The following is a 40,826-nucleotide window of genomic DNA, read 5'->3' as shown; positions in this document are numbered from 1 at the left end:
AGCCGATTTGAATAAGGATGATTTAATGTATCTTATTCAAATGGCACATGAGTTCGAGCAACATCCAGACAGAGAATTATTAAAGGGAAAGGTTATTGCCACTCTTTTTTATGAACCATCGACTCGAACAAGACTTAGTTTTGAAACAGCAGCAAACCGACTCGGTGCAAGGGTGATTGGCTTTAGCGATGCAAAAGCTTCGAGTGTTTCAAAAGGAGAAACACTTAAAGACACCATCCTCATGGTGAGCAACTATGCAGACACCATTGTCATGAGGCACTACATTGAAGGAGCTGCACAATATGCGTCTGAAGTTGCCCCCGTTCCAATTGTCAATGCGGGAGATGGTGCACACATGCATCCCTCACAATGTTTGCTTGATCTCTACACCATCTATCAAACACAAGGCACTTTAGACAATTTGAATATCTATCTGGTGGGCGATCTTAAATATGGTCGTACAGTTCACTCGCTGATTATGGCCATGCGCCATTTCAATCCAACCTTCCATTTCATTGCACCAAAGGAACTTGCCATGCCGCAAGAATATAAACTCTATTGCAAGGAGAATGGAATCAAGTATGAAGAACATACTGAATTTACGGATGAAATCATTGCCGAAGCAGACATATTATATATGACTCGCGTTCAGAAAGAAAGATTTTCAGACTTAATGGAATACGAACATGTCAAGAATGTCTATATTCTAAAAGCAGAAATGCTGAAGCATGCCAAAGCGAATATGCGCATATTGCATCCACTTCCGAGAGTTAACGAAATTGCTTATGATGTGGATGATGACTCACATGCATATTATATACAACAAGCGCGCAATGGACTTTATGCACGCGAAGCTATCTTCTGTCACTGCTTAGGAATCTCGTTGGAAGATATTAAAAACGACAACACGATAATCAAATCTAAATTCTAAGATTATGGGAAAAAAGGAAATGCAAGTCTCTGCAATTGAAAATGGAACGGTTATTGACCACATCCCTGCAGAAAAAACCTATGAGGTTGTTGATTTGTTAGGCCTAAAAAACTCTTTAGCTCCTGTTACGATTGGTTATAATCTCCCATCAAAGAAGATAGGAAAGAAAGGAATTATCAAGATAACAAATCGCTTTTTTTCTCAAGAGGAAATCAGTCGATTGAGTGTTGTTGCCCCAAAAATCGTGCTTAATATCATCAAAGATTATGAGGTAGCCGAGAAAAAAACTGTTGAATTGCCAGAAGAGCTTCGAGGAATCGTAAAATGTAACAACCCCAAATGTATCACAAATAACGAACCGATGCAAACGGTTTTCAATGTAATTGACAAGGCACAAGGAATCCTCAAATGCAGATATTGCGATAAAGAACAAGATATCAATAACATCAAACTTTGTTAATGTATCTCGGAATGATACGGCTGCAGTCATAGTTAGCTTAAATAAACAGAATATATTATTGTCCATTAAAATATAATCCACAATGAAGAAAGACCAGCAACTCTTTGATTTAATTGCAAAAGAGCATCAACGCCAGCAGAAAGGAATAGAGCTTATTGCATCAGAAAACTTCGTAAGTGATGAAGTCATGGCTGCCATGGGGTCATGTTTAACAAACAAATATGCAGAAGGCTTGCCTGGAAAGCGTTATTATGGCGGCTGCCAGGTGGTTGACTTAATAGAAGATCTTGCCTGTGAAAGAGTGAAGAAACTTTTTGGAGCAGAGTTTGCGAATGTTCAACCCCATTCAGGAGCACAGGCAAATGCAGCAGTTCTATTAGCTGTTTTGAAACCAGGCGATACTTTCTTGGGACTGAATCTTGATCATGGTGGGCATCTTTCACATGGTAGCCATGTCAACACATCTGGTTTGTTATATCATCCCATTGGATATAATCTTAATAAAGAGACAGGACGGGTTGATTATGACGAGATGGAAGAACTCGCTCTCAAACATAAACCCAAATTAATCATCGGCGGTGGTTCGGCTTACAGTCGTGAATGGGATTATGCTCGTATGCGAAAAATCGCTGATGAAATAGGAGCCTTACTCATGATAGACATGGCGCATCCAGCGGGATTGATTGCAGCTGGCTTGCTCGACAATCCTTTGAAATATGCACATATCGTCACCAGCACTACGCATAAAACCCTTAGAGGACCACGAGGTGGAATCATCTTAATGGGAAAAGACTTTGATAATCCTTGGAAGCTTACAACCAAGAAGGGTGAGATCAAAAAGATGAGCACCCTACTCAATTCTGCCGTCTTCCCTGGCACGCAAGGAGGTCCGTTAGAACACGTGATAGCAGCAAAGGCTGTTGGCTTTGAAGAAAACCTTCAGGCTTCATGGAAAGAATATGCTTTACAAGTGAAAAAGAATGCTGCAACCTTGGCCAATGACTTAATACAACGTAATTTCAGCATTGTAAGCGGGGGAACTGATAACCATTCGATGCTGGTCGATCTCCGTTCTAAATACCCTGATTTGACAGGAAAGGTTGCAGAGAATGCTTTAGTTGCGGCCGATATTACAGTCAATAAGAATATGGTTCCATTTGATTCGCGCAGTGCTTTCCAGACATCAGGCATCCGACTTGGTACGGCAGCAATGACAACTCGCGGTGCAAAAGAAGACATGATGCATCTAATTGCAGAGTTGATTGAAGAGGTATTAAATTACCCTGAGGATGAACAAGTGATTAAACGAGTAAGAGAAAAGGTGAATGAAACAATGAAAGATTACCCACTTTTTGCGTACTAAACCTTGTTTGAACAGATAAAAGAAACCCAAAAGTATTTCTACTTTTGGGTTTCTTTTATCTTATTATAGTTTCAAATCAATCTATAATACCGGCATCCTTCCATGTACCAACAAGCACATCAACATCTTTTCGTGCCGTGTTCTCATCCACTTCATATTCATCGGTCAATAACTTTACTAAATCATCACACGTGAATTCTTTCCCTTGAATGTTCTCCCATAGATAAGCAGAAGTTTCATTCATGCTGATAATGTTACTGAAATCGATATTCGATTCGCCTTCTGCAACGATAATATATTCACCGCAAATGTTTCGAAGTTTAAATCCTTGTTTTGCTTTCATAATTAGTCAATACTCAATAAAATTAATAATCTATCATTACATTGGCCCCAAAAACCGAACCCAAACTCTTCTATAAAATCCAAGAAGATAGCGTCTGAGTGGGGACAATGCAAGCCAAATATGAGAATAAGTTCTCCACTTCCATCCCTCTATTCGTTCAAGTTTGTGACGACCTTTTCTATAGAAACCTATTACAGATGCTTTGATATCTGAAAGTGTACAATACTCATATCCTAAATTACCATCACCACGCAATGTGACATCATCATTCTTAATTGCAACAATCCGATGCAAGACATAAGCACCAGGATGTATCTCTGCCAAGACAGGGTCACCTATCTTAACCTTACCAGGCTTTGTCAACAACGCCATATCCCGTTCATCTTCTAAGAATGGACGCATACTAAAACCACGTAATGGCAATGTAACCGAATGTCCCTCCTCAAGCATTTTTATAACTTCAGGAATCAAAACACTATTTGCAAAAAGCTTTCTTACTTTATGGATATTGTTTGATGACATAACAATGCAGCATCTTGATTAGGTTTACAATGGAGTGTAAATACAGGAGTCGATGCTATAATCTCACCGACAATATTACAGATTGAATCAGAAATATCATTATCCCATCTCATGGAAGAGCACGAAGGAAGGACTGAAGCAAAGGCAGCTACGACAGGAAGACGTTCAATGCTATTCTCTGAAGCACGAGCTATGCGGGTGATAGCACCCAAACGAGCTTTCACCTTGCGATAGCATGGGGTCTTTCCACTCCATGGACTTCCATAAATATAAGATACTCCATCAATCATTCTTATGATAGGGTTATCATCATTCATTAGATCACACCCCTCAATATAACGCAACCAAAGGCTCACCTGTGTGCTTTTACCAGTTCCACTCTTTGCAATGAATGCGTAACCATAATCTTTTTCGCGCACAAGTGAAGCATGTATCAATACGGTTTGACAATTACTACCAGCAAACGCCATTATCAACATCAATGCATTGTTTAATCCAAAGCTCTGCATATTTACATTTCCATTCAAAGCACAACTGCAATTGCAAAATGCCTTATCAGTAATGACTAACGCACATGATTTTTTATTGATGTCTTTGATTACATACTGATAACCTCCATCAGGTAATTTATCAACTATAGTATCCCCATTTCCTGTATCGAATGTGCGGATATGGTGACGCTTTTCCTTATCAACAGCTCTTAAATCAGGATTCACGCACAAGCTAAAAAGAAGTCTATTATCTTCTACGGCATCACAAATAAAGGGCCGGAATGCAGGAAGAAGATTGAAAAGTGAGATATTCTCATCGTGATATTCAATCTTTATAAAATGCTCCGCAATTTCGAAATAATAACTCATAGCCTGAAGTACCTGATGTCAAAGATTAATTTAAAGGTTGGTGGAAGATAGTAAAACTAAAATTATTTCCGTTTACTTTTCTTCACTGGTGCCACAACCTGATTCTCATCTGGAATGACAGGTTGATACTTAAACTCATCCGTTGTAAGATATTTTACGTTATAAATTGGTTTCTTTGAGACCTTCTTACCAGGAATAATAGCATATCTGTCTCTCAATTTCTGGAATTTCTTTTCAACGGCATCACGTGTTGCAGCCCATAATGTAACGCATGTGGCATGTTCAAATCCTATTGATGCAAGATAATCCTTTAACTGATAAGAGTAACTATCGCGTCCATACAAGAACCCACTTCTATCAATAACAGCAGAATCTACCTCTTGAATATCGGTGAAATAAACTGTAGAATCATTGAATGAAGCGGCAAAACCATAAAGATATACCTTGTTATTTCCCGCAAAAGCAGTGGTGCACACAAAGAAAGTACACACTGCAACAAATAATGTTTTCAATCTCATTTACCTTTTAATTTTATTATTAATAACGCAAGAGTAAATAGTTTATTGTCCAAGATAGGCTTTTAAACTTTTATTCTTCGAGTTATTTCGTAACCTACGTATAGCCTTCTCTTTAATCTGTCGCACACGTTCTCGCGTTAAACCAAACTTATCTCCAATCTCCTCAAGCGTCATTTCTGCTTGATTAATTCCAAAGAATGCCTCTATAATATTACGTTCTCGTTCATTCAAAGATTTTAGAGCACTTGATATTTCATCACGTAAAGACTCCTGAACAAGTACATTATCCGCCATTTGTGCATTGGAATTTGGCAGTACATCTAAAAGACTGTTCTCCTCTCCCTCTGCAAAAGGTGCATCCACCGACACGTGTCTACCATTCGATTTGATAGCATCTGCTACCTTTTCTTCTGGTATATCAACCTTCGCAGCAATCTCTTCGATGGTTGGAAAATGCTCATTCTCCTGCTCAAGCTTATTGAGAACACGCTTTATTTTGTTAACAGAACCAACTTGATTTAATGGTAATCTAACAATACGACTCTGTTCGGCTATCGCCTGAAGAATGCTTTGTCGAATCCACCATACAGCATAAGAAATAAACTTAAACCCTCGAGTTTCGTCAAACTTCTCAGCTGCTTTTATCAATCCTAAATTGCCTTCATTGATTAAATCGGGCAAACTCAGTCCCTGATTCTGATATTGTTTGGCAACAGAAACTACAAAACGAAGATTTGCGCGCGTTAGTTTCTCTAATGCACGACGGTCACCACGCTTTATCTTCTGCGCCAACTCAACTTCTTCTTCAACAGAAATAAGGTCTTCATGACCTATCTCTTGCAGATATTTATCAAGCGAAGCACATTCACGATTGGTGATTGATTTTGTGATTTTCAGTTGCCTCATTAAGTGTTAAAAATCTTTCTCTTCGCAAAAATACAGTTTTTTTATATTCCATGCAAATTTTTTTTCGCTTTTATCTCTTAAAAAATGCTTTATATTTCAACTAAATAGGAACAAAAAAGATAATCAAAACATTTTCCATTATGATTTATACAGAAAATTTAAAAGACCTACATTGAAACACAAAACGACCTATTAACATGATTAAAACAAATGAAATGGAGTTGATAAATGAGCTTTCTAAGAAAAAATAACAACCAACTTTATAGAAGAAATACATGTAAATAAATCTTATGAATAATAACGTTCGTTTAATGAAACCAATAAATTTGAGAAATAAAGAAAATGAAGTTTATTAGACCATTCTAATTCAAGAAAAACAAGAAACAAGGGAATCGTCAAAACAAAATGTGCCAAATCAGTGAGTTATTTGAATCATTTTACACTGCAAAATGAATCAAACAACGACAGAATATGCATCATTTTACTCGATAAAAAACCATAGTATCAACTACTGCCCCACTTATCTAATATCATGAAGACCAAATAAGACTGCAAAAGGTCAATAGCCTTAGCAAACTAAAATACACCATTCTTTATATTGTTTTAACTTTGCTTTTTCTTTCTTTTTCCTTACCTTTGCAGCCAAAAAATAGGTTATTAGTTGTTATGCAGAATCAATTTTCACGCACACAATTACTGATTGGTAAGCCAGCCATGGACACTTTGTCTGGTGCGCGCGTTGCCGTTTTCGGTATAGGTGGAGTCGGTAGTTACGTAACCGAAGTGTTGGCACGTAGCGGTGTTGGTGAACTCGACATCTTTGATGATGATCGTGTCTGTCTAACCAATGTCAATAGACAACTTTATGCACTACTATCCACTGTAGGAAAACATAAAGTTGATGTTGCAGAAGAACGCATACACGATATTAATCGTCACTGTATCGTACATAAATATCAGATGTTTTACCTCCCCGAGAATGCCGATGCAATCGATTTAAAACAGTTTGATTATGTTGTAGATTGCATTGATACGGTTAGTGCAAAACTTGAACTTATTAAGCGATGTCACCGACTACATATCCCAATAATCTCTTGTATGGGAGCTGCAAACAAGTTAGATGCAACATCATTTAAGGTTGCTGACATCAATAAAACAAAGATGGATCCACTTGCAAAGGTAATAAGAAAGAAACTACGCAAGTTGAATATTCCACGCTTGAAAGTAGTTTATAGCGAAGAAGAGCCCATCAAACAGATTGATGACCCAAATATCAGTTGTAGATTTCATTGCATTTGTCCAGATAAAGACATGCGAAAATGTACAGACAGACGTGACATTCCAGCAAGCAATGCCTGGGTGCCTGCTGCAGCTGGACTGATTATTGGAGGTGAAGTGGTTAAAGATCTTGTCAAAAAAGCTAATACTCTACGCATCTATCCCGAAGAATTTGAAACCAATCCTTATGCCCAAACTGCAGCAGAAAAAGCTAAACATCATGAAGATAAATACAGAAAAATGATGGCAGAGAAAAGAAATGGTACATGGGTAGATGATAAAGTTGTGATGAAACTTCCCGAAGGATTTTAAGTTATCAGACTAAAATGAAAGTTTATCTATTCAATCCTGGTCACGATATAGCATTAGCAGCACATCAGAAATATGTCACACTGCCTCATGCTGCACGCCAATTACAAACCGACTTGGCTTTTCTTCCAGCTTTATGGGCTACAGAAGAAAGCTATATCCTTGTGGAAGATAAGAATCATGTGAAAGTACCTACCTATCTTAAGCAATATACTTCACATGTGAACTTTATTGGTTTCAATGACTTAGCGAATCATATTAAAGAAGATGTTGAATTTATTCCTTGGGGATGGGATTTAGCTTTACGCCAACAATTAATTGATAAAACACAAGGATTAATTGAAGATTTTCTTCCGTCAGAAAAGCAGTTAGAAGGTATTCGAAATATAAGTGGAAGAGGTTGGAGTGCACTACACCTCCTACCCCGCTTGACATCATCGGTTGACAAAACAATAGGTGAAGTTGAAATCTTTGATAACTACACTTCATTAACACAATATTTGCAACCGGAAGAAAATGGTTTAGCCTATCAATACGTATTAAAGGCCCCATGGAGCAGTAGTGGTCGTGGACTGAGATTTGTTGACATGAATCACGAAGGCATTTCAACCCATCTCAAAGGATGGATTAAGAATGTGATAGACAAACAGAAATATATCACAGCAGAGCCATATTATAGTAAGGTATGTGACTTTGGAATGGAGTTTTATGCACACAAAGATGGGACTATTGACTATCTTGGCTTATCAGTATTCAACACAACAAATGGTGCGTATACAGGTAATGTGTTGGCAGATGAGATTCAAAAAGAGAAAATATTATCAAGATATGTCTTGACAACATGCTTGAAAAATATCCGTGATATCATTAAAAACATCATGTCTTCTGCCCTCAAAGATGTCTATACTGGCCCCTTTGGAGTTGACATGATGATTCTTAACAATGGATATATACATCCATGTGTAGAACTGAACCTGCGCCAAACTATGGGACATGTGGCCTTAGCGCTAACGCAAAAGGTTGAAGTTCCACGTGTCATGCGCATGAGTTTTCAGGCAGGACACTATTCAATGCACATCAACTCACTACCCTCTTTATCGAAAGAACAATAGTGTTCGAAAACGCTATTCATGGTGATAAGGTTCACCTTTGATGATAGTACATGCACGATAAAGTTGTTCTGTGAAGATGAGACGAACCATTTGATGGCTAAATGTCATGCGTGACAATGAGAGTTTTTCATTTGCCCGTTGATACATTGCTGCTGAAAATCCATACGGACCACCTATTACGAAAACAAGACGGCGGGCAGTATGCTGTTCTTTTTGTAACCATTCAGCAAATTCAATAGAGCGAAACTCTTTACCATGCTCATCAAGCAGTACAACCGTGTCTGCAGGTTTAAGGCATGACAAGATTAACTCTCCCTCGCGTTCCTTTTGTTGTTCATTACTGAGTTTCTTCGTATTCTTCAACTCAGGGATAACCGTGATATCAAAAGGCATGTAATGTTCGATGCGTTCTCGATAATCGTTGATGCCTGCAATAAAATGTTTATTAATGGTTTTCCCCACTAAAATAAGAAGTGTTTTCATTTAACCTTATTCTTTTCTCTGCGAGGAAACCAACCTTTTTCAACTCTTTTCTTTTGCTCAAAAAGTTCACCAATCGACCAAAGGAATGAAGCGCCGAGCACACCGAATATAGATGACCAAATGATATGTGAGATACACATTGAACAAAGCACACAGACGATGCCCGAAATAAGGAATAGAATCCATGGTTTTGTACCAAAATAATATTCTGTTTTAATGACAATAGGATGAAATAAGCCTATTATCATGAATGTAGAAATTGCAATTATTATACCAGTGAAATACATAATGTTATAGCTTTTAGGTCGCTAAGTTACAAAAAAATTATATATTAATCGATGTTTTTTAATTGAAAATGTGTAACTTTGCGTGAGAACAATTTATAAAATAATTCATACTTTAAGACTATGGCAAATAACACAGAACTAATTTCACAGTGTGAAGCAAAAGCCAAACAATGGTTATCACCGGCCTTTGACGAAGAGACCAGAAAAGAAGTTGAAGCAAAATTAAAGGCAGAAGACAAAACAGAATTGGTTGAAAGCTTTTATAAAGATCTTGAATTTGGTACAGGTGGTCTCCGCGGTATAATGGGAGCAGGTTCTAACCGCATGAATATCTACACGGTTGGAATGGCAACTCAGGGCTTCGCTAACTATCTAAAGAAGAACTTCGAAGGTAAGAAAGACATAGCAGTTGTTGTTTGTCATGACTGCAGAAACAACAGTCGGAAGTTTGCAGAGACGGTTGCTAATATCTTTTCTGCTAATGGAATAAAGGCTTATTTGTTTGATGATATGCGCCCAACTCCTGAATGTTCTTATGCCATTCGACACTTACATTGTCAAGCCGGCGTAAATATCACCGCCAGCCACAACCCAAAAGAGTATAATGGTTATAAGGCTTATTGGGAAGATGGAGCACAAGTACTTGCGCCTCATGACACAGGTATCATTGACGAGGTTAACAAAGTAAAGGTTGAAGACGTAAAATTCAAGGGCAATCCTTCATTGATTCAGAGCATTGGAAAAGATATTGATGAACCTTATTTGAAAGAAATCCACACACTAAGTATAGATCCTGAAGTCATCAAACGTCATCATGACTTGAAAATTGTCTATACACCTTTGCATGGAACTGGCATGATGGCAATCCCACAAAGCCTCAAACTATGGGGATTTGACAATGTACATTGCGTCAAAGAACAAATGCAAAGAAGTGGTGATTTCCCAACCGTTGTTAGTCCAAACCCAGAAAACGGCGAAGCATTAGCTTTGGCGATACGTGATGCAAAGGCTTTGGATGCAGATATTGTAATGGCATCTGACCCAGACGCAGATCGTGTAGGAATGGCTTGTAAGAATGACAAGGGCGAATGGGTTTTGATTAATGGTAACCAAACTTGTTTGATTTTCCTTTATTACATCATTACGAATCGTCAGGCGAAAGGTTTGCTAAAACCAACTGATTTCATTGTTAAGACCATCGTTACAACCGAAGTTATTAAAAAGGTTGCCGACAAAGCAGGAATAGAAATGCGTGACTGCTATACAGGATTCAAGTGGATTGCACGTGAAATTCGACTCTCTGAAGGAAAGCAGAAATATATTGGTGGCGGCGAAGAAAGCTATGGTTTCCTTGCAGAAGATTTTGTTCGAGATAAAGATTCCGTTTCAGCTATTAGCCTTTTGGCAGAGATTTGCGCTTGGGCAAAAGATAAAGGAAAGACCCTCTACGATGTCCTCATGGATATATATCTGGAATATGGATTCTCAAAAGAGTTCACTGTAAACGTTGTTCGACCAGGAAAGACAGGAGCTGAAGAGATTAAACAGATGATGACAAACTTCAGAAATAATCCTCCTAAAGACCTTGGTGGTAGTAAAGTTGTATTGTGGAAAGACTATCAAACACTTGAAACAACTCATGAAGATGGTTCGAAGACAAAGCTCGACATGCCTGCAACAAGTAATGTTCTGCAATGGTTCTGCAACGATGGAACTAAAGTTAGTGTAAGACCTTCAGGCACAGAACCGAAAATTAAGTTCTATCTTGAAGTGAAAGGTGACATCAAGAAGGCTTCTGAATATGCTGCTCTTGAACTACAAGGAATGGAGAAAATCAACGCAATAAAAAAGAGTTTAGGACTTGACAAAGATTAAAATGAGTAAGTTAATAATTAATTCATACGAAGAGTTTGCATCACATTTAGGCCAACATTTAGGCGTTTCAGAATGGCTTAAAGTTGATCAGAAACGTATTAATGACTTTGCTGATGCAACATTAGACCATCAATGGATTCATATTGATGAAGAACGTGCAAAGAAAGAAAGCCCATATAAGAGTACTATTGCACATGGTTATTTGACATTGTCATTGCTTCCCTACATGTGGAATCAAATCATTGAGGTAAACAATCTCAAGATGATGGTCAACTATGGCATGGATAAAATGCGCTTTGGTAAACCTGTTCTCACAGGGAATAGTGTCAGATTATCAACAACGCTCAATCAAATTGAGAACCTAAGAGGTATCTGCAAAGTACAAATCGGATTCAAAATTGAAATAGAAAACGAGAAAAAGCCTGCCCTTGAAGGCGAAGCTACCTTCCTTTACTATTTCAAATAAGTAATTAAAAGAAATGGAGAAAGCCAACACTTTCTCCATTTTTCTTTATCTATCATTATATAATATCTACTCAACAAAAACATTTAGGAAACTCATTCCTATATAAATGCTTTATAAAAGCTATCTAAACGAGAGATGTTTTGATGCAAATGACCGCGTAATTACAATAGTTTTAGACGCTTAAACTCCTCAAAGAGTGGTAAGGCAATTGCCTTTGCATCAGGATGAGGGGCTCCCGTCGTACCTAAAGCGCGCAAATCAAAGAAATGTTTCCAATCGCTTACTAACGCAGTATGTACTAATTCTGTATTCGTATCTAATGGCAATACAACACGAGCTTCTTGAGGTTTCTTTCCCTTTGAAATCAAATTCATATATGAAAATTCACAGGCAAGGTTAGCAAAAAGCCACAAATCAAACGCACTCCACTGCTCTTGGGGCTTTGAATCAATAATGTCTGCACAATATTTCGTTAGAGATTCAGCATTAGCAGCGTCTTCCTTTTCACTAAAATCACTCTCTTTCATTACCCAGTCAGGAAGATTCACAGCAATCTCTCCACCAAACTTTTCTTTGCTATAATTGCAATAGCGTGTTGATTGCTCAGCCATAGAGTTGGCACGATGCCTGTTAAACTCACGCGTAACACCAACTTGAGTGGTGAAATGAACAGTAATACGAAGCTCATGTAGGGGAAGAGGGTCGCACACAAACTGCAAATCATCCAACCATTTGTTTTCAGCGAGCACCCTCAGATTAGTAGTTATATATGCCACTCCATCTTTCAGATTCATATGCGAAAATCGATTGTTAGCATAGCGATTAATGAGCGACTCCGAATTTGATTTCAAATATACCGTACCATGTTCAAGCATCGCCGTATGATCGGATGCTATCATCTTTTCAACAAATGGTTTTGCAGAATCTTCAGAGGCATTCTTCTCACTCTTGTAACAAACTCTTCCGGCTCGTTCTATTTGCTTATAAATGCCATTAAGTCCCTTTTCTTGAGCCCATATTTCATAGGATGGATGGATTATCTTCATATCTTTAATATTATATTTATCATTACTCCAATCGGATTATTATTTTACTTTATCATAGAACTCTTTCAAAGCCACTCTTGAAACTCCGAGCTTTTCAAGACTTCGTAAATCTTCTAAAGCTTCTTCTTTCTTCTTTAATTGTATTCTAACGAATGCCCGTGAAAGAAGATAATCTTGTTCATTAGGGCATCGCTTTATAGCTTCTGAGTAGTCAAACTCAGCCAAACTATACATCTTTCGTTCTCGCTCCATGTTGGCTCTTGCAGCATAAGCCACGGCACTATCTGGATATTGATTGATTAAACGATTTATACCATCAAATGCCTCCGTATAATGTTTATCCTTTTCATTCAGTAACGCCAGCCCCAATTGCGCTTCAAAATTACCAGGCACTATATATAATAGGTGCTCATAATCTTGTCTTGCAAAGTTATATCGCGACAATTTCTCATTCACATACGCACGAAAGTAAAGTGCTGTTGGATTGTTTTCATCCTTCGCCAATACTCTATCGTATTCCTCCTTAGCATACTCCCATTCATGCAGACGAACGTTCCATGAAGCTTTTTGCAGTCGCAATGCAACACTTTCCGGATGGAAAGCCAAAGAATCGGATGCTGCTTTTAGGCTATCACGCATTGCATTTGAATTCTGCGCCACAGCGATTCCCGTTGAAATCATCCACATCAAAGCCAAGGTGAGACATCTATTCATAAATATCATCAATTTGGAAATCATCATCTTCTTTATCTTGTTTCCCACAAGGATTAAAGCCTTCAGGCAACCCAAACGTAGCTTTACTGCTATAACCCAATGAAGAATCACGATAAATCTTCTTCATATAATACGCCCAAATCGGCAATGCCATCGTTGCACCCTGCCCCATTGACATGTTATCGAAATGGATATCGCGATCTTCTCCGCCTACCCAAATACCAGTAACTAATTGAGGAGTAAAACCTATGAACCAAGCATCACTATTATTATTCGTTGTACCTGTCTTACCACAGATTTGTCCTTCCATGTGATATTTATAGCGGAGTCGACTTGCTGTTCCACCATCAACAACGCCTTGTAACAAGACAAGCATCTTGTTTGCACTCTCGGCACTAATCACTTCATTCATACGCGGCTGGAATGTTGCAATCACATTTCCCTCGTTATCCTCAATCTTGCTAACAAACATTGGTGCTGTTCGTATTCCATGATTGGCAAATGCAGAATAGGCACTTACCATTTCAGCCACACTCACGTCGCACGGACCGAGACAAAGTGACATTGAAGGATGAATGTCAGGATTGTTGATGCCAAATTCATGAAGTGTTGATACAAACTGCTGAGGGTTCAACTTGCTCATCAAATAGGCTGAAATCCAGTTATTACTATTTGCCAAGCCCCACTGAAGCGTCACCATCTGCCCATAGCGTGCATGCGAACCATTACGCGGAGTCCATGGTCTGCCTGCTACCATATAGGTTTTTTGTACATTAGGCGCCATGTCACATGGAGAAAAACCATTTTCCATGGCAAGTGCATACAAGAATGGTTTAATCGTAGAACCAACCTGTCGGCGACCTCCCGTAACCATATCATACATGAAATGTGTGTAATCCAAACCTCCCACATAGGCTTTCACTGCGCCCGTTTTGGGGTCCATGCTCATAAAGCCGGCGCGCAAGAAACTCTTATAGTATTTGATTGAGTCCATTGGAGTCATCACCGTGTCAATGTCACCATGATAGGTGAAAATGGTCATCTCAACCGGACGATGAAAGGCAGCGCGAATCTCTTGCTCACTTGCACCTTGAGCTTTCATATTACGATAGCGCTCACTCTGATACATATTTCGATTCAAAATCGAACGCAACTGAGCCAAAGTCAACGAAGATGTAAACGGAGCATTCTTCTTACTTCGATTAGCCTTATTAAAGGCTGGCTGCAAGAATTTTGTCACATGACCATATACCGATTCTTCTGCAAATTGTTGCATGTGGCTGTCGATTGTCGTTGTAATCTTCAAACCATCGGTGTAAATATTATAAGGCGTACCATCTTTCTTGAAATTCTTGTTACACCAACCATACAAGGGGTCACTAACCCAGGCTATCGAGTCCAAAGTATATTGCACCTTATTCCAAGATGGATAGTTCGACCTATCAGGCTTTTCGGCCATCATATACTGACGAAGGAACTCTCTGAAATATGTTGCCTCTCCATCCTTATGATCAATTCGACGAAAGTTTAAAGCAATTGGCTTAGCACAATACTCATCATATTGTGACCTCGACAAATAACCAGCTTTCAACATCTGACCTAAAACGACATTCCGACGATTACGCGCGCGCTCTGGGAATCTCACAGGATTAAAAAGTGACGGATTCTTACAAAGACCTATAAGCATAGCCGACTCGTCAACATCCAAATCCTTAGCTTCCTTATTAAAATAAGTATTTGCTGCCGTCTTAATACCTACCGCATTATGCAAGAAATCAAAATAATTCAAATACAAAGCGATAATCTCTTCCTTTGTATAATTACGTTCAAGTTTCACAGCTATCACCCACTCTATGGGCTTCTGTAACATTCGTTCCAACGTATTGTGCACCTGCGCAGAATACAATTGTTTCGCAAGCTGCTGAGTGATGGTCGAACCGCCACCTGCTGAAGCCTGGCCCAGCATTCCTCTCTTGACAATGGCACGCCCCAAAGCAATAAAATCAATTCCGCTATGCTCATAAAAACGTTCATCTTCTGTTGCCACCAAAGCATCAACCAAATGTTTTGAGATGCGGCTATAAGGAATGATAATTCTGTTTTCTTTATTGAGATTGTATGTACCAATCACCCTTCCATCCGAAGAATAAACCTGTGATGCAAACCTATTAATAGGATTTTGCAAATCTTCTACAGGAGGCATATAACCAATCCAACCATTCCAAATGGCTGTAAAGGCAAGCGCTGCTCCGCACACCAATATAATCAATGTCCCCCATAGAAAGTGAACAAAAGCTTTTCTCATCGTGATATCTTTTTAACTAAGAAACTTTGAAACTTAAAAATCAGTAGCTATCCACCGATTAACCATCACAAAGGTAATGTTATATCGGGAGAAAAAAGAATTTAAAACAAAGTTTTTCATGCCGCTAAGGAGTACCACAAGTCCACAAAGGGCATTTTATGATTAGATACAACGTATCAAGCACCAAAAAGCAAATTTTCATCGCAGATACAACGTATCAAGCACCAAAAAGCAAATTTTCATCGTAGATACAACGTATCAAGCACCAAAAAGCAAATTTTCATCGTAGATACAACGTATCTAACACCAAAAAGTAATTTTTCATCGCAGATACAACGTATCTAACACCAAAAAGTAATTTTTCATCGTAGATACAACGTATCAAGCACCAAAAAGCAATTTTTCATGCTTCCGCGTGGCGCAAAAACGCCAAAAAACAATTTTTCATACTTCCGCGTGGCGCAGAAACGCCAAAAAGCAAATTTTCATGCTTCCGCGTGGCGCGGAAACGATTTAAAAGAGATGATAAAAGAAAGCCCAGCAAATATTAATCTGCGAGGCTAATATCATTCACATTCTTATGCTATCAATACAGGCGTAATGGAGGTACTTTTAGTAACCTTCAGCTGCTCTATACAAGTTTATATAGGCTATTTAAAGCCCAATAAATCATTTTATATGAAATTAGCAACATAGCTACAGTAAATAATGAATTGTGTGGTAGACAAGGTAAAGGAAGAGTAAAAAAGAGGATGTATCAATTTTGACACACCCTCTTACTATTATGTTTTTTCTCTACTATCTCTTTCCGTTAGCAGTCCATATTTTCCCATCTTTAGTGTATAGAATATTCAATGATGAAGCATTGATTCTAATTATTTTTACACCTTCTTTCAAGTCGATATTTACTAAAGTGTGGTCACCTTCCTTCTTAAAGGTTACGCCTTTAAGGTCAGGGATTCCATCTGAAAATCTAAAATAGTAACTACCTGCTGCTTTAATGACAGTTATAGAACCGTTATCGGCACTTTTCTTTATTTTATCACCTGAATAAGAGATTCTTCCTTTGTATGTTCCTACAAAGATATCATTGTCTGCAGGGTCATCTGTCTTGCTACAAGAGATTGAGGTAAGAGCTACAATGAATAAACAAATCAAAGTAGCTAAACTGAAGATTTTTTTCATAAATAATTTTATTTTAAGGGTTACTAATCAGCTAAGTTATTTCTTAACTTTTTCTTTCAATGACGCTAATTTCTTTTCTAATAGCTTAACAAGGTCTTCTGGTTTACTGTCTGAATCTGATAAAAGATTGTCAACCTTTTCTTCTAAAGTGCCTTTTAACTCCATTGATTTATCACGCATTTTTCTTGTAAGACTATCAAACTGATCTTTTAAGTCATCAATTTTATCGCCTATAGAATTCTTTTTACATAAGGTTTTATCTTTGTCAAGTACAAAAAGTACACCTATACCTGCAACTGTTCCAGCTGCTACTCCTAATAAAATGCTTCCAATTTTTGACATAGTTTTTCGGTTTTAATTATGTTATAAAATACAAGGTTTATGTAGTAAAAGTATGCTTATTTTGGTAACCTTTGTCACATAAGCTAACTAAACTCTGATGCGAAGATACGAAAAAATATTGATAATAGCAAATCTTATACGAGGATTGCAGTTGAATAATACAAAAAATAACATTCAAACTGTTTAGCTTATGATAATGTTTTGTATATTAACAAAAAATTATTATCAGGTTATCAGAGCCTTTAAAAAGCAATTTTTCATCGTAGATACAACGTATCTAATACCAAAAAGTAATTTTTCATCGTAGATACAACGTATCTAACACCAAAAAGCAATTCTTCATCATAAATACAACGTATCTAATACCAAAAAGCATTTTTTCATCGTAGATACAACGTATCTAACACCAAAAAGCATTTTTTCATCACAGATACAACGTATCTAACGCCAAAAAGCAATTTTTCATCGCAGATACAACGTATCTAACACCAAAAAGCATTTTTTCATCGTAAATACAACGTATCTAACACCAAAAGGTAATTTTTCATGCTTCTGCGCGGCGCGGAAACACCAAAAAGCAAATTTTCATGCTTCCACGTGGCGCGGAAACACCAAAAAGCAAATTTACATGCTTCCGCGTGGCGCGGAAACAATTTAAAAGAGATGATAAAAAAAGCCCCGCAAATATTAGTCTGCGAGGCTTATATCATTCACATTCTTATACTATCAATACAGGGTAATGGAAGCCTATGTGAAGTATAAAAAGAATTTTTGATAATAAAACAATGAAATATCAGAGTAAATAACTACATTTGCAGTTGTGCACTTTTGTTTGACAACGTACAAGTTGCGGCTAAGGCGTTAACTCAAGCATCTAAGCAAGGGGTTAAGTCTGCTTCGGAGTTAGGTATTAAAGATGGAATGAAAACGACATCAACCAAAGCTTTAGAGTTAGGACAAGAATTCCTTGGGAAAGGCTACCGAGAAGTTGGTCCTGGTAGATATGTTTCAGCCGATGGAAAACGAGTGTTCCGCATGGGTGACAATGATATTTTAGGTAAACATGGAGGTGGACCTCATGTGAATTTTGAAACACTGAAGCCAAATCCCAACAAACCTGGAAAGATGATGGTTGATCAAAATTATCATGTTTTCATAACCGAATAATAGAATGAAAAAAGTCACATTAAATGTTCCGAATTATTCCCCTGATACCGGAGTGGTACTCAATTGGGAAGGTAATTTCACAATTAAGGTCTCCGATATAAATGGGAGCGTCTCAATTGAGGCTAATACCGAGGGATTAGTTTCTTTAGCAAATCACTTGCTAAATTTATCCCAATCATCGGTTCCTATAGGAACTCATCTTCATCTTGATGAGTACAACTCTCTTGAAGAAGGATCTTTAGATTTAATAATCGAAAAGATTTGATTCCAATAAGTCTGTTTATGGGTCTGACAATACGATCCATAAACAGATTTATTGTTAAATCAAAATCTGTTTACCTTTCCTATACTTATACTATATGTAGAATCTAACGCCTTGTTGTTGTGAACGTTAGTGTCAATATATATATACAGGCTTTCGTCGCGGAATATTTATCTGGTCGCAACGCCTCTCAGAACCGTATCGGTAGATTGATGCTTCGTGAGGACGGCAGTGGCGCTATCGAGTATTACTACGGTAAAATGGGTAAAGTTTTGAAGACGGTACGCACGCTGATTGTACCTAATCAGGCTGTGGCAACCTACGTAACACAGTGGAAGTATGACAGCCATAACCGCCTATTGGAAATGATTTACCCCGATGAGGAGAAGGTAACCTACGGCTACAACCTCGGCGGGCAGGTAGACCACGTCCGTGGTTACAAGCCCTATGGCTACGATTATGTGAACAAGATTGGTTACGACAAGTTCGAGCAGCGCACCTACCTGAAGTATTGCAACGGAGCGGAAACACCAAAAAAGCAATTTTTCATATTTCCGCGTGGCGCGGAAACGATTTAAAAGAGATGATAAAAGAAAGCCCCGCAAATATTAATCTGCGAGGCTTATATCATTCACATTCTTATGCCATCAAAACATAAAATGTGGTGCTGTTTCTAATTTACTCTTCTGTTTTTCGGTCATCAATATTATCTCCTTGCGTAGGAGCCATTGTAGCTTCAAAGTCTGTGATTCCGGCTTTAACCAACAGGTTATACCATTGGAGCAATTTCTTGATGTCACTGTCATGCACGCGATCTTCATCGAACTCAGGCAGGATTTCAGTAAAATATGCGCGAAGTTCTTTGCCGCTCATTTTCTTATAATTGACAGAAACCTCTTTGCCGGCCTCCTTTTTAGATACACTATCCAAAACTTTCCACAAAGGAATATCTTCTCCTGTGGTATAGATAGCGATGTCTCCAAGACTTGTCACACGATCAGAGGCAAAGGCTGGAACACGTTTGTGCGTATCGTCAAGTGCTTCTACAATGAGATTCATTTTCCCACGAGAAACCAATTTGTAAAGGCCAGGTTTGCCTGCAATTGAAAGGATTGTTTCCATTTTCTTAATTGATTTGATTATTATTTTGTTTTAATTATACCTTATATTGAAATACTTCAAGCATCTTCTCTATTTGCAAATTCAAATCTTCGCGTTCGTCATTGAGCAACACAAAATCAGACTGCCGTTCTATATCCGATTGCGGCATTTGGCAGTTTATCCATTGCAATGCCTGCATCTGACTGATGTTGTCGCGCGCCATTATGCGTTTTTCCCTGATTTGTATGGGTGCTGAAACACAAACAATATGGTCAAAATGCACACGATGATTAAAACCGCTCTCAAAGAGGATTGCGCTTTCCAACCAATCAAAGCCACTTGAGAGAAAGTCTTCTGCTACAAATGGATGGATGATATTGTTGACGGCTTGCTTGTTTTCATTGCTTTTTAATAGAAAAGAAGCTAAAACACTTTTTACCATCATGCCATTTTGATAGACATCATCTCCGATAAGATTTGTCAATTTGCATTTTAGGTCATCATTCTCACGCATAAGACGCTTGGCTGCCTTGTCGCAATCATAAATCTTAATGCCACGAGCAGTCAACAAATGACAAATGAAAGTTTTTCCCGAACCTATACCACCCGTAATAGCAATCTTTTGAGACATAACGTTCATGTATAAACCTTTTATTGCTGTTCAATCAGGTAATCCACCTGAGTCATTTGCAATCGGGGATGAATGATATCCTTTGGATATTGGCGAAGCCTTATGGAACACTTATCGGAAGGCTGACCTACGATATCATTATAATCGACCGCCACAATAAACTGGTCAGAATGAATTGATCTGAATCTGCTTCCGCCTACGGCAAATGAAACTCTTACCTTTGAGGGGAAAGTGCGCAACACCTTACCTGCCGGCATGTTGATAGCCACAATAGGAACCTCAACACTCTCTTCAGTCAAGATATCAGGGTATATTGTCATTCTCACCTTTTGCGGAACAATCTTCGCTCCCTTTATACCACGCAATGAAACCTCTCGCGTTATCGTGTCTTCAATCTGACACATGGACAAAAGTTCTGTCGAAATCTTACGAATGCTGTCGAGCGTGTGTCTGTCCGCGTAAACGGTTACCATAGACGGATAGAACTTTATCTGAGAGATATAATAACTTTTCCCTGCCTCTACAACCCCCGAAATACGAACAGGATACTGCCGAGACTGGCCATAATTGAAATAAAAAGTTTGTAAATCGGACTTAATAGCAGATATTTTTGAAGAACTGAAGAGTCGAAGATAAATCAGACGCTGCAAATCAGACAACGTAATCTTGCCTGTTCCTGTACTCCTATTAGCAAAAGTTTCGAAATCAATGAGAACGGGTTGCACCTTATTTCCATAGGTATAAGCAAGTAAAGTAAACCCTTTATCACGGACAGTAACATCAATAGTGTCACTCACATTTTGCGTAATAACGACATTTTTGGGCACATTGACTAATTTCACAGGGATATGAATGTCTTCATCATACGTCTCATTGAGAGCCATAAGAAGCCAGAATGTTCCACTCAATCCGAGGAAAAACAAAAAAATCAGAAACTCTCTATTCAGCGAACTAAACAAAAAGTTTCTGACATTCTTAGCTAATGTGAGAAGTTTATGCATTAGGCATTTGAGATGATGCGTCTTCAAAGACGTAACCCTTATTAACTGTTATAACTACGCCACGCGCAATTTCAACATCAACAGTGTTTGCTTGAATATCTACACGCTTTATTGTTCCATAGATACCACCACCCGTTACGACTTTAGAACCTTCTTGAAGAGAGTTCTGGAAATTACGAATCTTCTTCTGTTTCTTTTGTTGTGGACGAACCATGAACAACCAAAAAATGATAAGAATGGCACCCATCATTACAAAAACTCCCATTCCTCCACCTTGAGCTGCTTGCGCAGATAATAACATTATATTCATTTTAGTTAGATATTAATTAATTAGTTTTTCCCTTTATTTACATGCTCTCTTAATGTTTTCAGCATCATTCCATTGTCTACCAGAAAACGAGCAATCGAGTCTAACATTCCATTTATATAGCCAGCACTCTTCGATGTGCTATATAATTTAGCTAAATCCACATATTCATTTATAGTGACACTCACGGGGATATTAGGGAATGTGAGCATTTCTGCAATTGCGATTTGCATGATAACGATATCCATATAAGCTAAACGTCCAAAGTCCCAATTGCGACTTGCCTCACTCATATAGTGCTGATATTGGTCTGCATTGATGATTGTAGCCCTAAAAAGCTTACGTGCAAACTCTTTATCTTCGTCATCTTTATATTCAGGAAGAAGCTCCTGTTCACTACCATTAGCTTGTTCGAAACGCTTAATGGTCTTCAACACAAACGTATCAACAATTTCGCGGTCGTCATTCCAATAAAGACTTTTCTCTTCAAGCAATGCATCGAGATCTTCATTATTCTGGATAAGCTGTTTATAAATCTTGCGCCATACTTCGCGATCAGCTTCATAACTATCCTCTTCTGAAGACATGTAGTCTGTATAAATCGAACTACTTTCTATTAGGTTACACATCTTGCGCAAGAACTCAATATCACCAGCCCAAGATAACTTTTGTGCTTCAACAAAATCTTGGAGCATCTTGTTCTCTTCCAATTGAACTGCAAATTTGTTATAAGCAAATTTCTGAGATGGTGCGTCTGTTCCCTCGCGTTGTGCTCTTTGTGTTGCTATTTCAACCCGATGACGTTCTTCACGTGTTATGGCAACTATCAACAAAAGCAACGTATTATATAAGTCATACGCTTTTGAAAGACTGAAAAACAATTCCTTTTCAGCAGTATCAATATTTTTGTTACCGTTTTGATAGTATGCATAGGTTAACTGAACTACCTTGATCCTTATAAGTTCCCTATTAATCATTCTCTAATAATTTATGGATTCCTATATCGTTGATTATATTAGCCACAAAAGTAGATGATTTCAACTGAATATGCAAATCAAAGCTCTTATTTTCAATATTTTTTAGAAGAAATTTGCATAGAACCCAAAAATAGACTACCTTTGCAACGCTTTTCCGAGAGCAATCTCGTGTGATGGCGAATTAATTCATAACAATTTAATTTAGAGTAACACAAATTATGAAAGAGATTAATGTTGCAGGTCAGAAGCGAACAGACCTTGGTAAAAAAGCTTCTAAAGAACTTCGTAAACAAGGTTTTATTCCTTGTAACCTTTATGGAGAGAAGAAAAACGCTGATGGTAAGCCTGAAGCACATGCATTCACAATTGCATTCAGCGAGCTTCGTAAAATCATCTATACTCCCCACATCTACGTTATCAATTTGAATATTGAAGGTGAGCATCACACAGCAATTTTGAAAGAGATTCAATTTCACCCAGTAACAGATGCACCTCTTCACGTTGATTTCTATGAGGTAAACGACCAAAAACCAATCAATATTGGTATCCCTGTCAAGCTGACTGGTCTTGCACAAGGTGTTCGTGATGGTGGACGTATGAACCTTTCTATTCGTAAGATTAACGTAACTGCACCTTATCAGCAAATTCCTGAGCATCTTGACATCGATGTTACAGCATTGAAGATTGGTAAGAGTATTAAGGTTGGAGAACTTTCTTTCGAAGGTCTTGAGATTACAACCAGCAAAGATGTTGTTGTATGTTCTGTTAAGATGACAAGACAAGCACAACAAGCTGCAGCCGCAAGTGCTGAAGATTCATCTGCTGCTGAATAATTACAATGGATAAGTTTCTAATTTGTGGTTTAGGGAATCCTGGTGATGAATATCAAGAAACCCGCCACAATACAGGATTCATGGTATTGGACGCTTTTGCAAAAGCGTCCAATATTCATTTTGAAGACAAGCGATATGGATTCATTGCAGAAACCACTCTCAAAGGTCGTAAATTGATTTTATTGAAGCCAACAACATTTATGAATCTAAGCGGTAACGCTGTAAGGTATTGGCTTAACAAAGAAAACATTGACCAAAGTCGGCTTCTTGTCATTAGCGATGATATCGCTTTACCTCTTGGGGCATTCCGCCTTAAGGCAAATGGTAATAATGGAGGGCACAATGGATTGGGGCATATTCAACAACTAATTGGCACAAACTACGCCCGTTTACGAATGGGAATCGGAAATGATTACCCCAAAGGAGGCCAGGTTGATTGGGTTTTGGGGAAATACGATGACAATGACAAGACCATACTACAACCCAGCATCAATATTGCATGCGATATCATTAAAAGCTTTGCTTTAGCTGGAATAGATATCACAATGAACCAATTTAATAAACTCGGGAAGAAATAAATATGCAGGAAACCGCAAGAATAGATAAATGGCTTTGGGCCGCTCGCATATTCAAGACACGTTCTATTGCTGCAGATGCATGTAAGAATGGGCGTGTAACAAAGGGCGGAGTAAACGTCAAACCCAGCCACCTCATTAAGGTAGGCGAAGTAGTTAACGTTAAGAAGCCACCTATCACCTATTCTTATAAGGTGTTAAAATGTATCGAACAACGTGTTGGAGCGAAATTGATTCCCGAAGTTTATGAAAATGTTACTTCTCCAAAGCAATATGAATTGCTTGAAATGAGTCGTATCAGTGGTTTTGTTGATCGTGCACGAGGAACAGGAAGACCCACCAAAAAGGATCGTCGCGCTATTGATTCTTTTGTTGATCCGCTTATGTTTGGTTTCGATGATGAAGATGATTTTGACGATTAAACAAAACTTATCGTATCCAACAAAACAAACACGGGTGACAAAGCTCTGCACAATTCCTATTTCTGTTTGTGATATTTGACAATGTGCTAAAATATGAAAAAAAAACCATTTTTTGCTATCTACAGTTTGCAAATAAGGAAATAAGTATTATCTTTGCATTGTATTTATATATAATATAACTCATAGATAATGGAAGCTTTCTTTCGTACACACGCTTATCTTGTTGAACATACAAACGCACCTGTACGTCGCACCCTAATGGATGAGATTAATTGGGACGATCGTATGATTGGCATTAAAGGCACGCGTGGTGTTGGAAAGACTACTTTCTTATTGCAATACGCGAAAGAAAAGTTTGGTGCACACGACAAGAGATGTCTCTATGTCAATATGAATAACTTTTATTTTCAGGGTAAAGGTATTGCAGATTTTGCTGGAGACTTTGTCAACAATGGTGGAAAAGTTCTTTTGATTGACCAAGTGTTCAAACAACCTAATTGGAGTACAGAACTTCGTAAATGCTATGACTCTTATCCAAATCTAAAGATTGTCTTCACGGGTAGTAGCGTTATGAGACTCAAAGAAGAGAATCCTGAACTCCATAGTATAGTTGAAAGCTATAATCTTCGTGGATTTTCATTTCGAGAATATCTTAATTTAATGACAGGAAATAACTTCCATGCTTACACCTTAGATGAGATTTTACATAATCACGAGCACATTATTAAAGATATCCTCCCATTAATTAGTCCGATGAAATACTTCTCTGATTACATTCATCACGGCTTTTATCCTTTCTTCTTAGAACACGCAAACTTCTCCGAAAACTTATTGAAGACAATGAACATGATGACAGAAGTCGACATTCTGCTCATCAAACAAATAGACTTAAAGTATCTGACCAAGATTAAAAAGCTCTTTTATTTATTGGCAGTTGAAGGCCCAAAAGCACCAAACATCAGTAATTTGGCGCATGAAATACAAACAAGTCGTGCAACAGTAATGAACTATATCAAGTATCTTGCAGATGCTCGACTCATTAATATCATTTATCCCGTCGGACATGAATTTCCTAAAAAGCCGAGTAAAGTAATGATGCACAACTCCAATTTGATGTATGCCATCTACCCGATTCAAGTAAACGAGCAAGAGGTTATGGAGACATTCTTCGTCAATTCTTTGTGGAAAGATCATCAAGTCAATCAAGCTTCAAAGGATCATTACTTTACTATTGATGGAAATCGTAAGTTTAAGATTACGGATGCATTAAGCGAACACAAGCAACGATGTAACCCTGACACCATCTATGCACGCTATAATACGGAAGTAGGAAAAGATAATCTCATCCCTCTTTGGCTGTTAGGTTTCCTGTATTAAAGGGAATAGCAACAAAGTTGAAACACAAACAAGACATTAAGTCTTTCAAAACGAGAAAAGAAATATAACATATATACAAAAACATTCATTAATATTTATCAGACATAAAATGGCTAAAGAAAAAAAAGTTTATCACTTGTGATGGTAACACAGCTGCCGCTCATGTAAGCTATATGTTTACAGAGGTTGCAGCAATCTACCCTATCACTCCGTCATCTCCAATGGCAGAGCATGTAGATGAATGGGCTGCTAAAGGTCGTAAGAACCTGTTTGGTCAGACTGTTTCTATCCAAGAAATGGAATCTGAGGCTGGTGCTGCAGGTGCTGTTCATGGTTCTTTGCAGGCAGGTGCCCTCACATCAACTTACACTGCATCACAGGGTTTGTTACTGATGATTCCAAACATGTACAAGATTGCAGGTGAATTGCTCCCTTGTGTGTTTAATGTTTCAGCACGTACACTGGCTTCTCATGCGCTTTGTATCTTTGGTGATCACCAAGATGTAATGGCATGTCGCCAGACAGGTTTTGCGATGTTCTGCTCTGGTTCAGTACAAGAGGTAATGGACCTTTCAGCAGTTCCACACCTGGCTACACTTGAATCATCAGTTCCTTTCATCAACTTCTTCGATGGTTTCCGTACATCTCACGAGTACCATAAGATTGAAGAGATGGATATGGAAGACATTCGTCCTCTTGTAAATCAAGAGTTCGTTAAGAACTTCCGCGATCGTGCCCTCACACCTGAGCGCCCAGTAACACGCGGTACAGCTGAAAACCCAGAGACATTCTTTACACATCGTGAAGCATGCAACCAATACTATGATCGCATTCCAGAGATTGTTGAGAAGTATTTGGGTGAGATTTCTAAGATTACCGGACGTGAGTATCACCTCTTTAATTACTATGGTGCTAAGGACGCGGAGAACATTATTATCCTCATGGGCTCTGCAACTGAACCCGCTCGTGAAGCTATAGACTTCCTCGTTAAGCAAGGAAAGAAGGTTGGTATGGTTGCAGTTCACCTCTATCGCCCATTCTCTGTTGAGGCTATCCGCAAGGCTATTCCTGATACAGTTAAGCGTATTGCAGTACTTGATCGTACTAAAGAACCAGGTGCTGAAGGCGAACCACTATATCTTGACGTAAAGAGTGCTCTTTATGAAGACCCACGCAAGCCATTGATTGTTGGTGGTCGTTATGGTCTTGGTTCTTCAGACACAACACCTTCTAAGATTATTTCTGTTTTCAACAACCTTGAGTTGCCAATGCCAAAGAATCACTTCACAGTGGGAATCGTTGATGATGTAACTTTCACATCACTTCCTGAAGTTGAAGAAGTACCTATGGGTGGCGATGGTTTGTATGAAGCTAAGTTCTATGGTTTAGGTGCAGATGGCACGGTTGGTGCTAATAAGAACTCTGTTCAGATTATCGGTAACAACACAAACAAGTATTGTCAGGCTTACTTTAGCTATGACTCAAAGAAGTCTGGTGGTTTCACTTGCTCACACCTCCGCTTTGGTGACGAGCCAATCCACTCTGCTTACCAGGTTAATACGCCTAACTTCGTGGCATGCCATGTACAGGCTTACCTCCACATGTATGATGTAACACGTGGTCTTCGCGATAATGGTACCTTCCTTTTGAATACCATCTTCGAAGGTGATGAGCTTGTAAACTTCATCCCAAATAAGGTTAAGAAGCACTTCGCTAAGCATAACATCAAGGTTTATTATATCAATGCTACGAAGATTGCTCAAGAGATTGGACTCGGTAACCGCACAAACACCATCCTCCAGTCTGCTTTCTTCCGCATCACAAAGGTTATCCCAACCGAACTTGCTGTAGAGCAGATGAAGGCTTTCATCGTGAAGTCTTACGGCCTCAAAGGACAAGATATTGTTGATAAGAACTATGCAGCTGTTGACCGCGGTGGCGAATATAAAGAACTCACTGTTGACCCTGCATGGGCTAATCTCCCTGCCGATGAAGACAAAGATGGTGATGTTCCAGCATTCATCAAAGAGATTGTTCGTCCTATCAACGCACAATCTGGTGACTTGCTCAAAGTTTCTGACTTTGTTAAACATGGCACTATCGATGGTACTTGGCATAATGGTACCGCAGCTTATGAGAAGCGTGGTGTAGCAGCCTTTGTTCCTGTATGGAAAGCCGAAAACTGTATACAATGTAACAAGTGTGCATATTGCTGTCCTCACGCAACTATTCGTCCGTTCGTTCTTGACGAAAAGGAAAAGGCGGGCTTTGAGGATACAACGTTAGATATCCTTGCACCAAAGCAACTTAAAGGCATGCAATTCCGCATTCAGGTTGATGTTCTTGACTGTCTTGGTTGTGGAAACTGTGCAGATGTCTGCCCAGGAAAGAAGGGTGAGAAAGCTCTTGTCATGACTCCATTCAATGTTGATGCTCCTGAAACAGTTAAAGAGACAAAGAACTGGGAATACATGATGAAGCAAGTAGCTTCTAAACAGGATCTCGTTGACCTCAAGTCAAACCCAAAGAACAGCCAGTTTGCAAAACCTTTGTTTGAGTTCTCTGGTGCATGTTCAGGCTGTGGTGAGACTCCTTACGTTAGATTGATTTCTCAACTCTTCGGAGATCGTGAAATGATTGCTAACGCTACAGGTTGCTCTTCTATCTACTCTGCTTCTATTCCATCAACACCTTACACCACAAATGATAAGGGTCAGGGCCCAGCTTTTGACAATTCATTGTTCGAAGACTTCTGTGAGTTCGGTCTTGGAATGGCAATGGGTAACAAGAAGATGAGGGAACGTATCTCTGTTCTATTGAAACAACAAATTGCCGACGATAAGGTTCCAGCACAATTCAAGGAAGCTGCTCAGAACTGGCTTGACAATAAAGACGATGCAGACGCTTCTAAGACGGCAACAGCTGCCTTGAAACCGCTCATCGAAGAAGGTGCAAAAGCAGGTTGTGACGTATGCAAGGAGTTGCAAACACTCGACCATTATCTCGTAAAGCGTAGCCAGTGGATTATCGGTGGTGATGGTGCTTCTTATGATATTGGCTATGGTGGTCTCGACCATGTACTCTCTACTGGTGAAGATGTAAATATCCTCGTACTTGATACTGAGGTATATTCTAACACTGGTGGTCAGAGTTCAAAAGCTACTCCACTTGGTGCCATTGCACAATTTGCTGCTCAAGGTAAGCGCATCCGCAAGAAAGACCTCGGTCTTATGCAAACCACTTACGGCTATGTATATGTAGCTCAGATTGCAATGGGTGCTGATAATGCACAGACATTAAAGGCTATCCGTGAAGCTGAAGCTTATCCAGGACCATCTCTTATCATTGCTTATGCTCCATGTATCAACCATGGTATCAAGGGAACTAAGAACATGAAACGCAGTATGGGACGTAGCCAGAACGAGGAAAAACTTGCTGTTGACTGCGGTTACTGGCACTTGTGGCGCTACGATCCACGTTTGGCAGACGAAGGAAAGAACCCATTCCAGTTGGATTCTAAGGCTCCTAACTTCGCTGACTTCCGTGAGTTCCTCATGGGTGAAGTACGCTACTCTTCTGTAGCTAAGGCTTATCCTGCTGAGGCAGAAGAGCTCTTCACAGAGGCAGAGAAGATGGCTAAGCTCCGTTATCAGACCTACCAACGTAAGAGTAAGGAAGATTGGAGTGAGACAATTGATTAAAATTGAATCCTAAATAAAAAGAAGACGCACAATATTGTGCGTCTTTTTTTTGTTTCCTACATTTTATATTCATCTCAAAAACATGACAAAATGAGGGATAAACTTATGATATATCATAAAAGCTTCTCTTAATTCTGCTTACATCAAATACCTCATTTCGCAGCGTAAACCCTATGCTTTTACCATGCAGAATGACGCACTTCACGAACTAATTCGCTACGAAACGTAACTCGTTTCGACTCAAATCATACAGTTTCCTACCCTAAATCATAAAATAGTTCCCCTACCTTAATCTTCGCTTTCACATATTCTTATAAATTCACGCGCTATTCTTTTATCACCCAGATATACTTTTTCCAATTCTATTTTGGCAAAAACAATAGCACAAATATATATTTTTGAAGTTTCCCTTCGTATTCAAACATTTGTATTACCTTTAACAAACTATTTAAACTTCAGACGAAATACGAACATATAATGTGGGATGTTAAAGTACAAAGCAACAATATGATGCCAACTTTTGCCCATGAAGAGAAGTCTATGGAGATAAAGTCGCAGTATTAATCCGTTCGATGTGTGGGATAGACCGCATTAAAGCACATAAGAAGTTCACAGCGTATCCATTCAGAAAGCCTGACATCAAATCAAAAAGAATATCTAAACAGTATCATAAACTACGTGTGTGTGAATGGTGATATGAAACGACAGAAACTCATGCAAAGCCCATATAAGAACTTTCGTTGGCAAGTTTTTGGAGACAAATTAGCTGGTGTTGGCAACTAAATATAGTTTCTTCATGATGTTACAGAAACAAAATCTTTTGAAGAAAACAGAGAGTTCTTAGAGGAATCTTTCGTTGCTGAAGTACAGAAAAAGTCCCACTCTCTCCATGATATAAAAGGGAAAGAGTGGGACTTTAAGTTTATTTTTATCGTATTCTGTCAGCAGCCCTTACTAATTTTTCATCTGCAAGAATGGCATGACGCGCCATAAGATGAAGAATCAAGGCTATAACAGGCAAACAAGTAGCGAAATGCGGCGTGATGCTTACAGCTGAAGTAGCATAGAAAAAGGCATAATAAGCGCCCCAAAGTATGATAAGCACAGCATTGATTACACATAACTTTGCCTGGAACAAACGTTGATGATACTTGAAGATTGATAACAAAGTGAGTGGGCATGTCAAAAGAAGCAGTACGAACAAAGGACTGGTTTTGAAAGAATAACCCGTATTGTCATGAATCCAAAGATTAGTAACAATACTATCAACCTCCATTCCCGATGCCTTTAATGATGCTATCGGAAGACAGAGACACACAATCGTTACAATCAGTGCAGCAAGTAAATACAGAGTTTGTTTACGCTGTATCATTAGTCGTCGATATTAGATTCTCTTGAAGGATCACGCCAATAAACATTACCTTCAACAAATTCTTCTGTTGCAAGCAATGTTGGTTTCGGCAACTTCTCATAGTAACGTGAGATCTCTATCTGCTCGCGATTCTCGAAAACTTCCTCAAGTGAATCGTTATATGAAGCAAATTCTGCAAGCTTCTTATTCAAATCCTGCTTAATTTCAACAGAAATCTGATTAGAACGCTTTGCAATAATTGCAACACTTTCATAGATGTTTCCAGTCTCTTGACAAAGCTCCATGATATCACGGGTAACGGTGTTTACCGGCGCTTTTGATTTCTTGTAATCCATTATACGTTTAATTATATTTATTTATTATTGTTTTCTGTAGACTGATTGTCAGAAGAATTCTCCCCAGTGAACTTTTTACAGCGCTTGATATATTTCTCAGCTAAAGCCTTATCTTTTGAATCGGGATACTGATTCATAAAGCCATAGCATTCATCTTCTGCATCTTGATAACGTTCCAAACGCTTTGATTCAACACTTTGTTCGGCAAGTTCAAACTTGCTTTTCATCAAAAGTAGAGAAAACTCTTCTCTCAAAGAAGTGTAAGGATAATCTTTTAATGCATTCTGACAAGTGACAATACGGGCTTCATAGTTATTTCCACCATCAGAACAATTGCCAAAATAAGGGCCGAGATTATAATAAAGGCGAGCTGAGTACAACTCTTTCAAAACAAGTTTATCTTGTAATTCAAACAAATATTTTTGTGCTTCGGGCCTTAATTTAGCATCAGGATAAAGATCAAGGAACGTTTGAAAAGCATTAATTGCAGAAATCGTCATAGACTGATCCAATCGAGGTTCAGGTGTGCTTTTATATAAAGCAAGCCCCTCATAATAATGAGCCATCTCTGCAAGATAGCCTTTTGGATAAGATTGATAGTAACGTTTGAAAGCCTGAGATGCGCCCTCATAGTCCATGCTTCCATATTCAGCCATGGCCAACATATAAAGACTTTCCTGAGCGTTGTCTGTTCCTTTCTCAATATTAATGAGGTCTGTCAGCAACGTAATTGCCTGAGTATATTTCCCTTCTGCATAACATTCTTTGGCGAATTCGTATTTATACTGATAGTTATCAGTCTTATATACTTTATTGAATTCTTGCGCACAACTTGTGAAAAGCAATGTAACGCATATAGGAATCAAAATCTTTTTCTTCATATCAAACATTTGATTTGCAAAGATACTGACTTTTCTATGATTTACAAAGTAAATGATACACTTTTTCGTAAAATATTAATCTTTATAACGGTTGAATAAAAACGAAAAATTAAATATTATGATTCAAAAGGCAAATTATGTTCTTTGAGAATCCTAAAAAACATCATTAATGCGTCAAGGATATAGTTATATACAGAGAGAAAGCTGGTTATAATCAAGACTTCCACAAGTAACTATGGTTGAAATCACATAAGAAATAAGAGGTTTTATTCTAAATGAATGTTGCAGATTCACATTAGATTTTGTAAATTTGCAGCGAAAAGAAAGGATAATATAAATAAATGGATTTCAAACTTACATCGAAATATAAACCTACAGGGGATCAACCTGAAGCCATCAAAGAACTAACTGAAGGTATCAAAGATGGGATTCCGGCTCAAGTGCTGTTAGGAGTTACAGGGTCGGGAAAGACTTTCACGGTAGCGAATGTCATTGCAAATGTGAATAAGCCAACGCTAATTTTGAGCCATAATAAGACATTAGCCGCTCAGCTCTACGAAGAAATGAAAGGCTTTTTCCCTAATAATGCAGTGGAATATTATGTTTCTTATTATGATTATTATCAGCCAGAAGCTTACCTACCAACCTCAGATACCTACATAGAAAAGGACCTTGCAATAAACGATGAGATTGATAAACTGAGACTTGGAGCAGTATCTGCCCTACTCTCTGGACGCAAAGACGTTATCGTTGTATCGTCAGTTTCATGTATTTATGGTATGGGAGGACCGGTTGCTATGCAAGAAAGCATCATCAAAATTAAACGTGGACAAACCATTGATAGAAACGTTTTCTTGCGTAAACTCGTTGATGCACTTTATGTAAGAAATGATATTGACCTGCAAAGGGGAACCTTCAGAGTAAAAGGAGACACGATAGATATATCGATGGCATATAGTGATAACATCCTAAGAGTGACGTGGTGGGATGATGAAATTGATAGTATTGAAGAGGTTGATAATATCACTTTTCATACTATCGAGCGTTTTGAGACTTACGAAATCTACCCTGCAAACCTTTTTGTAACATCCAAAGAGCAGACTGAACACGCTATACGCATGATACAAGATGACTTAGTTGACCGCGTGAATTACTTTAATGAGATTGGTGATTCTATTAAAGCTCAACGAATTAAAGAACGCGTTGAGTATGATATGGAAATGATAAAAGAGCTCGGACATTGTAGCGGAATAGAGAACTATTCACGTTATTTTGACGGAAGAAATCCAGGAGAACGTCCTTATTGTCTACTTGATTTCTTCCCCAAAGATTATCTAATGGTGATAGATGAAAGCCACGTGAGTGTACCACAGATTAATGCAATGTATGGTGGAGACCGTGCAAGAAAACAAAATCTTGTGGAATATGGCTTCCGATTACCTGCAGCTTTTGACAACCGACCTTTGAAATTTGAAGAATTTCATAACCTCATGCACCAAGTGATATATATCAGTGCAACTCCAGCCAACTATGAGATAGAAGAAGCAGAAGGTGTAGTGGTTGAACAAATCATTCGTCCTACGGGACTATTAGACCCTGAAATAGAGGTCAGACCCTCTGAAAATCAAATAGACGATCTCATGGATGAGATTCTAACGCGCATCAATCGGCATGAAAGAGTGTTGGTTACGACTTTGACAAAGCGTATGGCAGAGGAACTTACAGAGTATCTCCTAAATCATGAAATAAAAGCAAATTATATTCACAGTGACGTGGCGACACTTGACCGAGTGAAAATAATGAATGATTTAAGAGCAGGAATTTATGATGTGCTTGTTGGCGTAAACCTCCTTCGTGAGGGGCTTGACTTGCCAGAAGTATCCTTGGTTGCTATTCTCGATGCAGACAAAGAAGGTTTCTTGCGCAGTCACAGAAGCCTGACACAAACGGCAGGACGTGCTGCAAGAAATGTCAATGGAAAAGTTATTATGTATGCAGACACCATAACAGAAAGTATGCAAAAAACAATTGAAGAGACTGCAAGAAGGCGCAGTATTCAGTTGAAATATAACGAAGAACACTATATAATTCCAAAGCAAATAGAGAAAAAAATTGGTTCTACATTGGCATTTTCTTCACAAACAAACAATAATGGGAAAGAAGACATCCGCCAAAACAGCAAATACAAGGATATTTATTTGGAACCGGAAGCTGGTGCTTTTGCAGCAGATCCAATTGTTAAACGCATGTCAAAAGCCGAATTAGAGAAGAGCATTGCTAACACAACAGCTCTAATGAAGCAAGCTGCGAAGGACTTAGACTTTATACAAGCGGCCCAATATCGTGATGAAATTATACGTTTACAAAACCAATTGAAAGAGAAGAAATATTAAATGAAGGATAAAATGCTATGAGAACTCCTTTTTATTAATTATCGTTAAGTTTGAAAAATCAAACATGTTGAAACAAGAACTCTCAGTATTTTTTATTAATTTTGTCATAATATATTTGATAAACTTATGAAACATCTACTCTTTTCAATACTTTTTTTATTGCCATGGTCTGTCAATGCACAAACTGTTGGCACTGTTCCTGCAACACAAGTCGAAATCTTAAAGGCCGAAGCTGCGAAGAAAGCTAAAGAAGCAAAGGAAGCTGCGGAGAAAGCAAAACAGGCTGCAGAAGAAGCCTTGAAAGCCGCAGAAGCTGCAGAACAAGCAACACAAACATCGCAACCACAAAAAGATAGTTGGACAATACCACAACAAACAAAACCAGAACAGAAGCCTTCAACAACAAAAAACAACAATCCGTATGAAGGTTATTTGGCAGGTGCTGTACCCGAAAAAGATGGGAAAGTGGTATTTGAACTCAAGGAACCGATTAGTGATATTAATGCAAACGAGTTATACAAACGCGTTTATGCCATCTTAGATCGATTGGCACATGATGATCATCAAGCAGGAAATAGTAGGATTGTTTTAGTGAACGAAGCAGAACATACCATTGCTGCACGTTATGAAGAATGGTTGGTTTTCTCACAAAATATTCTTTCTTTGGATCGAACAAAGTTTAATTATACGATAGTAGCAAAATGTAATAATGGTATTTTGGATTTAACATTGAGTCGAATAAACTATAGTTATGAGGAAAATCGCCCGTCTGGATTTAAAGCTAACGCCGAAGAATTAATCTCAGATAAGGCTTCTCTCAACAAGAATGGTACTAAATTACAACGTATGAACGCTAAATTCAGGATAAAAACAATTGATCGAGTACATGAGATTTTTAATCAAATCAAACAAGAATTAAATATAAAATAAAATATGATGGATATCAATCAAGAAGACAAAAAAAATACAAACGAGACAGAGTATGCAGTAAGGCCTCATCACAAACAAAAAAGATTGATTGATAACGACAATCATATGCTAAAATACCGCAATATACTTAATATTGTGTTTATGTTACTTACAATTATAGGAGTCGTTATTTTTACACAAACAGAATATAGAACTACTGCAACAATCATCTTGATTATTGCTGTTGTTTTGAAATTCATTGAAGTTGCTTTACGAATGTTTAAATAATGAAAGCAAAGATACTCACCCTTCTCTTCTTCATATTTCCTTCTATTAGCTTTGCACAATTTGATGACAACTATAATCAGATTGATGCAGAAGGCAACATGACCTCACGCAATAAAACAAATAGGAAAGACTCATTAAAGAACGAAAAAGAAATTCCAGAAGGAATCAAAGTATGGACGATAGACAGTCGTTTTGGTGACCGAAAGCCAGCTCTTCCAGACACACTTTCACACATGTTTATGAACACTGTCTTTACAACAGGCTTACGAGGAGAGTATAATACAACCGGAAACTTAGGTGCACCGAGAATCAATCGTGTTTTTACAGACCGGAAAAATGAAGGGCAATTCATATTTACACAGCCATTTGACTTCTTCATTACACCTATTGGACAATTTCATTTCACTAATACATTATCGCCATTTACCAATATTACCTACAATACTGCAGGTAATCGACTGAATGGTGAAGATCATTTAACAACAAAATTTGGTGTTAATGCCGGAAAGAAATTAGGCGTAGGATTCAAATTTGACTATCTTTATGGAAGAGGATATTATCAAGATCAAAGCACGGCTCATTTCAATTATACGATGTATGGCTCTTACATAGGAGACCATTATCAAGCTCATTTACTTCTTTCTACAAACCATCAGAAAGTTACAGAGAATGGAGGTATTGCAAATGATAACTATATCATCCATCCTGAAAGTTATAGTGACAAGTATACTACAAGTGAAATTCCAACTGTTTTATCTCAAAACTGGAATAGAAACGACAACCAGCATATATTCTTTACACACAGATATAACTTGGGATTTAGTCGAAAAGTACCTATGACTGCCGACGAAATAAAAGCTAAGAAGTTTGCAATGGCATCAAAAAAAGATAATGAATCTTCTAAACAGGAAAAAGAAACTTCTCGAAATAACAAAAAAGATGAGCCTATAGAAGGTAGACCTGACAATGCAAAAATTATGGGAACAGAACCAGATGGTCAGAAAAAAACAAATGATCGATTGGCTTTGGACAAACATACTGCTGATAGTTTACTATCGATAGAGAGCAAAAAACAAGCAGATTCAATGTGGATGAAAAAAGAATTTATTCCTGTTACAAGTTTCATTCATACCATACAATTTGACAATTATAGGCGTATCTATCAAGCATATAATACTCCTTCAAACTATTATGCAAACAATTATAATGTTCAAGAGTATCTCTCTGGCGACTCTATATATGATAAAACGCGTTATTATAGTCTCAAAAACACGTTTGCTTTATCATTATTAGAGGGATTTAATAAATGGGCAAAAGCAGGCCTTAAGGCTTTTATCACATCAGATCTCAGACATTTTACACTCCCTAACACTACAGGAATTGATTCTTATAATGAGCATAATTTAAGTATAGGAGCACAATTAAGCAAAACACAAGGAAAGCTATTACATTATGATGCAATAGCAGAAACCTGGCTAACTGGTAGTGATGCAGGACAAATGAAACTCGATGTGAATGCGGATCTCAACTTTAAGTTATTCGGAGACACGTTGACTCTGTCTGCCAATGGTTTTCTATACCGTCTTAATCCGACTTTTTATTATCGCCACTTCCATAGTCGTCATGCATGGTGGGATAATAATAACCTAAGTAAAATCATTCATTCGAGGATACAAGGAATACTTAATTATCAGAAAACGAGAACCACTTTACGTGTCGAAATAGATGAGATTAAAAACTATACTTACTTCGCTTCATCGTATAATACAGTTAATGATAATCGCGTAAATCATGCTATTATTGTTAAACAAAACAATGGATTAATTCATCTTTTAACGGCGTCGATATCACAAGACTTCACATTTGGTCCCATAACTTGGGAAAATATGATAACTTATCAAAATTCAAGTAATAAGACAGTCTTACCTGTTCCTGCACTCAATATTTATAGTAATCTGTATCTTCGATTTAAGATTGCTCATGTATTACGATGTGATTTTGGTGCTGATGTGAGGTATTTCACAAAATATTATGCACCTGATTATGTCCCAATCTTAGGACAATATGCAATACAAACAAACACAGATACAAACGGAAGTGATAATCGTATAGAGATTGGAAATTATCCCGTTGCGAATGTTTATGCTAATTTCCACCTTAAACATACTCGCTTTTTTATTATGCTAAGCCACTTCAATGCTGGCACAGGAAGGAAGAACTATTTCTTTACTCCTCATTATCCACTTAATCAAAGCATTCTAAGATTCGGCTTAAGTTGGAACTTCTTTAATTAAAATGGACGAAAACAATATTAAAACAAACTCATTAAAGGCTTGGTTCTTAGCCTCAAGACCTAAAACTTTGATTGGAGCTATAGTGCCAGTTGCTATTGGAGTAAGCTTAGCCTTTAATCAAACAGGAATAGAGTTGTTTTCTTTTACTCCTGCAATACTATGCCTTTTATTTGCTTCAATCATGCAAATAGATGCTAACTTTATTAATGATTATTTTGATTATAAGAGGGGTAATGATAAATCTGAAGTTAGATTAGGGCCGAAAAGGGCATGTACAGAAGGATGGATTACATCTTCTGCAATGAAAAAAGCCATTATTATCACAACAATTCTTGCATGCACCATAGGTTCACCTCTTATTATATATGGTGGATATGAAATGGTTTTAGTTGGAATTCTATGTGTAGCTTTCTGCTTCTTATACACAACTAAGTTATCTTATTTAGGCTTAGGTGACCTATTAGTACTCATATTCTTTGGCATTGTTCCTACGTGCTTGTCTTATTATGTCACTATGCCCCGAAGTGAAAGGAACATACCTCTTGAGGTATTCATCGCTTCGTTAGCATGTGGATTTATTATAAACACCCTCCTTATTGTTAATAATTATCGAGACCGAGACAACGATCAGAAAGCAGGAAAAACAACACTTATAGTATACATTGGAGAAAAATGGGGACAAAGACTCTATCTTATATCAGGTCTTGTTGGAGAGTTCCTAATGCTATTTGTTTCTAAGAGCTATTCTGAAAATATGCTTTCCCCCACTCTTTTGATGGTTTATTTATTACTACATTTTATTACGTATGAAAAAATGCAAAAGATAAAACGCGGTAAAGAACTTAACCGTATATTGGGATTAACAGCTCGCAATATTATGATTTTTGGCATTCTATCAATTGTTTCAATTTTAATATAATGGTGCAACAAGTTTCATTAGAGATAATGGAGTTTATAGAACATAATATTCTCCCCAGATATACAGCATTTGGAAAAAGTCATGGTCTACAACATGTTAATCGAGTGATAAAAAATTCGATAGAATTAGCCAATTATACAGGTGCAGATATCAACATGGTTTATGTTATAGCAGCCTATCATGACTTAGGAATGTCTGGACCGCGCGCAATTCATCATCTTACAGGTGGCAAGATTTTAAGTAACGATAGCAGATTAAAAAAATGGTTCAATGCCGATCAATTGAAAATTATGAAAGAGGCTGTTGAAGACCATCGCGCAAGTTCCAGTCATACACCGCGAACAATATATGGTAAGATTGTCGCTGAAGCAGACAGAGACTTAGAACTCGATGTTGTGTTTAGTCGAGCTATTCAATATGGATTAGAAAATTATCCAGAATTAAACAAAGAGCAACAATGGAAACGATTTGAAGCACACATGAATGAAAAATATTCACGTAATGGTTATATCCATTTATGGATTCCAGGAAGTCCTAATGCAAAGAAGCTCAAGAATATACAAGAAACTATTGATAATAAAACAATCTTACGTGCTAAATTCGAAGCTTTGTATGCAAAAGAAAAGAATGAATAAATTTGGTCTTTCAAAAAAAATGATATACCTTTGCACAGCAAACATCGAAAAGCATAAGTAGAATTGCCGATATGGCTCAGTTGGTAGAGCAACGCATTCGTAATGCGTAGGTCCCGGGTTCGAGTCCCGGTATCGGCTCTTATGCGGAATTAGCACATCGGTAGTGCGCGAGCTTCCCAAGCTTGAAAGGCGGGTTCGACTCCCGTATTCCGCTCACAGACTTCTCTTTCATCCAAAGACACATATTATTAACTATTATTGCCTGATAAAATGTGTACTTTTGCCCATCTTATTGAAGTTTTTCCACGAGACAAAGGTAACAAAAAGGACTGAAATCCTCTCTCGGATTTCGGCCCTTAACTTTTATATCTGGAGAAGGTTTACCAGACAGCAATAATCTCTTTATAAATAAACGATTCGCGCACGTGTCAAACCACTCAGAAAATGACTTTCGCCCGGCGCGGAAATGCCAAACCATTCGGGAAATGACTTTCGCCCGGCGCGGAAATGCCAAACCATTCGGGAAACGACTTTCGCCATGCGCGGAAATGCCAAACCATTCGGGAAACGACTTTCGCCAGGCGCGGAAATGCTAAACTGCTCGGAAAAAGACTTTCTCCCAGCGCGGCAATGTAGATATGCTTGGTGTACTCGCCACCTTGCCCTGCAACTAAGTATGGGTTGACATAGATGGCTTCGTTTTCGCCTGATGTCTTCACCGTGCGCTCGCCATCGGCATCGTACCAATAGTTGCTCACAAATACGTTTTCAAAACTTTCTGTATCTTCAATTATCATACTTACATAATATAATAGTCGTAATAGCTTATTATGCGTTTCTTTCGTAATAAGAGACGTAATCTTGGATATAAATTGTGTTTTTTTACATACTTTAATAATCTTTTTTCTTCCATTATATTACCGTTGTTATGATTAATTATTACAAGCATTACTATTATCTCTTGTTGTCGTTTTTCACAACACCATTTTACAAATTGGCGATATGCAGGCAATTTTGATACTCTACAATTATTCCAAATCCCAAGTAGACCTAATACATTTTTGTTTAATAATAAATCATTTGCTATTGAATATAAAACTGTTGTATCTGTACAATTATATAATAGGTTTATTTTATAATC

At 38.0% G+C, this 40,826-nt stretch carries 43 protein-coding genes and 2 tRNA genes; 23 read left to right on the top strand and 22 right to left on the bottom strand.

The genetic code is table 11. The annotated features are described in order from the left end of the window. The 3 genes from pyrB to glyA form a co-directional block, all read left to right on the top strand. Positions 1-931, top strand: a 931-nt coding sequence (gene pyrB / locus HMPREF9420_RS00785) for an aspartate carbamoyltransferase (RefSeq protein WP_147625691.1), incomplete at its 5' end; no start/stop codon positions are given. A gap of 4 nt (positions 932-935) precedes the next feature. Next, positions 936-1,391 carry an aspartate carbamoyltransferase regulatory subunit gene (gene pyrI / locus HMPREF9420_RS00780; protein ID WP_007133465.1) on the top strand — a complete coding sequence of 152 codons (456 nt, stop codon included), beginning with the start codon at positions 936-938 and terminating at the stop codon, positions 1,389-1,391. Positions 1,392-1,473: 82 nt separating this feature from the next. Beyond that, positions 1,474-2,754, top strand: coding sequence for a serine hydroxymethyltransferase (gene glyA / locus HMPREF9420_RS00775; protein WP_007133464.1), 1,281 nt, complete (start codon positions 1,474-1,476; stop codon positions 2,752-2,754). Positions 2,755-2,830: 76 nt separating this feature from the next. On the opposite strand, the gene HMPREF9420_RS00770 is transcribed toward glyA, so the two are convergent. From HMPREF9420_RS00770 to HMPREF9420_RS00750, 5 genes are all read right to left on the bottom strand, one after another. After that, positions 2,831-3,097: a PqqD family protein gene (locus HMPREF9420_RS00770; RefSeq protein ID WP_007133463.1), complete on the bottom strand. Its 267-nt coding sequence runs from the start codon at positions 3,095-3,097 to the stop codon at positions 2,831-2,833. Positions 3,098-3,133: 36 nt separating this feature from the next. Continuing rightward, positions 3,134-3,619: a hypothetical protein gene (locus tag HMPREF9420_RS00765; protein WP_007133462.1), complete on the bottom strand. Its 486-nt coding sequence runs from the start codon at positions 3,617-3,619 to the stop codon at positions 3,134-3,136. After that, on the bottom strand, positions 3,592-4,479 hold the full coding sequence (locus HMPREF9420_RS00760; RefSeq protein ID WP_007133461.1) for a hypothetical protein: 888 nt from the start codon (positions 4,477-4,479) through the stop codon (positions 3,592-3,594). Before HMPREF9420_RS00760 ends, HMPREF9420_RS00765 begins: the two co-directional genes overlap by 28 nt. 62 nt (positions 4,480-4,541) lie before the next feature. Further along, positions 4,542-4,997, bottom strand: a complete 456-nt coding sequence (locus HMPREF9420_RS00755; RefSeq protein ID WP_007133460.1) for a hypothetical protein — start codon at positions 4,995-4,997, stop codon at positions 4,542-4,544. A 42-nt stretch (positions 4,998-5,039) separates the two neighbouring features. Next, on the bottom strand, positions 5,040-5,903 hold the full coding sequence (locus HMPREF9420_RS00750) for a sigma-70 family RNA polymerase sigma factor (protein ID WP_007133459.1): 864 nt from the start codon (positions 5,901-5,903) through the stop codon (positions 5,040-5,042). Between the two features lie 666 nt (positions 5,904-6,569). On the opposite strand from HMPREF9420_RS00750, the gene HMPREF9420_RS00745 reads away from it, so the two are divergent. Next, positions 6,570-7,493: a tRNA threonylcarbamoyladenosine dehydratase gene (locus HMPREF9420_RS00745; protein ID WP_007133457.1), complete on the top strand. Its 924-nt coding sequence runs from the start codon at positions 6,570-6,572 to the stop codon at positions 7,491-7,493. A gap of 14 nt (positions 7,494-7,507) precedes the next feature. Next, on the top strand, positions 7,508-8,602 hold the full coding sequence (locus HMPREF9420_RS00740) for a hypothetical protein (RefSeq protein WP_007133456.1): 1,095 nt from the start codon (positions 7,508-7,510) through the stop codon (positions 8,600-8,602). A gap of 12 nt (positions 8,603-8,614) precedes the next feature. Here the strand turns inward: HMPREF9420_RS00740 and rlmH are convergent, their stop codons facing one another. Both rlmH and HMPREF9420_RS00730 read right to left on the bottom strand, forming a co-directional pair. Next, positions 8,615-9,085, bottom strand: a complete 471-nt coding sequence (rlmH, locus tag HMPREF9420_RS00735) for a 23S rRNA (pseudouridine(1915)-N(3))-methyltransferase RlmH (RefSeq protein WP_007133455.1) — start codon at positions 9,083-9,085, stop codon at positions 8,615-8,617. Further along, positions 9,082-9,372 (bottom strand): DUF4491 family protein, encoded by a 291-nt coding sequence (locus tag HMPREF9420_RS00730; protein WP_007133454.1) that lies wholly within the window; start codon positions 9,370-9,372, stop codon positions 9,082-9,084. Before HMPREF9420_RS00730 ends, rlmH begins: the two co-directional genes overlap by 4 nt. Positions 9,373-9,492: 120 nt before the next feature. Here HMPREF9420_RS00730 and HMPREF9420_RS00725 point away from each other — a divergent pair, with 120 nt between their 5' ends. Both HMPREF9420_RS00725 and HMPREF9420_RS00720 read left to right on the top strand, forming a co-directional pair. Then, positions 9,493-11,247 carry a phospho-sugar mutase gene (locus tag HMPREF9420_RS00725; RefSeq protein WP_007133453.1) on the top strand — a complete coding sequence of 585 codons (1,755 nt, stop codon included), beginning with the start codon at positions 9,493-9,495 and terminating at the stop codon, positions 11,245-11,247. A 1-nt stretch (position 11,248) separates the two neighbouring features. After that, on the top strand, positions 11,249-11,713 hold the full coding sequence (locus HMPREF9420_RS00720) for a MaoC family dehydratase (protein ID WP_044078642.1): 465 nt from the start codon (positions 11,249-11,251) through the stop codon (positions 11,711-11,713). 161 nt (positions 11,714-11,874) lie between these two features. On the opposite strand, the gene HMPREF9420_RS00715 is transcribed toward HMPREF9420_RS00720, so the two are convergent. From HMPREF9420_RS00715 to HMPREF9420_RS00695, 5 genes are all read right to left on the bottom strand, one after another. After that, on the bottom strand, positions 11,875-12,759 hold the full coding sequence (locus HMPREF9420_RS00715) for an FAD-dependent thymidylate synthase (protein WP_007133451.1): 885 nt from the start codon (positions 12,757-12,759) through the stop codon (positions 11,875-11,877). 39 nt (positions 12,760-12,798) lie between these two features. Next, complete coding sequence (locus tag HMPREF9420_RS00710; RefSeq protein WP_044079001.1) at positions 12,799-13,473, bottom strand: tetratricopeptide repeat protein; 675 nt, start codon at positions 13,471-13,473, stop codon at positions 12,799-12,801. After that, positions 13,466-15,778, bottom strand: a complete 2,313-nt coding sequence (locus HMPREF9420_RS00705) for a transglycosylase domain-containing protein (RefSeq protein ID WP_007133449.1) — start codon at positions 15,776-15,778, stop codon at positions 13,466-13,468. The genes HMPREF9420_RS00710 and HMPREF9420_RS00705 overlap by 8 nt, the downstream gene beginning before the upstream one ends. 798 nt (positions 15,779-16,576) lie before the next feature. Further along, a complete protein-coding gene (locus tag HMPREF9420_RS00700) occupies positions 16,577-16,963 on the bottom strand; it encodes a hypothetical protein (RefSeq protein ID WP_007133447.1) in 387 nt (128 codons plus the stop codon). Positions 16,964-16,999: 36 nt separating this feature from the next. Further along, complete coding sequence (locus tag HMPREF9420_RS00695) at positions 17,000-17,305, bottom strand: YtxH domain-containing protein (protein ID WP_007133446.1); 306 nt, start codon at positions 17,303-17,305, stop codon at positions 17,000-17,002. Between the two features lie 828 nt (positions 17,306-18,133). Between HMPREF9420_RS00695 and HMPREF9420_RS00685 the strand changes: the two genes are divergently transcribed. From HMPREF9420_RS00685 to HMPREF9420_RS12980, 3 genes are all read left to right on the top strand, one after another. Continuing rightward, positions 18,134-18,472 (top strand): hypothetical protein, encoded by a 339-nt coding sequence (locus HMPREF9420_RS00685; protein WP_007133444.1) that lies wholly within the window; start codon positions 18,134-18,136, stop codon positions 18,470-18,472. 4 nt (positions 18,473-18,476) lie between these two features. Continuing rightward, the gene (locus HMPREF9420_RS00680) at positions 18,477-18,737 is read left to right on the top strand and encodes an Imm32 family immunity protein (protein WP_007133443.1); all 261 of its coding nucleotides are present in this window, start codon (positions 18,477-18,479) and stop codon (positions 18,735-18,737) included. Between the two features lie 209 nt (positions 18,738-18,946). Then, on the top strand, positions 18,947-19,312 hold the full coding sequence (locus tag HMPREF9420_RS12980; RefSeq protein ID WP_248628058.1) for a hypothetical protein: 366 nt from the start codon (positions 18,947-18,949) through the stop codon (positions 19,310-19,312). A 100-nt stretch (positions 19,313-19,412) separates the two neighbouring features. On the opposite strand, the gene HMPREF9420_RS00670 is transcribed toward HMPREF9420_RS12980, so the two are convergent. Genes HMPREF9420_RS00670 through nusB form a run of 5 tightly spaced genes read right to left on the bottom strand, consistent with a single transcriptional unit; the run spans position 19,413 to position 22,751 of the window. Next, positions 19,413-19,856, bottom strand: coding sequence for a DUF5606 family protein (locus tag HMPREF9420_RS00670; protein WP_007133441.1), 444 nt, complete (start codon positions 19,854-19,856; stop codon positions 19,413-19,415). A 34-nt stretch (positions 19,857-19,890) separates the two neighbouring features. Continuing rightward, on the bottom strand, positions 19,891-20,475 hold the full coding sequence (gene coaE / locus HMPREF9420_RS00665; protein WP_007133440.1) for a dephospho-CoA kinase: 585 nt from the start codon (positions 20,473-20,475) through the stop codon (positions 19,891-19,893). An 11-nt stretch (positions 20,476-20,486) separates the two neighbouring features. Further along, complete coding sequence (locus HMPREF9420_RS00660) at positions 20,487-21,467, bottom strand: CdaR family protein (protein ID WP_007133439.1); 981 nt, start codon at positions 21,465-21,467, stop codon at positions 20,487-20,489. Beyond that, positions 21,460-21,777 carry a preprotein translocase subunit YajC gene (gene yajC / locus HMPREF9420_RS00655; protein ID WP_007133438.1) on the bottom strand — a complete coding sequence of 106 codons (318 nt, stop codon included), beginning with the start codon at positions 21,775-21,777 and terminating at the stop codon, positions 21,460-21,462. The genes HMPREF9420_RS00660 and yajC overlap by 8 nt, the downstream gene beginning before the upstream one ends. A 20-nt stretch (positions 21,778-21,797) precedes the next feature. Next, entirely contained in the window at positions 21,798-22,751 is a 954-nt protein-coding gene (gene nusB, locus HMPREF9420_RS00650; RefSeq protein WP_007133437.1) for a transcription antitermination factor NusB, read from the bottom strand. A 218-nt stretch (positions 22,752-22,969) separates the two neighbouring features. On the opposite strand from nusB, the gene HMPREF9420_RS00645 reads away from it, so the two are divergent. The 5 genes from HMPREF9420_RS00645 to nifJ all read left to right on the top strand — a co-directional run bounded on the left by HMPREF9420_RS00645 (position 22,970) and on the right by nifJ (position 29,659). Next, entirely contained in the window at positions 22,970-23,584 is a 615-nt protein-coding gene (locus HMPREF9420_RS00645; protein WP_007133435.1) for a 50S ribosomal protein L25/general stress protein Ctc, read from the top strand. Positions 23,585-23,589: 5 nt separating this feature from the next. Then, a complete protein-coding gene (gene pth, locus HMPREF9420_RS00640; protein ID WP_007133434.1) occupies positions 23,590-24,162 on the top strand; it encodes an aminoacyl-tRNA hydrolase in 573 nt (190 codons plus the stop codon). A gap of 2 nt (positions 24,163-24,164) precedes the next feature. Beyond that, positions 24,165-24,581: an RNA-binding S4 domain-containing protein gene (locus HMPREF9420_RS00635; RefSeq protein ID WP_007133433.1), complete on the top strand. Its 417-nt coding sequence runs from the start codon at positions 24,165-24,167 to the stop codon at positions 24,579-24,581. A gap of 189 nt (positions 24,582-24,770) precedes the next feature. Beyond that, positions 24,771-25,958, top strand: coding sequence for an ATP-binding protein (locus tag HMPREF9420_RS00630; protein WP_007133432.1), 1,188 nt, complete (start codon positions 24,771-24,773; stop codon positions 25,956-25,958). A 131-nt stretch (positions 25,959-26,089) separates the two neighbouring features. Next, positions 26,090-29,659, top strand: coding sequence for a pyruvate:ferredoxin (flavodoxin) oxidoreductase (gene nifJ, locus HMPREF9420_RS00625; protein WP_187116453.1), 3,570 nt, complete (start codon positions 26,090-26,092; stop codon positions 29,657-29,659). Positions 29,660-30,587: 928 nt separating this feature from the next. On the opposite strand, the gene HMPREF9420_RS00620 is transcribed toward nifJ, so the two are convergent. From HMPREF9420_RS00620 to HMPREF9420_RS00610, 3 genes are read right to left on the bottom strand one after another with little or no spacing between them, the layout of a single operon-like run. After that, positions 30,588-31,031: a DUF4293 domain-containing protein gene (locus HMPREF9420_RS00620; RefSeq protein WP_007133429.1), complete on the bottom strand. Its 444-nt coding sequence runs from the start codon at positions 31,029-31,031 to the stop codon at positions 30,588-30,590. Further along, on the bottom strand, positions 31,031-31,366 hold the full coding sequence (locus HMPREF9420_RS00615; protein WP_007133428.1) for a DNA-directed RNA polymerase subunit omega: 336 nt from the start codon (positions 31,364-31,366) through the stop codon (positions 31,031-31,033). Before HMPREF9420_RS00615 ends, HMPREF9420_RS00620 begins: the two co-directional genes overlap by 1 nt. A 17-nt stretch (positions 31,367-31,383) precedes the next feature. Continuing rightward, the gene (locus HMPREF9420_RS00610; RefSeq protein ID WP_007133427.1) at positions 31,384-32,256 is read right to left on the bottom strand and encodes an outer membrane protein assembly factor BamD; all 873 of its coding nucleotides are present in this window, start codon (positions 32,254-32,256) and stop codon (positions 31,384-31,386) included. Positions 32,257-32,588: 332 nt separating this feature from the next. Between HMPREF9420_RS00610 and uvrB the strand changes: the two genes are divergently transcribed. From uvrB to HMPREF9420_RS00570, 8 genes are all read left to right on the top strand, one after another. Beyond that, positions 32,589-34,640 (top strand): excinuclease ABC subunit UvrB, encoded by a 2,052-nt coding sequence (gene uvrB / locus HMPREF9420_RS00605; protein WP_007133426.1) that lies wholly within the window; start codon positions 32,589-32,591, stop codon positions 34,638-34,640. 126 nt (positions 34,641-34,766) lie between these two features. Beyond that, positions 34,767-35,570: a DUF4468 domain-containing protein gene (locus HMPREF9420_RS00600; protein ID WP_007133424.1), complete on the top strand. Its 804-nt coding sequence runs from the start codon at positions 34,767-34,769 to the stop codon at positions 35,568-35,570. Between the two features lie 12 nt (positions 35,571-35,582). Continuing rightward, on the top strand, positions 35,583-35,837 hold the full coding sequence (locus HMPREF9420_RS00595; protein ID WP_044078999.1) for a hypothetical protein: 255 nt from the start codon (positions 35,583-35,585) through the stop codon (positions 35,835-35,837). Continuing rightward, complete coding sequence (locus HMPREF9420_RS00590) at positions 35,837-38,131, top strand: putative porin (protein ID WP_007133422.1); 2,295 nt, start codon at positions 35,837-35,839, stop codon at positions 38,129-38,131. The genes HMPREF9420_RS00595 and HMPREF9420_RS00590 overlap by 1 nt, the downstream gene beginning before the upstream one ends. A 1-nt stretch (position 38,132) precedes the next feature. Further along, entirely contained in the window at positions 38,133-39,050 is a 918-nt protein-coding gene (gene menA, locus HMPREF9420_RS00585; RefSeq protein WP_007133421.1) for a 1,4-dihydroxy-2-naphthoate octaprenyltransferase, read from the top strand. 2 nt (positions 39,051-39,052) lie between these two features. Next, entirely contained in the window at positions 39,053-39,685 is a 633-nt protein-coding gene (locus HMPREF9420_RS00580; RefSeq protein WP_044078998.1) for an HD domain-containing protein, read from the top strand. A gap of 65 nt (positions 39,686-39,750) precedes the next feature. Then, positions 39,751-39,823: transfer RNA gene (locus HMPREF9420_RS00575), tRNA-Thr, on the top strand. A 5-nt stretch (positions 39,824-39,828) separates the two neighbouring features. Beyond that, a tRNA-Gly gene (locus tag HMPREF9420_RS00570) sits at positions 39,829-39,899 on the top strand. A 223-nt stretch (positions 39,900-40,122) separates the two neighbouring features. Here HMPREF9420_RS00570 and HMPREF9420_RS00565 read toward each other — a convergent pair. Then, positions 40,123-40,482: a hypothetical protein gene (locus HMPREF9420_RS00565; RefSeq protein ID WP_007133419.1), complete on the bottom strand. Its 360-nt coding sequence runs from the start codon at positions 40,480-40,482 to the stop codon at positions 40,123-40,125. Positions 40,483-40,484: 2 nt separating this feature from the next. Further along, positions 40,485-40,826 (bottom strand): hypothetical protein (locus HMPREF9420_RS14360; RefSeq protein ID WP_007133418.1); only part of this gene is annotated, 342 nt, incomplete at its 5' end.

The sequence above is a fragment of the Segatella salivae DSM 15606 genome (assembly GCF_000185845.1).
GTDB classification, from domain to species: domain Bacteria; phylum Bacteroidota; class Bacteroidia; order Bacteroidales; family Bacteroidaceae; genus Prevotella; species Prevotella salivae.
The sequence above is the reverse complement of the archived record's forward strand: the minus strand, read 5'-3'. Positions and strand labels throughout refer to the sequence as shown.

Excerpts from the sequence above, each read along its gene's own strand:
- uvrB (WP_007133426.1), top strand. The coding sequence starts at position 32,589 with ATGGATTTCAAACTTACATCGAAATATAAACCTACAGGGGATCAACCT.
- HMPREF9420_RS00730 (WP_007133454.1), bottom strand. The coding sequence starts at position 9,372 with ATGTATTTCACTGGTATAATAATTGCAATTTCTACATTCATGATAATA.
- yajC (WP_007133438.1), bottom strand. The coding sequence starts at position 21,777 with ATGAATATAATGTTATTATCTGCGCAAGCAGCTCAAGGTGGAGGAATG.
- HMPREF9420_RS00740 (WP_007133456.1), top strand. The coding sequence starts at position 7,508 with ATGAAAGTTTATCTATTCAATCCTGGTCACGATATAGCATTAGCAGCA.
- HMPREF9420_RS00600 (WP_007133424.1), top strand. The coding sequence starts at position 34,767 with ATGAAACATCTACTCTTTTCAATACTTTTTTTATTGCCATGGTCTGTC.
- pyrI (WP_007133465.1), top strand. The coding sequence starts at position 936 with ATGGGAAAAAAGGAAATGCAAGTCTCTGCAATTGAAAATGGAACGGTT.
- HMPREF9420_RS00590 (WP_007133422.1), top strand. The coding sequence starts at position 35,837 with ATGAAAGCAAAGATACTCACCCTTCTCTTCTTCATATTTCCTTCTATT.
- HMPREF9420_RS12980 (WP_248628058.1), top strand. The coding sequence starts at position 18,947 with ATGCTTCGTGAGGACGGCAGTGGCGCTATCGAGTATTACTACGGTAAA.
- rlmH (WP_007133455.1), bottom strand. The coding sequence starts at position 9,085 with ATGAAAACACTTCTTATTTTAGTGGGGAAAACCATTAATAAACATTTT.
- HMPREF9420_RS00700 (WP_007133447.1), bottom strand. The coding sequence starts at position 16,963 with ATGAAAAAAATCTTCAGTTTAGCTACTTTGATTTGTTTATTCATTGTA.
- HMPREF9420_RS00745 (WP_007133457.1), top strand. The coding sequence starts at position 6,570 with ATGCAGAATCAATTTTCACGCACACAATTACTGATTGGTAAGCCAGCC.
- HMPREF9420_RS00620 (WP_007133429.1), bottom strand. The coding sequence starts at position 31,031 with ATGATACAGCGTAAACAAACTCTGTATTTACTTGCTGCACTGATTGTA.
- HMPREF9420_RS00645 (WP_007133435.1), top strand. The coding sequence starts at position 22,970 with ATGAAAGAGATTAATGTTGCAGGTCAGAAGCGAACAGACCTTGGTAAA.
- HMPREF9420_RS00680 (WP_007133443.1), top strand. The coding sequence starts at position 18,477 with ATGAAAAAAGTCACATTAAATGTTCCGAATTATTCCCCTGATACCGGA.
- HMPREF9420_RS00770 (WP_007133463.1), bottom strand. The coding sequence starts at position 3,097 with ATGAAAGCAAAACAAGGATTTAAACTTCGAAACATTTGCGGTGAATAT.
- coaE (WP_007133440.1), bottom strand. The coding sequence starts at position 20,475 with ATGAACGTTATGTCTCAAAAGATTGCTATTACGGGTGGTATAGGTTCG.
- HMPREF9420_RS00670 (WP_007133441.1), bottom strand. The coding sequence starts at position 19,856 with ATGGAAACAATCCTTTCAATTGCAGGCAAACCTGGCCTTTACAAATTG.
- HMPREF9420_RS00765 (WP_007133462.1), bottom strand. The coding sequence starts at position 3,619 with ATGTCATCAAACAATATCCATAAAGTAAGAAAGCTTTTTGCAAATAGT.
- nusB (WP_007133437.1), bottom strand. The coding sequence starts at position 22,751 with ATGATTAATAGGGAACTTATAAGGATCAAGGTAGTTCAGTTAACCTAT.
- HMPREF9420_RS00635 (WP_007133433.1), top strand. The coding sequence starts at position 24,165 with ATGCAGGAAACCGCAAGAATAGATAAATGGCTTTGGGCCGCTCGCATA.
- HMPREF9420_RS00695 (WP_007133446.1), bottom strand. The coding sequence starts at position 17,305 with ATGTCAAAAATTGGAAGCATTTTATTAGGAGTAGCAGCTGGAACAGTT.
- HMPREF9420_RS00615 (WP_007133428.1), bottom strand. The coding sequence starts at position 31,366 with ATGGATTACAAGAAATCAAAAGCGCCGGTAAACACCGTTACCCGTGAT.
- HMPREF9420_RS00705 (WP_007133449.1), bottom strand. The coding sequence starts at position 15,778 with ATGAGAAAAGCTTTTGTTCACTTTCTATGGGGGACATTGATTATATTG.
- HMPREF9420_RS00715 (WP_007133451.1), bottom strand. The coding sequence starts at position 12,759 with ATGAAGATAATCCATCCATCCTATGAAATATGGGCTCAAGAAAAGGGA.
- HMPREF9420_RS00725 (WP_007133453.1), top strand. The coding sequence starts at position 9,493 with ATGGCAAATAACACAGAACTAATTTCACAGTGTGAAGCAAAAGCCAAA.
- HMPREF9420_RS00565 (WP_007133419.1), bottom strand. The coding sequence starts at position 40,482 with ATGATAATTGAAGATACAGAAAGTTTTGAAAACGTATTTGTGAGCAAC.
- HMPREF9420_RS00610 (WP_007133427.1), bottom strand. The coding sequence starts at position 32,256 with ATGTTTGATATGAAGAAAAAGATTTTGATTCCTATATGCGTTACATTG.
- menA (WP_007133421.1), top strand. The coding sequence starts at position 38,133 with ATGGACGAAAACAATATTAAAACAAACTCATTAAAGGCTTGGTTCTTA.
- HMPREF9420_RS00755 (WP_007133460.1), bottom strand. The coding sequence starts at position 4,997 with ATGAGATTGAAAACATTATTTGTTGCAGTGTGTACTTTCTTTGTGTGC.
- HMPREF9420_RS00760 (WP_007133461.1), bottom strand. The coding sequence starts at position 4,479 with ATGAGTTATTATTTCGAAATTGCGGAGCATTTTATAAAGATTGAATAT.
- HMPREF9420_RS00660 (WP_007133439.1), bottom strand. The coding sequence starts at position 21,467 with ATGCATAAACTTCTCACATTAGCTAAGAATGTCAGAAACTTTTTGTTT.
- HMPREF9420_RS00630 (WP_007133432.1), top strand. The coding sequence starts at position 24,771 with ATGGAAGCTTTCTTTCGTACACACGCTTATCTTGTTGAACATACAAAC.
- HMPREF9420_RS00710 (WP_044079001.1), bottom strand. The coding sequence starts at position 13,473 with ATGAATAGATGTCTCACCTTGGCTTTGATGTGGATGATTTCAACGGGA.
- pth (WP_007133434.1), top strand. The coding sequence starts at position 23,590 with ATGGATAAGTTTCTAATTTGTGGTTTAGGGAATCCTGGTGATGAATAT.
- HMPREF9420_RS00720 (WP_044078642.1), top strand. The coding sequence starts at position 11,249 with ATGAGTAAGTTAATAATTAATTCATACGAAGAGTTTGCATCACATTTA.
- glyA (WP_007133464.1), top strand. The coding sequence starts at position 1,474 with ATGAAGAAAGACCAGCAACTCTTTGATTTAATTGCAAAAGAGCATCAA.
- HMPREF9420_RS00750 (WP_007133459.1), bottom strand. The coding sequence starts at position 5,903 with ATGAGGCAACTGAAAATCACAAAATCAATCACCAATCGTGAATGTGCT.